Origin of the sequence: Micromonospora arborensis (genome assembly GCF_003205615.1) — a bacterium.
GTDB classification, from domain to species: Bacteria; Actinomycetota; Actinomycetes; order Mycobacteriales; family Micromonosporaceae; genus Micromonospora; species Micromonospora arborensis.
Genome location: NZ_PYBV01000016.1, coordinates 8,289 through 65,959, shown reverse-complemented (window position 1 = coordinate 65,959; position 57,671 = coordinate 8,289). Strand labels below are relative to the sequence as shown.

Sequence of the window (57,671 nt, the reverse complement as noted above, 5' to 3'; positions counted from 1 at the left end):
TGCGGGTGCTGGCCGGCATGGAGAGCATCGGCATCGCCGCCGACACGCACTATCTGTCCGAGTTGGAGGCGCACTTCGCCGCCGAGGTGAAGGCCGCCGCGCAGGGCGCGTACGAGGCGGTGGGTCGGGAGTTCAACCTCGGCTCGCCCAAGCAGTTGCAGGAGATCCTCTTCACCGAGCTGGGCCTACCGAAGACCAAGAAGATCAAGACGGGCTACACCACCGACGCCGACGCGCTGCAGTGGCTCTACGCGCAGCAACCGCACCCGGTGCTGGCCCACCTGCTGCGCCACCGGGACGTGGCCAAGCTCAAGTCGACAGTCGACGGGCTACTCAAGTCGGTCTCCGACGACGGCCGGATCCACACCACCTTCAACCAGACGGTGGCGGCCACCGGGCGGCTCTCCTCCACCGAGCCCAACCTGCAGAACATCCCCATCCGCACCGAGGAGGGTCGGCGGATCCGCCGGGCCTTCGTGGTGGGCGAGGGCTACGAGTGCCTGCTCACCGCCGACTACAGCCAGATCGAAATGCGGATCATGGCGCACCTGTCCTCGGACGACGCGCTGATCGAGGCGTTCAACTCCGGTGCCGACTTCCACGCCGCCACCGCGTCGTCGGTCTTCGGGGTGCCGCTCGACGACGTCACCCCCGACCAGCGCCGCAAGATCAAGGCCATGAACTACGGCCTGGCGTACGGGTTGAGCGCGTTCGGCCTGTCCCAGCAGCTCAGCATCGGCACCGACGAGGCGCGCGGGCTGATGGAGAACTACTTCGCCGGCTTCGGCGGGGTGCGCGACTACCTGCAGCAGGTGGTCGCCCGGGCACGCCAGGACGGCTACACCTCCACCATCCTGGGTCGCCGCCGCTACCTGCCCGACCTGGTCAGCGACAACCGGCAGCGTCGCGACATCGCCGAGCGGATGGCGCTCAACGCCCCGATCCAGGGCTCTGCGGCCGACATCATCAAGGTGGCGATGCTGCACGTCGACACCGCGCTCGGCGAGGCCGGGATGCGCTCGCGGATGCTGCTGCAGGTGCACGACGAACTGGTCTTCGAGGTGGCCCCCGGCGAGCGGGAGGCACTGGAGGCACTGGTCCGGCGGGAGATGGGCGAGGCGTACCCGCTGTCGGTGCCGTTGTCGGTGTCGGTCGGCGACGGGCACGACTGGAACAGCGCCGATCACTGATTTGCGGTGTGGGGGTTCCGGGGCAGCCCGACCCGCTCCGGGCGGTCAGGCTTGATCCCTGCGCGGGTCGGGCTGCCCCGGAACCCCTGACCGGGTCGCCGTGGTCGCGGCCGTTGGCGTTGGCGTTGTGCATCAGGGTGGTCGGGCTGTCCCCGACCGGCTCGCCCCGGTCGCGGTGCTGCCACCGGTGTGCCCGGTCGTCGCCTTGGTGCTGATCTGTGGTGTGGTCACTTCAGGGGGTCGTGGCCCCAGTTCATGAGGGACCAGCGCCATTTGGTGTCGCGGACGTTGCCGGACGGGCGCTGCGCCATGTGCCGGCGAACGTAGCCAACCACCTTGCGCATGTGCTTGTAGTCGCCCTCGGACAGGTCGCCGCGCTTGCGCCGGAGCAGGTTGATGATCTTCCGGCCGGAATCGTGCCCGACGGACTCGCCGCCACCGGAGCGGCCGCCCTTGTGCCAGCCCACCCGCTTCGACTCATCGGTCTTCAGCCACGTGGACAGCTCGCCGGGCTTCATGTTCACCGCCTCGGTGAACTCCCGGTAGGTGTCCCGGCCCTGATCGTCAGCTCTGCTCATGACGCAGCGCCTCGGGGCGGTGGGCCACGTCGCGGCCCGTCCCGTCACTGCGGACCCGGTACTGCGGTTCGTCGGGCGCCGCGTTCACTGCCCGCCCGCGGATCCGCGTCCGCTCGGTGATCGTCTCCTGCACCACGCCGTACGCGCGGCTGCCGTGGGCCGACCAGGAGACATGGTCGCCCTTGTGGAATCTCTGCTCGGCCATGCCCCTCGGCTACCCGACGCCGTAGGGGTGAAACGACTACGGGGTGATCTCGGCGATCGGCAGCTTGATGTCGAACGGCTCGGTCAGCTCGATCACGTCGGCGCCGTCGGCGACCAGCTCGTACTGCCGCTCACCGCCCGGCCCCACCCGGTCGCCGATCCGGTACGCGTACACGTGCACCGGATCCTGCTCGAGCCGCCAGTAGAACGGGATGCCGGCGGCGGCGTACTCGCCCGGCTTCGCGAACCGGTCGATCCGTCGCGTGCCCGGCGAGACGATCTCCACGGCGAGCACGACATCCTCCGCCCGCAGCCGAGACCGGTCGGATTTCACCTCGGAGTGACACAGCAGCACGTCCGGCTGTCGACTCGTGTTGAAGCTGAGCCCGACTCCCATCGCTTGGGCGACTCGGAGATGGCCCGGCACACGTGAATGCAGCCATAGACGTAGGAGGAACGAGATGTCTTGATGGCCCAGGGTGGGGGAGGGTGTCACCTGGATGACTCCGTCGACGAGTTCGACGCGGGGGGCGTCGTCCGGCAGGGTGAGCAGGTCCTCCAGCGTGTAGTCGGCACGCTGCTGCCGCATCGGATCCGGACACCAGGGGCCAGGTGATGTCGGGATGGGCTCGGCGCTCATGAGTCGAGCCTACCGGCGATCGATGGAATGCAGGTCGGACTGCGAGTGTGAGGCGCTCACGTGGCGGGCTTCTCGGTGACGAAGATGGCGGTGCCGGGGAAGAGTCGACCGCGCAACGGGCTCCACTGCCCCCAGATTGCCTCGTGCCCCTCCGGCCACTCCGGTTCCAGCAGGTCCAGCAGCCGGAACCCCGCGCCGACCAACTCCCGGATCCGGTCACCGAGGGTGCGGTGCTGCTCGACGTAGGTGGCCACGCCGGAGTCGTCCTGTTCCACGTAGGGGGAGCGGTCGAAGTAGGAGTGCACGGCGGTCAGCCCGCCCTCGCCGGGGTCGTCGAGGAAGATCCAGCGCATCGGGTGGGTCACCGAGAACACCCACCGGCCTCCGGGGCGCAGTACCCGGTACACCTCGGCATGCAGGGTCGCCGAGTCGTCCACGAAGGGGATCGCGCCGAAGGCGGTGCAGGCGACGTCGAACGACCCGTCGGCGAACGGCAGGGCGAGCGCGTCGGCCTGCACCAGCGGTACGCGTACCCCGGTGCGGTCGGCGGCCTCGGCGGCGTGCCGCAACATGCCGGCGGACAGGTCGAAGGCGACCGGCCGGGCACCCTGGGTGGCGAGCCAGCGGGCGGCGGCGGCCGCGCCGGCGCCCACCTCGAGCACCCGCCGCCCGGGCAGGTCACCGAGCAGCCGGGCGTCGGCCTCGCGCAGCCCCTCCGGGCACCAGACGAAGTCCACGTCGCCGAGGAACGCGCCGTGCTCGGCCTGGTAGTCGTCGGCGTCGGTGTCCCACCAGCCGCGGTTGGCCCGCCGGGCCTCGGCGTCACCCACCCGGCGCCGGGTGACCCGGCTGTCGTCATCCACGCGCTCACGCTAGGCCCCACCGTGGCCGTTGCGCCCGCTGGGCCGGCCGACCCGCCGAGCGTCGGCAGACAACAGCCTCCTCGAACGTGTGTGAATCCTGGAGCGCCGCGGTGACTGCTGGGGTTGGTGTGACGCAGGAGACAGCAGGGGTGGTTTCCGGGCGATTGTTCGTCTTTCGCAGGTCATCGCACAGAGAGAAGCCGGGAGGCCTTGCACGCTGTGGTAATGCGCACGGTAGGCTAGACGATGCGCTCGCGGATCGCGTTGCCTCGGCAGGGAGCAGGTACGCGGTCGACGGAGCCACATCATGATCTCACTAGGCGATCGTTCGGTGTGCCCGGCGACGGATCCGCTGGCGCGAACAGGTCACTGCGACACCAGCCTGCTGTGACAACCCACCGACCGGAGCAACCGCCCACATGACGAGCAGCATCGAGGCCCCCTCGAGCGCCACCCGGGTCACCCACGACGATCTCGGTTCCGAGGAGGCATTCCTCGCCGCGATCGACGAGACCATCAAGTACTTCAACGACGGCGACATTGTCGAAGGCACCGTCGTCAAGGTCGATCGGGACGAGGTCCTGCTCGACATCGGCTACAAGACCGAGGGTGTCATCCCCTCTCGGGAGTTGTCGATCAAGCACGACGTGGACCCCGCCGAGGTTGTGACGGTTGGCGACCACATCGAGGCCCTGGTCCTCCAGAAGGAGGACAAGGAGGGTCGTCTGATCCTCTCCAAGAAGCGGGCACAGTACGAGCGGGCCTGGGGCACGATCGAGAAGATCAAGGACGAGGACGGCGTCGTCCGCGGTTCGGTCATCGAGGTGGTCAAGGGCGGCCTCATCCTCGACATCGGGCTGCGCGGCTTCCTGCCCGCGTCCCTGGTCGAGATGCGTCGTGTGCGTGACCTGCAGCCGTACGTCGGGCGTGAGCTCGAGGCCAAGATCATCGAGCTGGACAAGAACCGCAACAACGTGGTCCTGTCCCGCCGGGCCTGGCTGGAGCAGACGCAGTCCGAGGTGCGCACCGAGTTCCTCAACAAGCTGCAGAAGGGCCAGGTCCGCAAGGGCGTCGTGTCCTCGATCGTCAACTTCGGCGCATTCGTGGACCTCGGCGGCGTCGATGGTCTGGTGCACGTCTCCGAGCTGTCCTGGAAGCACATCGACCACCCGTCTGAGGTCGTCGAGGTGGGCCAGGAGGTCGAGGTCGAGGTCCTGGACGTCGACCTGGACCGCGAGCGGGTCTCGCTGTCGCTGAAGGCGACCCAGGAAGACCCGTGGCGGCAGTTCGCCCGCACCCACGCGATCCAGCAGATCGTGCCGGGTAAGGTCACCAAGCTGGTGCCGTTCGGTGCGTTCGTCCGCGTGGACGACGGCATCGAGGGCCTGGTCCACATCTCCGAGCTGGCCGAGCGTCACGTGGAGATCCCGGAGCAGGTCGTCCAGGTTGGCTCCGAGGTCATGGTCAAGGTCATCGACATCGACCTGGAGCGTCGCCGGATCTCGCTGTCGCTCAAGCAGGCCAACGAGGGCTTCGTCGAGGGCGAGGAGCACTTCGACCCGACCCTCTACGGCATGGCCGCGACGTACGACACCGAGGGCAACTACATCTACCCGGAGGGCTTCGACCCGGAGACGGGCGAGTGGCTCGAGGGGTACGACAAGCAGCGCGAGACCTGGGAGAACCAGTACGCCGAGGCTCGTCTGCGTTGGGAGGCCCACACCAAGCAGGTGCAGACCTCTCGGGCCGCCGACGCCGAGGCTGCCGCCAACCCGACTCCGGCCGTTCCGGCCGCTGGCGGCACTGGCGGCGGTGGCACCACCTCCTCGTCCAGCCCGGCCCCGAGCCGGCAGGCCGAGGAGCCGGCCGGCACGCTGGCCACCGACGAGGCGCTCGCCGCACTGCGGGAGAAGCTCGCCGGCGGTAAGTGACCCGCTGAACGACTGAACGACGACAGGCCCCGTCCCCGCGATCTTCGGATCGCCGGGGGCGGGGCCTTCGCCGTGCGCGGGTGGTGGTCATCCCCGGCGGGGGCGTCACGGCGTGATCCACTCCAGGGCGGCGACATCGCGGTATCCGCCGGGCGAGATACCGCCACATCGGCGACGTGGAGTGGATCACGCCCCGGGCCGCCGGGCCGCTTCGGCAGTGTCCGGCCACCCTGCTGGCGCGCAAGATCGCGCTCGATCACGGATGTAGGGGCCACCGGGCGACCAGGACACCACTAGAACCAGGATCGAGCACGATCTTGCGGGGCTGGGCCGGCTACGCCGCGCTGGGCAGGGCCGCGCTGGGCAGGGCAGGGCTGGGCTGGCCGTCGGCTTGGGGAGCAGCTCCGCGGTGGGTTTGGCGGCTTGGCCGGTGATCCGGTTGACTGGTCGGGTGCTGAGGGTGGGGTTGACCGGCGGGATCGGGTCGGGCAAGAGCGCGGTGGCCGCGCGGCTCGTGGAGCGGGGCGCGGTGCTCATCGACGCCGACCGGGTGGCCCGGGAGGTCGTCGCGCCGGGCACGGAGGGGCTGGCCGAGATCGTTGCCGCCTTCTCCGATGTGGTGCTGGATGCCGACGGCGCGCTGGACCGTGCCGCACTGGGCGCGGTGGTGTTCGCCGACGAAACCGCCCGCCGTCGGCTGGAGGCGATCACCCACCCGCGGGTTCGGGCCCGTACCGCGGAGTTGGCCGCCGCGGCGGCACCTGACGCGATTGTCGTCAACGACGTACCGCTGCTCGTCGAGGTTGGTCTCGCGCCCACGTACCACCTGGTGATCGTGGTGGAGACGGCCGTGACGACCCGACTGGACCGGCTGGCGCGCGACCGGGGGATGGATCGCGCGGAGGCCGAGCGGCGGATCGCCGCCCAGACCGACGACGCCCGTCGCCGGGCGGCTGCGGACGTGGTGCTCAGCAACGACGGGAGTCTGGCGGAGTTGCACGACGCCGTCGACGCGCTCTGGCGGCAGCGGCTGTTGCCCTACGAGGACAACCTGCGCGAGCGGCGGGTGGTGTCGCCGGGCCGGGGCGACCTGGCCGAGACCGACGCGAGTTGGCCCGAGCAGTACGGGCGGCTGGCCGCTCGGATCCGGCACACGCTCGCCTCGGACGCCCTGCGGATCGACCACATCGGCTCGACCGCGGTGCCCGGTCTCGCCGCCCAGGACGTCATCGACGTGCAGGTGGCCGTGCCGAGCCTCGCCGACGCCGACGGGGCGTTGGCCGACCGGTTGGCGAATGCCGGGTTCCCGCGGGTGCCGGGGCAGTGGTGGGACGATCCGCGTCCGGCCGGCAGCGGTCGGTGGGAGAAGCGGCTGCACGGCAGCGCGGACCCGGCCCGCCCGGTCCGGCTGCACGTGCGTGTCGCGGGCTCGGCGGGCTGGCGTTATGCGCTGCTGATGCGCGACCACCTGCGTGCCGACCCGGATCAGCGGGCCGCGTACCTGCAGTTCAAACGGGACCTGGTCGACTCGGCACCGGCCGGCGACTCCGGCACGGCCGGCGACCCGTGGTTCGACGAGGAGTACCTGCGGGCCGAGCAGTGGGCCGCGCAGACCGACTGGCGGCCCTGAGAGGCACGCTCAGCGGGCGCCGGGCCGACCGTTGGTGGGCCGGGGAATCGGGGTCGGGCGGGGCACCGGGGCCAGTCGGGGCACCACCGCGGTGTGCAGGTCCAGTTGGGCCCAGGCCTTGGCGTCGGTGTGCAACTCCAGCCTCCGTAGCGACCCGTCGCGGTCGATCCAGTAGCGCAGCCGCGCGTCAGCCGGGCCCAACTCGACGACGTCCACGGTCCGTCCGGCGGCGACGTCTTCGCGGACCCGCACAGTCGCACCGGGTTGCCCGACGGACCCGGCGGCCAATGCGGCGTCGACCAGCAGGTTCAGGTCGTCCCCGCCGGATCGGGAGACCCGCCACGCCGCGGCCGGGGGTGGCAGCGGTGGCTGGCCCGGCACCTCCGCCGTGCCGCCACCGGCGGCGGCCGCCGGCAGGTCCGCCCGGGCCAGCCCGGCGGTGTCGCGTCGCAGCAGGGTCCGTCGGTCCGGCACGCCCAGATCGGCAACCGAGAGGTACGCGGTACGCGCGGTCCAGCTCAACCAGCCGGTGCCTCGCAGGTTCGTGTCCGTGCCGGTCGGCGCGGTCAGCGTGACCGTGGCACCGCCCTGGGCGCGTAGCCGCGCCGGCATCCGGTCCAGCCGACGCTGCTCGGTGGCGGTCAACGCGCGGGGCAGACCGGGCCGGCCGCCGAGGGCATCCACCGGCCGGAGTGTCGGCCGGTCCACCCGGTTGAGCAGCACCGTGACCGGGCCGACACCGGGCAGCCGGGTCACCAGCTTGTACAGCCGGGCGTCCTGGTCGAGCCAGTACCGGCTCTGCCCGTCCGGTTCCGTGCCCGCCGACCCGGTGTCCGGCGTGGGTGCCGGGGTGTTGCCCGATGTGGTGCTACCTGGTGGGGTGTTGCCCGGCGTGGTGCTGGCGGCGGGTGGTGTCCCGGTCGGCAGCGGTGCCTGAAGAACGTCCACCGGGCCGCCCGCCGCGGTGTCCCGGGCGATCCAGCGCGCAGCGCTGCCCGGCGTCGTCTGGGTGGGGTCCGGGCGGTCGGCGGCGAGCCCGAGGAGCAGGTCGAGCACCGGCGCCAGACTCGCTCCGGGCGCCAGTCGGTGCAGCCGCCAACGGTCCGCCGGAGGCACCAGTGGAGGTGGGGCGGGGGTGGGCACCGCCGCCGGATCGGGCCGGATCACCAGCACCGGGCCAGCTCTCTGCAACAGCCCGCGCTCGGCACCCGCGCCCGGCCCGCCCACGTCGAGGTAGAGCAGTGACCGTGACCAGTCCACCCAGCCCACCAGCTCGATCCGGGCCGCGTCGGTGCCGGCCGTGACGCGGACCCCGGCGCGGAGGTCCCGCAGGTTGGTGACCCGCACGGCGGCCAGCCGCTCGCCCTCGGCGAGGGTCAGCGGCCGGGCCGGCTCGGGCGGCTCGGGGGTCCAGCTCAACAGCCCGAGAACCAACGCCGTCGCGGACGTCACCGCGGTCAGACCGAGCAACATCAGCACGGTACGTCTGCGACGGCTGGCCGGGGCCGGACCTGCGGTGTCGGCCGTGTCGGCCGTGCCGTCGGGTCTGGTGGTCGTCGGGGCCTTCTCGGGTCCCCGGCCGGCGGCGGTTCGACGGGCGGGGGCGGTTCGGCCGGTGGTGGCGGTTCGGCCGGCGGGGGCGGTTCGGCCGGTGGTGGCGGGCCGGTCGCTGTCGGCTGGTCGGTCGGCGGCGGGTCGGTTGGTGTTGGAGCCGCTCCCGGTGGTCCGGATGGCTGCGGACGCTCCGGCCGAGCCGGTGCGGTGACGACCGGTGCCACGTCCCGGCCGGACGGCACCCCGCAACTCGACACTTCCGCCGCGGGGAAGTCCGGCCCCCCCGCCGCCCGACGGCCCGGCACCGGATGGCGTGGCACCTGGGGGCTTGGTAGCGGGCGCTGTGGCACCGGGCGGCTTGGTAGCGGGCGCTGTGGCACCGGGCGGCTTGTTGGCGGAGGACGTGCCGGAGGTCTTGGTGCCGGATGGTTTGGCACCGGGCGGCGTGGCACCGGGCGGCGTGGCACCGGGCGCTGTGGCGTTGGGCGACGTGGCGTCGGAGGGCGTGGTCCCAGACGGCTCGGCACCGGATGGCTTGGCGCCGGGCGGCGTGCCCCCGGGGGCGGTGGTGTCGGGCGACGGGGTCGCAGAGGTGTCCACGGAGATGAAACGGGCGGGGAGGCACCGGGGTGACGAGCAGGGGCGCTCGCGGCGGCCGGTCTGCGCCTCGAGCGCGACCACACGGGTGCGCACGCCGGACGAGCCGGGTGCTGCGACCGCAGTGCCGGGGGCGGCCGGCCGTGATGACGGCCTGGCCACCGGCCCGGTCGGCCGCCGCGAGCGGCCTACATGGAGAGGGTAGTCCCGGTCACATGGGCCACACAATGGAAATATTGAAGCCGATCACCTACCTGGCGTGACGGCCGTTCCTGTCGGACCTCCGGCGTACCGTTGTTGGCATGGCGCTCGACATTCCCCGGCTCGACAGCCGCTTCCAGGTCGTCAGTGACTTCCAGCCGGCCGGCGACCAACCCGCAGCTATCGATGATCTTGAGCGCCGGGTTCGGCGTGGCGACCGCAACACCGTGCTGCTCGGTGCGACCGGCACCGGCAAGAGCGCCACCACGGCGTGGTTGATCGAGCGGCTGCAGCGCCCGACCCTGGTGCTCGCCCCGAACAAGACGCTCTGTGCGCAGCTGGCCAAGGAGTTCAGTGAGCTGCTGCCGCACAATGCGGTCGAATACTTCGTCTCGTACTACGACTACTACCAGCCTGAGGCGTATATCCCGCAGACCGACACCTACATCGAGAAGGACTCCTCGATCAACGAGGAGGTCGAGCGGCTGCGGCACTCGGCGACGATGTCGCTGCTCACCCGCCGCGACGTGATCGTGGTGGCGACCGTCTCGGCGATCTACGGCCTGGGCACCCCGGAGGAATACCTCGACCGGGCGGTAAAGGTGCAGGTCGGCCAGGAGCTCGACCGTGACCAGTTGCTGCGCCGGCTGGTCGACATCCAGTACACCCGCAACGACATGGCCTTCCAGCGCGGCACCTTCCGGGTTCGCGGCGACACGCTGGAGATCATCCCGGCGTACGAGGAGTTGGCGGTCCGCATCGAGCTGTTCGGTGACGAGGTGGAGAAGCTCTACTACCTCAACCCGTTGACCGGTGACGTGGTCCGCGAGGTCGACCAGCTGGTGATCTTCCCGGCCACGCACTACGCGGCCGGTCCGGAGCGGATGGAGCGGGCGATCCGTGACATCGAGGTCGAGCTGGCCGAGCGGCTGGCCGAGCTGGAGCGGCAGGGCAAGCTGCTGGAGGCGCAGCGGTTGCGCATGCGCACCACCTACGACATCGAGATGATGCGGCAGGTGGGTTTCTGCTCCGGCATCGAGAACTACTCGATGCACATGGACGGGCGGCTGCCCGGCAGCCCGCCGCACTGCCTGCTCGACTACTTCCCCGACGACTTCCTCACCGTCGTCGACGAGTCGCACGTGACCATCCCGCAGATCGGCGGCATGTACGAGGGCGACGCGTCCCGCAAGCGGATGCTGATCGACCACGGTTTCCGGCTGCCCAGCGCGGCCGACAACCGGCCGCTGCGCTTCGACGAGTTCCTGGAGCGGGTCGGTCAGATGGTCTTCCTCTCCGCGACCCCCGGGACGTGGGAGATGGAGCAGGCCCAGGGCGAGTTCGTCGAGCAGGTCATCCGACCCACCGGTCTGGTCGACCCGGAGGTCGTGATCAAGCCGACCAAGGGCCAGATCGACGACCTGATGCACGAGATCAAACTCCGCACCGATCGCGACGAGCGGGTCCTGGTCACCACGCTGACCAAGAAGATGGCCGAGGACCTGTCCGACTACCTTTTGGAGAACGGCATCCGGGTGCGCTACCTGCACTCGGAGGTCGACACGTTGCGCCGGGTGGAGCTGTTGCGCGAGTTGCGCAAGGGCGAGTACGACGTGCTGGTCGGCATCAACCTGCTCCGTGAAGGTCTGGACCTGCCCGAGGTGTCGCTGGTGGCGATCCTCGACGCCGACAAGGAGGGCTTCCTGCGCAGCGGCCGGTCGCTGATCCAGACCATCGGGCGGGCCGCCCGTAACGTCTCCGGTCAGGTCCACATGTACGCCGACAAGATCACCCCGTCGATGGCGGCGGCGATCGACGAGACCGATCGGCGCCGGGCCAAGCAGATCGCGCACAACGAGGCGCACGGGATCAGCCCGGAGCCGTTGCGTAAGAAGATCCACGACATCCTGGACGACATCTACCGCGAGGCCGAGGACACCGAAAACTCCCGGGTCGGGGGCGCGGTGCGTCAGCTTTCCCGTGGCAAGGCGCCGGTCAAGGAGACCCGCAGCCGGAGCCGGTCCGCCGCCACCACCACCTCGCGGGAGGGGATGGCCCGCGCCGACCTCGCCCAGCTCATCCAGGAGCTCAGCGACCAGATGCTGGCCGCTGCCCGCGAGCTGCAGTTCGAGCTGGCGGCCCGGATCCGTGACGAGGTCTCCGACCTGAAGAAGGAGCTGCGCGGCATGGACGCCGCTGGTGTGAAGTGACGGCCACCACCCGGCCGGCCACGACGAGCGTTCCGCTCGGGCGCGGTCGGCCGGGGCACGCGGAGGGCGGGCGAGGTTGACGGCGGCGGCACCGGTCGGGGAGATGGTTCTTGGGTTGCCCGACGTCCGGCTGCGCCCGTTCGTCGACAGGTACGTCGGCTATCGGGAACGGGCCGACGTGCCGCTGGTCCGCCGGGAGTCGGCGGGCGTCTTCGTGGTGCTGATCCTGGGTTGGGGCGCTCCGCTGGACGTGACCGACCCGCGCAGCGCGGAGCGCGGGGCCACGAAGGTCGACTCGTTCGTGGCCGGCACCTTCGACGGCTGGTGCGCCACACGCACGGTGGGTGTGGGGGAGGGCGTCGAGTTGCTGCTCGCCCCGCTGACCGCCCGCCGGCTCCTCGGTCTGCCGCTCAGCGAGCTGACCAACCGGGCCGTGGGCGTCGGGCAGCTCCCGGGCCGTTGGCTGGATCGGCTGCGCTGCCGGCTCGCCGAGGCGGCGGGTTGGCCGGAACGGTTCGCCCTGCTCGACAGGGTGCTCGCCGGCCGGTTGGCGTCGTCCCCACCGGTGGACGCCCGGCTGGACTGGGCGTGGCGGTGGCTCGTCGCCAGCGGTGGGCAGGAAGGTGTGGGTGTGCTCGCCGACGAACTGGGCTGGAGCCGGCGGCACCTCGCGTCCCGGTTCCGGCAGGACGTCGGGCTGCCGCCCAAGATGGTCGCCCGGTTGCTGCGCTTCCAGCAGGCGTACGCGGCGCTGACCGAACCGGGCGCAACCGTCGGGGCGAACGCGGTGGCCGGGGCGGGCGCCGGGCCGCCGACCGGTGCCGGGCAGTCCGCGTACGGTGCCGGGCAGTCCGCCGCTGGTGCCGGGTCGCCCGGCGCGACCCGGGCCGTCGACTGGGCCGCGGTGGCGGCACGATGCGGTTACTACGACCAGTCCCACCTGATCCGGGATTTCCATCAGTTCGCGGGGGCGACTCCGGCCGCGCTGCTCGCCGACCGGTCGTCGGCCGGCTGACACCGCTCGGTTGGCGACCCGCCGAGGTCACATTCGTCCAATCCGGAGCAGGGTCGCCTGCCGCAGAATCAGGTCATGCGAACCGTCTATCCCGTCTTCCGCTACCCCGACCCCCGCTCCGCAATCGACTGGCTCTGCTCCGCCTTCGGTTTCCAGGTGCACGCCGTGCACGAGGCGCCGGACGGCACTGTCGCGCACGCCGAACTCGTCCTCGACACCGGCATGATCATGCTGGGCGGTCGGGCCGACGCGAAGCCCAGGCCGGCCGACGACGACTGGCTGGTCTACGTGGCGGTGCCGGACGTCGACGCCCACTGCGCCCAGGCCCGCGCGGCCGGTGCCGAGATCACCCGAGAGCCGTTCGACACCGACTACGGCTCCCGTGACTACGCCGCCCGCGACCTGGCTGGAAACGTCTGGGCCTTCGGCACCTACCGGCCCTGAGTGGGCACACTTGTCCGGTTCGCCAAAGATCGACTCTAGGTCGCCGATGTGGCGGCATCCGGCCTCGCGGATACCGTCATATCGGCGAGGCGGAGTGGATCAGGCTCGGACGTTCGGCATGGCTGGCACCGGGACTCGGCCAGGCCCGCGCCGAATGACCTGATTGCGGTGAGCGAGCGAGCTATTGCACTGGGTGATCGTCCTGCGTAGTCTCCCTCGATGGGGAGGCCGGGATGCCGTTGCCAACGAGTCCTGTCATTCGACGTGCACGTCTGGGCGCAGAACTGCGCCAACTACGTCGGCGCGAGGCGCTGACCCTGGAGCAGGTCTGCGACCGGCTGGGCTGGGCCTCGACGTCGAAACTGTCCCGCATCGAGCTGGGTCAGAGCCGCCCGGACCTGGCCGATGTGCTCGATCTGCTGGACATCTACAAGGTGCCGCCGCCCGCCCGGGACGCGTTGATCGTGATCGCTCGGGACGCGGCGACCAGCCGAGGCTGGTGGAAGACGCTGGGCGAGATGAGCGAACGACAGCGCACCTACGCCGAGTTGGAGGCGGGTGCCGCCGACATCGTCGAGTACCAGCCGACGGTCGTGCCGGGGCTGCTCCAGACGCCCGCGTACGCCCGGGTTCTGGTCGCGGCCGGTGCCCAGCTCACGCCGGAGGTCGACGTGGAGGCGGAGGTGCGCGCCCGGGCGCTGCGGCAGGAGGTGCTGAGGCGGGCCTACCCGCCGCGTTACACCGCGGTGCTCGCCTCGGCCGTCTGCGACCCGGGTGACCTGCCGGTCGCGGTCTGGCGGGAGCAGTTGCGGCACCTGGTCACCGTGACCGGGCTGTCCCATGTCACGGTGCGGCTGCTGCCACCCGGGGCGGCCGGTGGCGGGCTGCACCCGCTCACGCCGTACTCCTGCTATGCCTTTCCCGACCCGGCGGACCCGCGGACGGTGATGATCGAGGCGTTGACCACCGACGTGCGGTTGGCCACGGTGCTCGACATCGACCGCTACGAGCGGATGACCGAGGCGCTGCTGGCGGCCGCGCTGTCAGCGGAGGAGACGGTCACCGCGCTGGCCCGCCGCGCCGGCGAGTAAGGCCCAGTGCGGCACGCCGCGCGGCCACCGGGCCCGGCGCCCCCGAGCCCGTCGGGACCGGCGGCCGGCGCGTGCGCACGGCACGATAACCGCGGGGTACGACAGCGTCGCTCAGGCCGGCACGTCGAGGAAGTGCTCGACCACGGGCGGCCCGGCGAAGTGCGGCCCGATCAACGCCCGCCACTTCTCGAACCGCTCGGTGGCCCGGAAGTTCTCCTCGTGTGCCTCGACCGAGTCCCATTCGACCAGCAGCACGAAGCGGGTCGGGGACTCGATTCCCCGGGTCATCCGCACCGACCGGCAGCCGGTTGCCCCGGCGAGCACGGGGTGACCCTCGGCGTACGCGGCGGCGAACGCGTCCTCGTGTCCGGGCAGTACGTCGATCAACGCGACCTCAAGCACCATGCCGGAAAGCCTCCCACGGTGGGCAGGGTCGGCGGCGACGCGGGGTCGGTTCCGGTGTCGACGGTACCCCTGGGGTGGGCATCGTGATCATGGGCGGGAGGAGCGCTACCGGGGCAGCGTGTCGCCGGCCCGATCGCCGGCCCGACTCGCACTAGCCTCCTAGGACGGCGTAGCGGGTGTGCCGCGTCCGTTGTTCCCCGCCGACGGGTGGTCAGTGCCACCGGCTGCCCGGGGTGTGATCACGGGGCGTGGTGGGCAACAATGGTCACCGAGGAGGGGAGTATTCCCCCGCGACGGAGTCGTCAGCACGGTCGAGCGCCGGAACCACGGCGCCCCGACCCGGCCCCGTAGGTCGCCACCCCGACGAGGGGCGGCGGCGGAAGAGACCTCCGACAGTCACCAGAGTGAGCGACAGCGGCACGCCGGCCCTTCCGGGGGCGTACGGTGTGCCCGACGCCGCGTGTCTGCCGGAGGAATGAACGTTGGACGTGTCCGGATTGGTGTGGGCGGGGACGCTTGTCGCACTGACTGCGGTCCTGTTCGTCGACCTGTTGATCATCGGTCGGCGTCCGCACGAGCCGAGTGTGCGGGAATCGAGCCTCTGGGTCGCCTTCTACGTCGGGCTGGCCCTGCTCTTCGGGGCGGGTGTCTGGCTGACCTCGGGCGCCAGCCCGGCGGGGCAGTTCTACACCGGCTGGCTCACCGAGTACAGCCTCTCGGTGGACAACCTCTTCGTCTTCGTGATCATCATGGCCCGTTTCGGGGTGCCCCGGCAGTACCAGCAGAAGGTGCTGCTCGTCGGCATCGTGCTGGCGTTGGTGATGCGCGGCGGGTTCATCGCCGCCGGTGCGGCGCTGATCACGCAGTTCTCCTGGGTCTTCTACATCTTCGGCGCGTTCCTGATCTACACAGCGGTCAACCTGGCCCGGCAGGGTGAGCCGGACGAGGACGAGTTCTCCGAGAACGTGTTGATCCGGTGGAGCCGCAAGGCGCTGCCGATCTCCAAGGAGTACGACGGCGCGAAGCTCACCACCCACGCGACCGGCAGGCGACTGTTCACCCCGATGCTGATCGTGATGATCGCGATCGGCACCACGGACCTGATCTTCGCCCTGGACTCGATCCCGGCGATCTTCGGCATCACGCAGGAGCCGTACCTGGTCTTCACCGCGAACGTCTTCGCGCTGATGGGCCTCCGTCAGCTCTACTTCCTGCTCGGTGGCCTGCTCGACCGGCTGATCTACCTGAGCTACGGCCTGGCCGTCGTGCTCGGCTTCATCGGGGTGAAGCTGGTGCTGGAGGCGTTGGCCGACAACAACCTGCCGTTCGTCAACGGTGGCGAGCACGTCGGCTGGGCGCCGCACATCCCGATCTGGCTGTCGCTGCTGGTCATCATCGGCACCCTGGGTGTCGCCACCGCCGCCAGCCTGATCAAGTCCTCCCGGGACCGACGCCGCGAGTTGGCCGACGCCCGACGCTGACCGGGCACCGGTCGGGCGCAGATGCGCGCCCGACCGGTCAGACCCGGTGTGCGCCGACCAGCGTGGCGGTCCGATCGGCGGGCAGTGGCTCCTCGATGACCCGCCGCCGCCGGTAGCAGGCGTGCAGCATCCGCCGCTCACCGTCGTCGCCGGGCGTGGCGGTGACGATGCCGATGTGGTGGATCTTGCGGCCGGGCCGGGCGAAGAAGTAGAGATCACCGGGGCGTTCCGCGCCCAGCGTCAGCGGGGTGGTGGCCACGGCCTGGTCGTCGGCGTCGCGGGGCAGCAGCACCCCGAATCGCCGCCAGGCCAGGTGTACGAGCCCCGAGCAGTCGATGCCGTGTGCGGAGAGACCGCCCCAGATGTAGACCACGTCCAGCAGCCGCTGAGCCACCGCGAGCGCCTGTTCGGCGGCCGGCGACGCGGCCGGGGCCGGGGTCAGGTGGTTGTCGAGCAGCCAGAGTGGCGCGGCCCGCCCGGGGACGTGTACCGGCCGCCAGCCGTCGCGCGCGGGGCCGGCCGGTGCCAGGCGGGTGCCGACGACCACGCCGGGCAGCACCACCGGGCCACTCGGCTCGGCGTGCAGCCCGGTGACGGTGGCGTCGACCACCAGCGGGTGGTCGGTGCGAGTGGCCGGGTCGACCGTGGTCAGCTGGTCGGCGGGGAGCCAACCCGGGTAGCCGCGCGGGTCCAGCTTGGCTGCTGGCTGCTCGACGGCGACGACCCGGGCCCAGCCGTCCGGGCGCACCTCGCTGACGAGCACCCGCTCGCCGAGCAGGAGTTGGCTCAGCACGCACTCGCCGACCTGCTGGTCGGTGTTCAGACCGGAGACCCAGGCCGGGATGTCGGCTCCGGTGGTCAGCGCCGGGCGGTCGACCGGACGGACCGCCTCGGGTGAGGTCCACAGTGTTGCCACCGCGACCCGGACGACGGCCTCGCGGCCCGGTTGCAGCTCCACGTCAACCCCCAGATCGTGTCGGCTGTCCCCGGGAAACCCTAGGAAAGAAACCGACGATCATCAACTGTGCGTCTGCACCTTTGCTTCAGCAAGCCCGGAGATGCCCAGGCCGGGGGCGTTCGGCAACACCACGGTCGACCCGTCGTACCGAATCCCGCCCTGCACCGGCGACCAGGCCAGCCACCACGCGGCGTCCAGGTCGGCCACCGCTGTGGTGCCGTAGGCGGCGACCAAGCTCGCCGCCGCCCCGATGCCGACCTGGCTCTCCATCATCGAACCGACCACCGTGCCGAGCCCGTGGGCGGTGGCCAGCTCGAGGAGGGTACGCGCCGGGTGCAGCCCGCCGCACTTGGCCAGCTTGACGTTGACCAGGTCGGCCGCCCGACGGCGGATCACCTCCACCAGGTCACGGACCCCGAAGACCGCCTCGTCGGCCAGGATCGGCACGGACACCCGGTCGCTGACCCAGGCCAGCCCGTCCAGGTCCCAGCGGGCCACCGGCTGCTCGACCAGTTCCACGTCGAGCCCGGCGTCCTCGATGCCACGAATCACCCGGACCGCCTCCCGGGGCGTCCAGCCCTGGTTGGCGTCGAGCCGAATCCGGACCCCGGGGCCGACGGCCGCGCGGACGGCCCGCACCCGGTCGAGGTCGCCGGCCGCGTCGGTGCCGACCTTCACCTTCAGCACGCCGAACCCGTCGGCCTGCCGCTGCCGTGCCGACGCCGCCAGGTCCACCGCGTCGCCCGCCGCCAGTGTGACGTCCGTCGGCACCCGCAGCGTGGTGCCCCCGAGCAACCGCACCAGGGGTACGCCCAACCGTCGGGCGGCGAGGTCGTGCAGGGCGACGTCCACCGCCGCCTTCGCCGCCTCGTTGCCGGCCGCCGCGCGCTGCACCTCGGTGCAACGGGCCACCAGGTCGTCCGGGTCACGACCGATCAGCAGTGGGCCGAGCAGCTCGCGTACGCACGCCTGCGCGCCGGCCACCGACGCGCCGGTGACCTGCCAGACCTGGGGCGCCTCGCCGAAGCCGGACCGGCCGTCGGCATCGATCAGTTCGACGACGAGAGTCTCCACTGTGGTGGTGCGGCGCAGCGCGGTGACGAACGGGGTGTGTAAGGGGGCGGAAACCCGGTGGGTGCGTACCGCCGAGATCGTCATGTCGGGCACCCTATATGCAGGCACGCCGCGGGAGGGGACACCGGATGGCCGGGCAGGGTTGGAAGTTGGTGGGCGCACCGAACGCGCGGGACCTGGGCGGGCTTGTCGGTGCCGACGGGCGACGGGTCCGCGTCGGGCAACTGATTCGCACCCCGGCGTTGGGTCGGCTGACCGACGAGGACCTACCGGTGCTCGCGAAGCTGGCCCCGGCATGTGTGCTGGACCTGCGCGACTCCTCCGAGATCGCGGTCGCCCCGGCCGATCGGCTGGTCGGTGAACCCCGAGTGGTGCACCTCCCGGTGCACGACCCGGAGCACCCGGTCTTCACGTACGTCTCGGCGGTGCTGCTCGGCCACGACCTCGACGCGTACGCGGAGCTGGCCCGGCAGGGCACGGCGGGGGCGATGGCGGCCATCTACCGGTGGTTCGTCACCGGCGAGTCGGCACGGGTCGGCTTCGCCGAGGCGGTGCGGCTGGCCGCCCAGCCGGAGAACCTGCCGCTGGTCTACCACTGCTCCGCCGGCAAGGACCGCACGGGTTGGCTGACCGTCATCCTGCTGACGGCGCTCGGGGTGGACGAGGTGGCGATCCGCTCCGACTACCTGCGCAACAACGCGCTGACCGACAGCCTGCGCGCGGTGATCGTCGAGGCGTTGCGGCGGCGGCGACCCGACCTGGACGTCGACGCGGTGCTGCCGGTGCTGGAGGTCCGCGCCGAGTATCTCGACGCCGCGTACGACGAGGTGCGCCGGGTGCACGGCTCGTTCGACGCGTACCTGCGCGACGGGCTCGGGATCACCGAGGAGACCCGCACGGCGCTGCGGGCGCAGTTGCTGGACTGACCGGCGCGTCCGGCGGTGTGCCGGTGCGGGTTCAGAGCTGATGGCGGGCGGCCCAGACCTGGGCCGAGATGTGCGCGATCAGCCGGCAGGCGTCGTCGGAGTCGGAGTCGCCGCCGCCGTCGGCCGGGTCGGTGGTGGTGCAGACGGCGATCAGGTACGGCGGGGCGTCGTCGGGCAGCACCACGCCCGCGCCGTGCCGCACGCCGCGTACCCAACCGTTCTTGTGCGCGATGCGGGTGCCCTCCGGCAGACCGGCGGCCAGGTCCTCGCGGTGCTCCTGGGCGAGCAGGACGTCCAGCATGGCCGAGCAGGCGGCCGGCGCGGCGAGCGTGCCGGGGGTGCCCGCCCCCCAGGCCAGTGCGCCGAGCAGGGCGGCCAGGTCGGCGGCGGTGACCACGTTGGTGATGCCGGCGTCGCGGGCCGCGAAGTCCTCGATGCCCCGCCCCGTGACGCTGTTGCGGGCGCCGGCGAGCGCCCACACCTCGGCCACCGCGGGCAGCCCGACGTGCCCGATGACCAGGTTGGTGGCCAGGTTGCTGGAGCGCACGATCATCCGGTCGGCCAGCCAGCGCAGCGTCGCCGTGGCACCCAGCCGGTCCCAGACGGCGTCGTCGTTGTCGTAGAGCTGCGCACAGGAGAACCGGGGTGCGCCGGGCTGGGCGGAATCGAATTCGTTGACCAGCGGGACCGGGGCGTCCAGGTCCACCGTGCCGGCCTCGGCGGCGCGGTGCAGCGCGGCGAGCACCGCCACCTTCATGGTGCTCGCGGCGTAGTGGGCGGCGTCCGCGTGGCGGGTCCAGGTCGGCGGCGCGTCGAGCCGGCCCACGTACGCCGAGACGGTGCCGGGCACCCGGTCCAGGTGGACGTCGAGATCATCCCAGGTCATGCCGGTGACCGTAGCGGATCAGCGGTGGACGGTCGGACCGGCCCGCGTACCCCGGTCGGAAACGGACGGGCGCGTCGACCGCAAGCGGTCGACGCGCCCGTCGTCGGGTGCTGCTGGGATCAGCCGGCGTGCTTGCGGCGGGCGGCGGCCCGGCCCCGCTGCTGCTGGTCGAGCACCACCTTGCGGATGCGCACCGTGGCCGGGGTGACCTCGACGCACTCGTCCTCGCGGCAGAACTCCAGCGCCTGCTCCAGCGAGAGCTTGCGCGGCGGGATCAGCTTCTCGGTCTCGTCGGAGGTCGAGGCCCGCATGTTGGTGAGCTTCTTCTCCTTGGTGATGTTGACGTCCATGTCGTCGGAGCGGGAGTTCTCGCCGACGATCATGCCCTCGTACACCTCGGTGGTCGGCTCGACGAAGAGCTGGCCGCGCTCCTGCAGGTTGATCATCGCGAAGGCGGTGACCGCGCCGGCCCGGTCCGCGACCAGGGAGCCGTTGTTACGGGTACGCAGCTCGCCGAACCACGGCTCGTAGGACTCGAAGACGTGGTGCAGGATGCCGGTGCCCCGGGTGTCGGTGAGGAACTCGGTGCGGAAGCCGATCAGGCCGCGCGCCGGCACCAGCCACTCCATCCGGATCCAGCCGGTGCCGTGGTTGACCAGCTGCTCCATCCGGCCCTTGCGGGTGGCCAGCAGCTGGGTGATCGCGCCCAGGTGCTCCTCGGGGGCGTCGATGGTCAGCCGCTCCACCGGCTCGCAGGTCTTGCCGTCGATCTCGCGCGTGACCACCTGCGGCTTGCCGACGGTCAGCTCGTAGCTCTCCCGGCGCATCTGCTCGACCAGGATGGCCAGCGCCAGCTCACCGCGGCCCTGCACCTCCCAGGCGTCCGGCCGCTCGGTGGGCAGCACCCGCAGCGACACGTTGCCGATCAGCTCCTTGTCGAGCCGGTCCTTGACCATCCGTGCGGTGACCTTGGAGCCCTTGATCCGGCCGACAAGCGGCGAGGTGTTGGTGCCGATGGTCATCGAGATGGCCGGCTCGTCGACGGTGATCAGCGGCAGCGCGACCGGGTTGTCCACGTCCGCGAGGGTCTCACCGATCATGATCTCGGGGATGCCGGCGACGGCGATGATGTCGCCCGGGCCGGCGGTCTCGGCCGGCTTGCGCTCCAGGCCCTCGGTCATCAGCATCTCGGAGATGCGGACCCGCTGGGTGCTGCCGTCGGTGCGGCACCAGGCCACCGTCTGGCCCTTGCTGATGGTGCCCTGGCGGACCCGGCACAGCGCCAGCCGGCCGAGGAACGGCGAGGCGTCGAGGTTGGTGACGTGCGCCTGCAGCGGCGCGTCGTCCTCGTACGCGGGTGCCGGGATGGTGTCCAGCAGGGTGCGGAACAGCGGCTCCAGGGAGGTGCTGTCGTCGGGCACCGAACCGTCGGCGGGCTGGGTCAGCGAGGCGATGCCGTCGCGGGCGCAGGCGTAGACGATCGGGAAGTCGATCTGCTCCTCGTCGGCGTCCAGGTCGAGGAAGAGCTCGTAGGTGTCGTCCACGACCTCCTTGATCCGGGCGTCGGGGCGGTCCACCTTGTTGATCACCAGGATGATCGGCATCCGGGCGCGCAGCGCCTTGCGCAGCACGAAGCGGGTCTGCGGCAGCGGACCCTCGCTGGCGTCGACGAGCAGCACCACGCCGTCGACCATGGTCAGGCCGCGCTCCACCTCGCCACCGAAGTCGGCGTGGCCGGGGGTGTCGATGATGTTGATGGTGACCGGGTCCGAGCCGTCCGCCGGCAGGTAGCGCACGCCGGTGTTCTTGGCCAGGATGGTGATGCCCTTCTCCCGTTCCAGGTCGCCGGAGTCCATCACCCGCTCGGTGTTCTCGCCGCGTGCGCCGTACGCGCCGGCCTGCCGCAACATGGCGTCGACCAGGGTGGTCTTGCCGTGGTCGACGTGAGCGATGATGGCGACGTTGCGGAGGTCGGTGCGAAGCTGCATACCCTCTATCCTTCCGCCTGCGCTCGCGCAGGCTGCGTCGGGGTCACCCCCAGGTGCCCCTGATCTATGGTGAAACCGCTGTCCTGGTCGTTCCCCCGGCTGGCATGCTGACTCCCGTGTTCCGGGGGCCTGAGTGCATGACCTGCTGACCTGGGTGCAGGGCCTGCCCGCCCTGTGGATCTACCTGGTCGCCGCGCTGATCGTGGCGGGCGAGACCGCGGTGATCTTCGGCCTGCTCGTGCCGGGTGAGGCTACCCTGCTGCTCGTCGGCTTCCTCACCTACAACGGTACCTTGCGGCTCGGGCCGGCGTTGCTCGCGATGATCTTCGCCGCGGTCCTCGGTGATGGGCTGGCCTTCCGCGCCGGACGACGCTATGGGCCCCGGCTGCGTGCCGGGCTGGGTCACCGGGTCGGGCCCGAGCGCTGGGGCCGGGCCGACGCCATGCTCGCCCGGCTCGGTGGGCGGGGCGTGTTCGCCGCCCGTTGGGTGGCCTTCGCCCGCACCCTGGTGCCCCGGCTGGCCGGTGCGGCCGGCATGCCGTACCGACGGTTCGCGCTGTGGAACCTGGCCGGAGTGGTGACCTGGGTGGGCGGCTCGGTCCTGCTCGGTCACCTCGCCGGTGAGTCGTACGACACGGTCTCCCGGCTGCTGGGTCGCGCCACCGGGGTGGCGCTGCTGCTGCTGGCCGGTCTGTTGGGAGTCGTGCTCGCCGGCCGGTGGCTGGGTCGCAACCCCGACCCGGTACGCGCCCTGCTGTCCCGGGCGGGCGCGCTGCCGCCGGTGCGCTGGCTCACCGCCCGCTACGGTGTGCTGTTCTTCCTGGTGGCCATGCGGATCGGGCCGGCCTGGACGCTGCTGCTCAATCTCGCCGCCGGGCTCCTGTTGCTCTTCGCCGCCGGGCTCGCCATCGCCGGGCTGCTCGCCGTGGCGATCCGCAACAGTGGGTTGGCCGCGCTGGACGACGCTGTCGCGGGCTGGTTCGCCGCCCGGCGTACCCCGGGTGCCGCCGACGCCACGATGCTCGTGGTGTCGCTGGTACGCGGGTGGGTGTTGATCGTGTTGGTGGCGCTGGTGGCCGCGGTGCTGGCGTGGCGCAACCGGCCCTGGCGCGCGGACCTGCTCAGCGTGGTCGGCACGGTGGGCGCGTTCGTGCCGCTGCTGGTGCTGGCCGTGGTGGCCGAGGTGACCGGGCCGCACGGGACCGCACCGGGTGGCGGCGACGCGGTCCCGCTCTCGACGCAGAACGCCGTGGTCGCGGCGAGCTTCTGCACCCTGGCCTGGCTGGTGTCGCGAAGCGCCCGCTGGCCGGTGGCGGTGGCCGCCTGGACGGCCGCCGCCGCCGGGTTGCTCGGGATCGGCGGCGCGCGGCTCTACCTCGGCCTGGAGACGGCGAGCGGGACCGCCGCGGCGGTGCTGCTCGGGGTGCTCTGGACGGTGGTGTTCATCGTCGCCTGGGCCACCCGGGACCGGGCGGTGGGGGACCGGGAGCAGCATGTTGATCCGGCCCGTCCTCCGTCGCAGGGGCACCGCCGCCCGGTGGAACCTTGCTAGGGTGCGGCGACGATCACACGGGGGAGTATCGACATGTTTCGACGGACCGGTCGGTGGGGCGCTGCGGTGCTCGCCGGGATCCTGCTGGCGAGTGCGCTGGTCGGCTGCGCCGCCCCGGGGGAGAGCCCGCAGGACGTGGCCGCCCCGGTCGCGGTCACCGATGCGCCGACGGACGCCCCCACCGATGAGGTCACCGCGGAGCCGAGCCCGTCGCTGAGCGCGGTGGAGTCGATGGGTGCCGCGCCGAGCCATCGCGCGACCCCGACCGCGAAGCCGACGAAGAAGTCGACCCGCACGGCGCCGAAGCCGCTCGCGGTGGCGAAGCCGCCCACCGAGACCAACGTCCCGCCGGCCCCGCCGAAGCCAGCCCCGAGCTCCTGCAAGCCGAGTTACAAGGGCACCCAGGCGACCCGGGCCGAGGTGAAGGCCGCGTTGACCGACGCGGCCGGTCGCGTCTACTGGCCGGTCTCCGCGCCGGACATCAAGATCCCGCTCAACCTGCTCAAGGCCACCGCGTGGCAGGAGAGCGGCTGGCAGTCCAACATCTACGCCTGCGACGGCGGTGTCGGGTTGATGCAGGTGATGCCGGACACCGCGACCTGGATGAACCAGCGGTTCGAGAAGAGCTACCGGATCGACGACTACCGGGACAACGCCTACCTCGGTGCCACCTACCTGGCCTGGGCGACCAGGTACATCGGCGAGATGTACTTCGAGTCCGACTTCCGCCTCGACCCGGCCCTGTGCACCGCCGAGCTGAACTCCTGCCTGCTCAACGCGGTCATCGCCGCGTACAACTTCGGGCATGGGGCGGTGGCGCAGGAGGGGGAGCCGCTGGCCATCCCCAACCCGTCGTACGTGCGCAACGTGCGGGCGTTGATGAGCGAGTGCGTCTGCCTCGAGTACTGACCTCGACGGGGGCCGTGACGGTGTCGCCACGGCCCCCGTCGGTCAGTCGCGTGCGGCGACCGGCTCCGGCGACGCCGAGTTGTCCTCCGGGCGGTCGCGGGTGATCCGGCCGGGCCACCAGAAGCGGTCGCCGAGCACGAACGCCAGCGCCGGTACCAGGACCGTGCGGACCAGCAGGGTGTCGAGCAGGACGCCGATGCAGACGATGATGCCGATCTGGGTCAGCGTGATCAGCGGCAGCACGCCGAGCACGGCGAACACCGCGGCGAGCAGCACTCCGGCGCTCGTGATCACCCCACCGGTGACCCGCAGCGCGGAGAGCATCCCCTCGCGGGTGCCCCCGCTGCGGGCGTCCTCCCGGGCCCGGGTGACCAGGAAGATGTTGTAGTCCACCCCGAGCGCCACCAGGAACACGAAGGCGAGCAGCAGCACACCGCTGTCCAGTGCCGGGAAGCCCAGCACGTGGTCGAAGAGCAGCCATGCCGCACCGAGGCTCGCGAAGAACGACGCGATCACGGTGAGCACCAGCAGCACCGGTGCGAGCAGGCCACGCAGCAGCAGCACGAGCACGGCGCCGACCAGCAGCAGGATGATCGGCAGGATCAGCCGCAGGTCGGCGTCGTTGGCCATCTCCGAGTCGTAGGTGGCGGCCACGGTGCCGCCGACGAGCGCACCGGACGGCAGGTCGGCACCGTCGACGGCGGGCGGCGCGGAGCCTCCGACCGCGGCGACCGCCGTACGCAGGGCCTCGATGGTGCGGTCCGCGGCGGTGGTGCCCGGCTCGGCGTTCAGCACCACGTCGACCTGGGCGACGGCCGCACCCGCGTCGCCGGGACGTGCCGAGGCGACCCCGGGCACGCCGCTGGCGGCGTCGGTGACCGCGCGGACGGCCGCCGGGTTGGTGAGCACCGCCACCGGCTGGGTGGTGCCGGCGGGGAACGCGCGGGCCAGGGCCTGCGCCCCGGTGACGGCCTCGGGCGCGGCCCGGAACTGCTCGGTCTCGGACAGGCCGGTGCGGATGCCGAGCCCGCCCAGCGCGAGGCCGCCGAGCAGTAGGGTGGCCAGCACCGCGATCACCACCGGTCGGCGGTGCACGGCGGCGCCCAGCCGGCCCCAGAGCCGACCCTCCCGGGCCGGGCCACCGACCCGGGGTACGAACGGCCAGAACAGGCGCCGACCGAGGAGCACCAGCACGGCGGGGAGCACGAACAGCGCCGAGAGCATGGCGAAGACCACACCTGCGGCGCAGGCCACCGCCAGCGCCCGGTTGGTCTCCTGTTCACTGAGCAGCAGGGTGAGGACGCCGAGCACCACGGTGCCAGCGCTGGCCAGGATGGGCTCGGCGGTACGGCGCAGCGCCGCGCGCATCGCCACGAACCGGTCCTGGGCGCGCCGCAGCTCCTCGCGGTAGCGGGCGATCAGCAGCAGGGCGTAGTCGGTGGCGGCGCCGAAGACCAGCACGCTGGCGATGCCGGTGACCTGGCCCTGTTGCAGGTTGATCCCGACGGCCGGCACGATCGTGTCCACCGCGCGCAGGGTGATCTGCTCGGTCACCGCGACCACCACGAGCGGGACGATCCACAAGAACGGGCTGCGGTACGTGATCAGCAGCAGCAACGCGACCACGGCGGCGGTCACCGCGAGCAGGGTGACGTCGGCGCCGTCGAACACCGAGGACAGGTCGGCGGTGAAGGCCGGGGCGCCGGTCACCTCGACGGTCAGGGTGTCGGGCAGGTCCGCCAGGGCGGCGCGTAGCCGGGTGACCGTGTCGGTGACGTCCTCCTGTCCACCGACGGTGTCGAGGGGCACGGCGACGAGGGCGACCGTGCCGTCCGGGGACACCTGGACGGGGCTGATCTGCCCGCCCACCGCGAAGCGGCGCAGGGCGTCGGCGCGGACACCGACGGTGCTCCGGTCGGCCTCGCTCAGCGCGCCGCCGTCGCCGCGGCTCACCACCACGATGGCCGGCTGCACGTCACGGGACGGGAGCTGGTCCTGCAGACGCTGCACCTGGGTCGACTGCCACCGCACGGAGAGACCGGTCGCGGAGACCGGCGCCGGGTTGTCCGGCCGGGGCATTCCGAAGACGGCCGCGCCGACGACGATCGCGGCGGCGACGGTGAGCCAGGCGGCCAACCGGCCGCGGGTGACTCTGGTGAACACAGACATCAACTGACCCCAAGGTCCCTTGAAGTACAAGTATCTTGATAGCCGAGATTATCGAGGGCTGTTCTATGCTGCAACCCGGGGGACCGACGACGGGAAGAGCGGCGCGAGGTGGCGACTCACGGCATGTACCGGCGGCGCGAAACGCGCCGCGAGCAGTTGGTCGCGGAGATCACCAACAACCTCCGGCGGTACGCGGTGGACGCCCAGCAGGTCGGCCACGCCTTCGCCAACCTGCACGGACTCAACCCGACCGACCTGCAGGCGTTGATCGCGGTGATGGACGCCGAGCTGCTCGGTGACCCGATCACCCCCGGCCGCCTCGGTGAGCAGCTCAACCTCTCCTCCGGCTCGGTGACCGCCCTGATCGACCGGTTGGAGCGGGCCGGCCACATCCGCCGGGACCGGGACACCGTCGACCGCCGCAAGGTGCTGCTGCACTACGCCGACCAGGGCGCTGCCCTGGCCATGGAGTTCTTCCAGCCGCTGGGCGCCCGGACCGACACGGTGATGGCCCGCTTCGGCGAGGACGAGCTGGAGGTGGTGCACCGGTTCGTGGCGGAGATGAGCGAGTCGCTGCGGGGCCACCGCGACGCGATGCGCGCCGCCCGACCCGAGTCGTCCCGCCGGTCGACGGGCTGACCCGTGCCGCCCCGGCTCGTCACCCGCCTCGCCGCCGTCGCGCTGCGGTTGCCGCCGACACGCTCCCGCCCGGTGCGGGTCACTCGCGACCTTCCGGTCCGGGCCCGCGACGGCGTGGTGCTGCGCACCGATCACTACGCCCCGAAGGTCCGGGACGCACCGACCGTGCTGATCCGCACCCCGTACGGGCGGGGTGGACCACTGCGGCTGCTCGGCCGGCTGCTCGCCGCGCGGGGCCGGCACGCGGTGATCCAGTCCTGTCGGGGCACCGGTGGTTCCGGTGGGACGTTCGCCCCGCTGGTGCACGAGCGCGACGACGGGTTGGACACCCTGGACTGGCTGCGTCGCCAGCCCTGGTGGTCCGGGCAGCTCGGCATGTTCGGGGTCAGCTACCAGGGGTTCGCGCAGTGGGCGCTGGCCGCCGACGCCGGCGAGGAGTTGCGTGCGATGGTCGCGGTGGTGACCGCCTCGGCCACCCGGGACTCGACGTACGCGGGGGAGTCCTTCGCCTTGGACACCGTGCTGACCTGGGCGGAGTTGCTACACGCGCAGACCGTGCCGTGGCTGGCCCGGCAGCGGGAGCTCAAGCGTGGCCAGCCGCGGCTGGCCGCCGCGCTCGAACACCTGCCCCTCATGGATGCCGACCGGGTGGCCACCGGCGTGACCATCCCGTTCTTCCAGGAGTGGCTGCGCCACCACAACCCGGAGGCCGGGTACTGGCGCAACCGGGTCTTCGCCGACCGGGTGCCCCTGGTGCGGGCGCCGGTGGTCATGGTCACCGGTTGGCACGACATCTTCCTGCCCGCCCAGCTCGACGACCACGCCACCCTGCGGGCCGCCGGTGCGGAGCCACGCCTGGTGATCGGCCCCTGGACACACGGCAGCCCCGGACTGTTCGTGGCCGCGCTGCGGGAGGGGCTGTCCTGGCTCGACGAGCACCTGTTGGCCACGCCACCGGCCGGTCGGCCCTCGCGTGCCGCCGCCCCGGTCCGGCTGTACGTGGGTGGTCCCGGCGGCGGCTGGCGGGACCTGCCGGACTGGCCACCTCCAGCGGTCGAGACCGCCTGGCACCTGCACGCGGGTGGTGAGCTGGCGGTGCGCCAGCCGGTCCCGTCGGCGCCGGACGAATTCCGGTACGACCCGGCCGACCCCACCCCGTCGCTGGGCGGGCCGCTACTCGTCGCCAAGCGGGCCGGCCCGGTGGACAACCGGCACGTCGAGGCTCGCCCCGACGTGCTGACCTACACCAGCGCCCCGCTGACCGGCCCGGTCGAGGTGATCGGTCCGGTACGCGCCGAGATCCACGTCCGCAGCGAGCTGCCGCACCTGGACGTCTACGTTCGACTGTGTGATGTGGACCGTCAGGGCCGCTCGTGGAACGTCTGCGACGGTCTGGTGCGGGTGACACCCGAGCGGTTCCCCGCGTCCGGGGCGTTGCGGGTTCCGGTCTCGCTCTGGCCGACCGCCTACCGGTTCGCGGCCGGACACCGGCTGCGGGTGCAGGTCGCCGGTGGCGCCCATCCGCGGTGGGCGCGTAACCCCGGCACCGGCGAGCCTCTCGGCACGGCGGTCACGCTGCGTGCCGGCTGGCGGCAGATCCTGCATGACCCGGCGCACCCCTCCGCGGTGCTGTTACCGATCATCCACTCTGGTCGGTGATCTCCGAATCAGAAATAAAGTCGCTCTGACCTGGGCATTCATGTATTGATGGGGTTATGGTTGAGCCATCGCCCGGCGTCAGGCACGAGTTGGACCGGGCCCTACCTGAAGCCCGCACCGCGAACACGCGGTGTGACATCGCTTCTGGTCCCCGTACTGTCTGAGAGGGGGGCCGATGACTCGCGCCCCGTCCAATCTGTTAGCTGTCCGCAGCTTGCTCCTCGCCCACCTCAACATCGACCCGAACACCGATCGTGCCGCAGACCTGGAGCCGGCGGAGGTCGGCATCGTCGGGGATCCCGCCCACCGGGGCGGTTACCACTGCGGGTCGGACCGGCTGGACGCCAACGACTACTCGGTGGCGGAGTCACCCCGGGACAAGGCTGGTCTGACCCTCGACGCGGCGGCGCTGGACGTCGGCGGCTTCGAGGTCCGCTCCGGTGGTCGGACGCACACCCTGGCCAGCTTCTCGCTCTGGTGTGTCGGGCAGTGCGCCGCGAACGCGGCCGACACCCGGGACATCCGCGAGATCATCTACAGCACCGACGGCTCGACCGTGAAGCGGTGGGACCGTCTCGGCAAGCGCAGCACGGGCGACAGCTCGCACCGCTGGCACACCCACTTCAGCTTCTTTCGTGACGCGACCAAGGCGGGCCGCGACCAGCGGCCGCTGTTCCGTCGTTACCTCAGCTCCATCGGACTCCTGGAGGAGATCGACATGACCCCCGAAGAACACACCTGGCTGGCCACCGTCCACAAGAACATCACCGTGCTCGACGGCCGCAACCCGATCGGGCAGATCTACACCCGGATGGCGGAGGGTCGGGACGACACCGGGGCCGCGGTCACCGGCCACCCGAACCTCAAGAGCCTCGGCGCGCAGTTGACCGCGCTGCAGGCGGCGCTGACCGTCTTCTCCGGCCGGGACTTCACCGACGAGCCTGCGGTGATCCAGGGCGTGCTGGCCGGCCTGCCGCCGGAGAAGATCGCGGCGGCCATCCCGGCCACCCTCGCCAAGCAGGTCGCCGACGAGTTGGCGCGGCGACTGGCCGTCTGAGCGAGGGGCGGCTCGTACCCGCCGGGTCGCCCCTCCCGGCATCCGCAACGGTTGTTGAGCAATAAGCATTGCGCAACGATCGTTGCGGATGTCATTCTGGCGGCATGGACAGCCCCGACGTACGTCACATCACCGACTCGCGGGTCCTCGCCGCCATGGCCCACCCGCTACGCCGCCGCCTGATGGACGTGCTCAAGGTGCACGGCCCCTCGACCGTCGGCCAGCTCGCCGACCGCACCGACCAGGCACCCGCGAACGTCAGCCACCACCTCAAGGTCCTCGCCGCCGCAGACCTCGTCACCGAGGCCCCCGAACTGGCCCGGGATCGGCGCGAGCGCTGGTGGCAGTTGGTCACCCGAGGGCTGCGCTGGTCCAACACCGACTTCGACGCCGACCCGGCCGCCCGTGCGGTCGCCGACGCCGCCACCTCGCTCAACCTGGACCGGCACGTCGCCCTGGCCCGGGCGTGGCACGCCGCCGACGAGTCGGTGCAGGCCACCTGGAACGACGCGGCGTTCTCCACCGACCACTGGCTGCGCCTCACGCCGGACGAGTTGGCCGAGCTGAGTCACGAGATGATCGACCTGCTCGCCCGCTGGGCCAACCGCGACCTGCCCGACGACGGTGCCGACCGCCGGCCGGTCTTCGTGTTCGTCCACGGCGTGCCGGCCCGCCCATGACCGCCGACACCCGCAGCGACCCGACCCCGACCTCGGCCTCGGCTCCGGCTCCGGCTCCTACCTCGGCTCCGGCTCCTACCTCGGCCTCGGCCCGCCGGGCCGGAGGGCTGCTGCGGCACCGGGACTTTCGGCTGCTCTGGGCCGGTCAGGCGGTCAGCAGCGTCGGCAGCAACGTCACCACGGTCGCGTTGCCCCTGGTCGCGGTCTCCGTCCTCGACGCCGGCACCTTCCAGGTGGCGGTGCTCACCGCCGCGGCCTGGCTGCCCTGGCTGCTGATCGGCCTGCCGGCCGGCGCATGGGTGGACCGGCTGCCCCGTCGGCCGGTGATGGTGGTCTGCGACCTGCTCTGCGCCCTGGCCTTCCTCAGCGTGCCGCTGGCCGCCGTGCTGGACCGGCTCACCGTCGTGCACCTGCTGGTGGTCGCCCTCAGCGCCGGCGTCGCGCGGGTCTTCTTCGAGACCGCCGACCAGGTGTACCTGCCGGTGCTGCTGCGACCCGAGCAACTGCCGGAGGGCAACGCCAAGCTGCAGGCGACCCAGACCGCGAGCTATATCGTCGGGCCCGGCGTCGCCGGCCTGATCGCCCAGCTCATCGGTGCGGTCACCGCTCTGCTGCTGGACGCGCTCACGTTCCTGGTCTCCGCGGTTCTCCTGCTGCGGATCCGTACCGTCGAACCGCGCGTCCGCCGAGTGGAACGGTCCCGGTCACTGCGCCGCGACATCGCCGAGGGGCTGCGCTTCGTCGCCCGAGACCCGTACCTGCGGGTGTTGACCCTCTTCGGCGCGGCCAGCAACATCGGGCTGACCGGCTACCAGGCCGTCCTGGTGGTCTTCCTGGTCCGCGAGTTGCGCCTGGAACCGGGCCTGGTGGGCGCGCTGGTCGGCGTGATGAGCGCTGGCGGGATCATCGGCGCTCTGCTCGCCACCACGCTGGGCCGACGCTGCGGCACCGCGCGGGCACTGCTGATCGGGGCGGTGTTCACCGGCCCGCCGGCGCTGCTCATCCCGCTCGCCGCACCCGGCGTCGGGTTGATCTGGCCGGCACTCGGCGGGGTGCTGATCGGCCTCGGCGTGGCCATCGGCAACGTCGTCAAGGGTGCCTTCCGGCAGACCTACACGCCGCACCACCTGCTCGGCCGGGTGACGGTGAGCATGCAACTGCTCAACTACGGCACCATTCCGGTGGCGGCCGTGCTGGCCGGTGCGATCGGCGCGCGCTACGGCGTCACGACCGCAATCGGAGTGATGACCGCCTGGTTGGCGCTCACCCCGTTGATTCTGTTGATCGGACCGATCCGGAGGCGGCGGGACCTGCCCGCCGCCCCGGCGGCGTCTTGAGTGCGCTGCGACGGCGGCCGGAGGACCGGCCGCCGTCACCGGCACGGAGCTACATCGGGCGGACGTTGTCCGCCTGCGGACCCTTCTGCCCCTGGGTCACCTCGAACTCGACCTTCTGGCCCTCGTTGAGCTCCCGGTAGCCGCTCGAAGCGATGGCGGAGTAGTGGACGAACACGTCCGGCCCTCCACCGTCCTGCTCGATGAAGCCGAAGCCCTTTTCCGAGTTGAACCACTTAACCGTGCCGGTTGCCATGCATCTCTCCCTGTTCAAAGCGGCTGACCCTCGGCCTCTGGCCGATGATCGCCCGTACCTGTCCGACAGTAACGGGCAAAACCCCAATCCGCTGGCCGAAGTGCCGTAGGTCTTCGTGTGAAGTCGGGTGAACTCTGCGCGTCGGCATCCGAAAGCTGCCCCGATCACCCGCCGCTGGGGCATGCTTGCGCCGATGAGGGGTGCCGCAGCCGACGCGCTGACCGAGCTTGAGCGCGAGATCGACGCGCCCGGCGCCGGCCTGGATCGGCTCCGGTTGGTGCCCACCCCGTTCGTGCCCGAGGTGCGGCTGCACCTGGCCGAGGACGCGATCGTCTGGTGGGCTCGAATGGAGGCCGCCGTCGGGCATGCCCTGCCAGCGCCGTACTGGGCGTCCGCCTGGGCCGGAGGCCAGGCCCTGGCCCGCCACCTCCTGGACCACCCGGAACTCGCCGCCGGACGCAGGGTGCTCGACCTCGCCGCCGGATCGGGACTGGTGGCCATCGCCGCGGCGCTGGCCGGTGCCGCACGGGTGATCGCCAACGACATCGACCCCTACGCCGTCGCCGCCGTCACGCTCAACGCGCGAGCCAACCGGGTCGCCGTCGACGCCGTCGGAGACGACCTGCTCGACAGCACCGAAGCCGAGGCCGACCTGGTGGTCGCCGGGGACGTCTTCTACGACCGCGCGATGGCCGACCGGATGCTGCCGTTCCTGCAGCGAGCCGCCGCCGGGGGCGCCGAGGTGCTGGTCGGCGACCCCGGCCGGGGGCACCTACCGGCGGACCGCCTGACGGTGCTGGCCAACTACCCGGTGCCCACCACCGAACCGTCGGTCGACTCGTCGTTACGCCGAGTGCAGGTGCTGCGACCCACCTGAGGTGGGGGCGCCGCCTCAGGGGCGACCCCGAGGCGGATACCAGGGGTGGATGGGGGCTACGACCGGATGCCCAGGGTGGTGCGGCGGTCATAGCGTACGAGGCATGACGCAATGGCTGGCCCAGATCGGAGAACTGCCCGTTCTGCTGCTGATGGGTGCGCTCGGGCTCGTCATGCTCTTCGATGCCGTACCCCTGCTGGGTGTCCTGGTCCCCGGCGACGTGGCGATCCTGGCCGCCGTCGGGGTGGGCCGCCCGACCACCGGGCTGGCCACCTTCGCCGCGGTGCTGGTCGGCTGCCTGGCCGGCTGGTCGCTGAGCTTCCTGATCGGCCGCCGCTACTCCGAGCGGTTGCGACACAGCCGGATCGGCGGCTGGATCGGCGAGACGCGCTGGACGGCCGCGGAGGGAATCCTGCGCCGCGGCGGCGGCCGGATGATGGTCGTCGCGCCGTTCCTGCCCGTGTTCAACGCGCTACTCCCGCTGGCCGCCGGCGGACTACGGATGTCGTACCGACGATTCCTCGGCTGCGCGGCCCTCGGTGCCACCGCCTGGGCCGGTCTCTACCTCGCGCTCGGCACCGCATCCCGGTCGCTCGCCGGGCTGCTGCCCGGGGAGCCCAGTCCGCTGCTGGTCACCATGGGGGTCGGGCTGGTGTTGGCGTCCGTCGTGCTGCTGGGGGCGCGGCGGCGGTTGTTCTCGGTGGCTGGCTGAGGGCTGGGGCTTGCCTTGCTGTTGCTGCTGGTTGCGGTGGGGGGTCGGGGCCTGCCGTGCCCGGCTCCGGGCGGTCAGGCTTGATCCCTGCGCCGGGCACGGCAGGCCCCGACCCCGTCGGTGGTGGCGGCTCGTTCGGGGGAGCCGCCACCACGGACGGGGTTTGATCTTGGTGGTTCTTGGTCAGCGTGTGGTGATTTGGCGGGGCCGGGCTGGCCGGGGCTCGGGTTTACCAGCCTCGGGTTTACCAGCCTCGGGCTCGCCATTGGGGGAGGGACGGTCGTTCCGCTCCCAGGGTGCTGTCCTTGCCGTGGCCGGGGTAGAACCAGGTGTCGTCCGGTAGCTGGTCGAACAGCTTGTGCTCGACGTCGTCGATCAGCGCGGCGAAGCGCTCCGGGTCCTTGTCCGTGTTCCCAACTCCACCGGGGAAAAGACTGTCGCCGGTGAAGAGGTGCGGGGTGCCGGCCGGGTCGCGGTAGAGCAACGCGATCGAGCCCGGGGTGTGCCCCTTGATGTGGATGACCTCCAGCGCGCAGTCGCCGACCGGCACGGTGTCACCGTCGGCCAGGTGCTCCGCCTCGATCGGCAGCCCGGCCGCATCGTCGGCGTGCACCAGCGCCCGGGCGCCGGTCTTCGCGACCACCTCCTCCAACGCCACCCAGTGATCCATGTGCTGGTGGGTCGTCACCACGGCGGTGAGCCCCCCGTCGCCGATCAGATCCAGCAGCCGGGGCGCCTCGTTGGCGGCGTCGATCAGGACCTGGTCACCGGTGCCCGTGCAGCGCAGCAGGTAGGCGTTGTTGTCCATCGGGCCGACCGACAGCTTGCTGATGGTGAGCCCGTCCAACTCGCGTACCGCAGGCGCGCCGCCGTGGGTGACGTCTCCGCTGTATGTCATGACGTTTCTAGATCCATTCCGGTGGAGTAGGCAGGGGACCGTCGGGGGTGACGGAGAGCGGGTCGCCGTCGGCACGGCCGATCAACCAGGCGGCGAGGTCGGGGACGGGACCGGCGACGATCGGGGCGCCGACGCGCTCTCCGATCACCACCTCGTGCACGCCGCCGTCGAGGCGTAGCACCAACGACGGCGGCGTCGGCCCCATGGCGTGGTGGCTGGCGGCCTCGCGCAGCAGCCGGTGGGCGAACGTCTCCGACCAGTCCGCGGGTCGGTAGTCGGCGGCCAGGTCGAGGTGGTGCACCTCGATCTCGCGCAGCCGACCCCACACGAGCAGCGCGGCCGGCCACGGGCCCTTACGGGCCTGCACCGTCGCCGCCCAGCCCTGCGCGGGCATCGCCGCGACCGCCTCGGCGAACCGGTCGGCGGTGCGCCGCAGATCGTCCAGGTGCTCGGCGGGTGGTCGGCCCGCGCCGGTCTCGATGTCGGTGGTGCGGGCCGCCAACGAGGCGTACATCGGCAGCGCCTCGCCGGTGCGGGCCGAGGTGAGCAGATTGACGAAGCCGTCGGCGTTGCGCGCCAGATGCGCCAGCACGTGGCCGCGCGTCCAGCCCGGCAGCAGCGACGCGGCGGCCAGGTCCGCGGCGTCGAAAGACGCGGCGGTACGCAGGAGTCGGCTGGTGGCCGCGTCCACCTCGCCCATCAGCAGGAGCGGATCCGTGGTCACCCGTCGACCCTAGCGGTCCGCCGTCGTGCCGTCGCCGGGGAAATCGCTTTCGGCGCGTCGGCGCGGGACCTACCGTCAGCGGCAGACGCGGCACCGGGACATCGGACGGAGGTGGTGATCATGCCGGACGTGGCACGCGTGTTCCGCCATCACCAGCTTCGACACCGATGAGGATGCCATGACGATCGATCTGACCGCGCTCGGCTGGGATGCCGAGCGGGCGACGTACGCCGCGCGACGCGGCGAGCACCACCACCCGGGCCGGGTGGCCCGGGTCGACCGGGGGGTCTGCACGGTGCTCACCGCGCCCGGCCCGGTCCGGGCCAGCCTGGGCGGGGCGGTGCTGGCCGCCGCGGCCCGGGACCCGTCCGCGCTGCCCTGCGCCGGGGACTGGGTGCTGCTCACCCACTGGCCGGACCGGCGCGTCACCGTGGAGGCGGTGCTGCCGCGGCGGACCGCGCTGATCCGCCGTACCGCCGGCAAGGACGCCAGCGGCCAGGTGCTGGCCGCCAACCTCGACACGGCCGCCGTGGTGGAGCCGGTGCACCCCGAGCCGGACGTGAGCCGCATCGAACGGCTGCTCTCCCTCGCCCACGAGTCCGGCGCCCGGCCGCTGGTCGTACTGACGAAGGCCGACCTGGCGGCCGACCCGGCTGCGCTGGCCCGCCAGTTGGCCGCGGTCGCCCCCGGCGTGCCGGTCCTGCCGGTCAGCGCCGAACGTGGCATCGGGCTGGAGCCACTGCGCGCCGAGGTGACGGCCGGCCGCACACTCGGCCTGCTCGGGCCGTCCGGCGCCGGCAAGTCGAGCCTGGTCAACGCCCTGGCCGGGGCGGTGATGATGCCCACCCAGCCGATCCGGCGGGTCGACGGCAAGGGTCGGCACACCACCACCTGGCGGGCCCTCGTACCGATCCCCGGCGGCGGCGCGGTGATCGACACCCCCGGTGTGCGGGCGGTCGGCTTGCTGGACGGCGCGGCCGGGCTCGACCGGGCGTTCGCCGACATCGCCGGGCTGGCCGAGGGCTGCCGGTACGCCGACTGCGGGCACGACGGCGAGCCCGCCTGCGCGGTCCGCGAGGCGCTGCAGACCGGCGAACTCTCCACCCGCCGGTGGGAGAGCTGGCGACGGCTGCAGGGGGAGGTGTCCCACGAGAGTCGACGGCGGGAGGCGCGGTTGGCGGCGGAGCGGCGCGGTGGGTGGCGCTCGGCCCGGCGGCGGGCAGCCCGGCCCCCCTCGCCCGGGGGTTACTGAGTCGACGCGCGTCGCTCGGGGGTTGCTGGGCCGGGGCGTGCGACTCGCGCGGCCAAGAGCATCTGAACGGCGCGGCCGACCGGGCTGAGCTGGGGGAATGTGCGGGCGGGGGAAACTGTCGTACCTCGGGGCTAGAGTTGCCGAGGCGTGTTTTCCGCGCCCGCACGACCGCTCAGAATCACCCCAGAGCGGGACAGATCCTTCGCTTCGTCTTCTCCCGGGAGTACACGCACCGTGGCCGACCGACTGATCATCCGTGGCGCGCGCGAGCACAACCTGCGTGACGTCAGTCTCGACCTGCCCCGGGACGCGCTCATCGTGTTCACCGGGCTGTCCGGGTCGGGCAAGTCGAGCCTGGCCTTCGACACGATCTTCGCCGAGGGGCAGCGCCGCTACGTCGAGTCGCTCTCGTCGTACGCCCGGCAGTTCCTCGGCCAGATGGACAAGCCAGACGTCGACTTCATCGAGGGCCTGAGCCCCGCCGTCTCCATCGACCAGAAGTCCACCTCGCGCAACCCGCGTTCGACCGTCGGCACCATCACCGAGGTCTACGACTACCTCCGCCTGCTCTACGCCCGCATCGGCGAGCCGCACTGCCCCGTCTGCGGCGAGCGGATCTCTCGGCAGAGCCCTCAGCAGATCGTCGACCGGGTCCTCACCATGGCCGAGGGCACCAAGTTCATGGTGCTCGCGCCGGTCATCCGCGGCCGCAAGGGCGAGTACGTCGACCTCTTCGCCGAGCTGCAGGCCAAGGGCTACGCCCGGGCCCGGGTCGACGGCGTGGTGCACCCGCTGACCGAGCCGCCGAAGCTCAAGAAGCAGGAGAAGCACACCATCGAGGTGGTGATCGACCGACTCACCGTCAAGCCGAGCGCCAAGCAGCGGCTGACCGACTCGGTCGAGGCCGCCCTGGGCCTGTCCAGTGGCCTGGTGCTGCTCGACTTCGTCGACCTCCCGGAGGGCGACCCGGAGCGGGAGCGCCGCTACTCCGAGCACCTGGCCTGCCCCAACGACCACCCGCTCGCCATCGAGGATCTCGAGCCCCGGGTCTTCTCCTTCAACGCTCCGTACGGCGCCTGCCCGGAATGCACCGGCCTGGGCACCAAGAAGGAGGTCGACCCGGAGCTGCTGGTCCCCGACCCGGAGCGCAGCCTGCGCGAGGGCGCCATCCAGCCCTGGTCCACCGGGCACAACCTGGAATACTTCCTGCGCCTGCTGGAGGCCCTCGGCGACGCGCAGCACTTCGACGTCGACACCCCGTGGCGCGCGTTGCCGGCGCGTGCGCAGAAGACGATCCTGCACGGCTCCGACGACCAGGTGCACGTGCGCTACCGCAACAAGTACGGCCGCGAGCGCTCCTACTACACCGGCTTCGAGGGCGTGGTGCAGTGGATCGAGCGCCGGCACTCCGACACCGAGTCCGAGTGGTCCCGCGACAAGTACGAGGGCTACATGCGCGACGTGCCCTGTGCGGCGTGCGGCGGTGCCCGGCTCAAGCCCGAGGTGCTCGCGGTCACCCTCGCGGGCAAGAGCATCGCCGAGGTCTGCAACCTGTCCGTGGGGGAGTGCGCCGACCTGCTCGCCGGCATCGAGCTCACCGACCGGCAGAAGATGATCGCCGAGCGGGTCCTCAAGGAGATCAACGCCCGGCTGCGGTTCCTGCTCGACGTGGGTCTGGACTACCTCTCCCTGGACCGGCCGGCCGGCACGCTGTCCGGCGGTGAGGCGCAGCGCATCCGGCTCGCCACCCAGATCGGCTCCGGCCTGGTGGGCGTGCTCTACGTGCTCGACGAGCCCTCGATCGGGCTGCACCAGCGCGACAACCACCGGCTGATCGAGACCCTGATCCGGCTGCGCGGCCTGGGCAACACGCTGATCGTGGTGGAGCACGACGAGGACACCATCCGCACCGCCGACTGGATCGTCGACATCGGGCCCGGCGCGGGTGAGCACGGCGGCAAGATCGTGCACAGCGGCTCGGTGTCGGCGCTGCTGAAGAACAAGGAGTCGATCACCGGGGCGTACCTGTCCGGGCGGCGGTCGATCCCGACGCCGACGACGCGCCGCCCGCGCGATCCGGCCCGGGAAATGGTGGTGCACGGCGCGCGTGAGCACAACCTGCGCAACCTGACCGTCCCGTTCCCGCTGGGCCAGCTGATCGCGGTCACCGGGGTGAGTGGCTCGGGCAAGTCGACGCTGGTCAACGACATCCTCTACGCGGTGCTGGCCAACCAGATCAACGGCGCCCGGCTGGTCCCCGGCCGACACACCCGGGTCTCCGGCCTGGAACACGTGGACAAGGTCGTCGGAGTTGACCAGTCGCCGATCGGCCGGACGCCGCGCTCCAACCCGGCCACCTACACCGGCGTCTGGGACCACGTCCGAAAGCTCTTCGCCGAGACCACCGAGGCGAAGGTGCGCGGGTACGGCCCGGGTCGGTTCTCGTTCAACGTCAAGGGCGGGCGCTGCGAGGCGTGCTCCGGCGACGGCACCATCAAGATCGAGATGAACTTCCTGCCCGACGTGTACGTCCCCTGCGAGGTCTGCAAGGGCGCTCGGTACAACCGGGAGACCCTGGAGGTGCACTACAAGGGCAAGACCGTGTCGGACGTGCTGGAGATGCCGATCGAGGAGGCCGCCGAGTTCTTCTCCGCCATCCCGCCCATCCACCGGCACCTCAAGACGCTCGTCGACGTTGGCCTCGGCTACGTACGCCTTGGTCAGCCCGCGCCGACCCTCTCCGGCGGTGAGGCACAGCGGGTCAAGCTCGCCTCCGAGCTGCAGAAGCGCTCCACCGGGCGGACGGTCTACGTGCTCGACGAGCCGACCACCGGTCTGCACTTCGAGGACATCCGCAAGCTGCTGATGGTGCTGGAAGGGCTTGTCGACAAGGGCAACACCGTGATCACCATCGAGCACAACCTCGACGTGATCAAAACGGCCGACTGGCTGATCGACATGGGTCCAGAGGGCGGTCACCGGGGCGGCACCGTGCTCGCCACCGGCACCCCCGAGGAGGTCGCCGAGGTGGCGGAGAGCCACACCGGCCAGTTCCTGCGCCAGGTGCTCAAGCTCGACGGCGAGGCAAAGGGCGCGGCGGCCGCCACCACCCGGGCGACCAAGGCCAACGGCGTGACCAAGGCACGGGCCAGCCGCAAGGTGCCGGCCGCCGCGCGCTGACCCTCGACTCTGCCAGGGCGGGTCCGCGCGGGCTCGCGTACACCGGTTGCGGAGGTGGGTCCGCGCGGGCTCGTGCACGCCGGTTACGGGGCGGGTCTGGTTCGTTTCGCGCACGTCCATGCGGCGTGGCCGAAACGAACCAGACCCGTCCCGTTCCATTTCCCGGGTCGGACAGATGCCGCGCTGAACCATCCGGCACAGTTGCCCGTGTGGAGAAGTGTGACCGGCTTTCCAACCGGCACAGCGGGCTAGAGAGAGGCGAGGCATGAGTGACGATCAGGCGCTGACCGGTCCGGGTACGCAGACACGTCGTACCCTGCTCACTGGCGTCGGGGCAGTCGGCGCGGCCGTCGTCCTGGCCGCCTGCGGCAGTGACGACGGCAACGGCAGTGCCGCTCCCACCAGTGGCGGCCCGGCGGTGCCCAGCACCGGCGACGCCGGCGGCGGCGACCGGCAGGGCGCCCAGTCGCTGGCCACCACCGCCGACATCCCGGTCGGTGGCGGGAAGGTCCTCGCCACCGACGGCGTGGTCATCACCCAGCCCACCGCCGGCCAGTTCAAGGGCTTCAGCCCGATCTGTACCCACCAGAACTGCCCGGTGACGAACGTCGACGGCGGCACCATCAACTGCACCTGCCACGGCAGCAAGTTCTCGATCGAGGACGGCTCGGTGAAGGCCGGCCCGGCCACCAAGCCGCTGCCGCCCAAGGAGATCAAGGTCACCGGCGACCAGATCTCGCTGGCCTGACGCGTACCTCGCCTGCTTGGTCGACTCACGTTCCGGAAGGTCGGGGTGCCCGCGACCTGCGGCGCCCCGACCTTCCGGAAACCGAGTGGATCTAGCGCTGGCCGTGGACTGTCGGTGCTGCGGACTAGGCTTGCTGGCGTGGCTGACCCCTCGACCTACCGCCCCGCACCCGGCACCATCCCGGAGTCACCGGGGGTCTACCGCTTCCGCGACGGCACCGGCCGAGTGATCTACGTTGGCAAGGCGAAAAACCTGCGCAGCCGGCTCAACTCCTACTTCGGCGACGTGTGGAACCTGCACGAGCGCACGCGGCAGATGGTCACCACCGCCGAATCGGTGGACTGGATCACCGTCGGCACCGAGGTTGAGGCGCTCCAGCAGGAGTTCACCTGGATCAAGCAGTACGACCCCCGGTTCAATGTCCGCTACCGCGACGACAAGTCGTACCCCTATCTGGCCGTCACCCTCGACGAGGAATACCCGCGGCTGCAGGTGATGCGCGGCGCCAAGCGCAAGGGGGTGCGCTACTTCGGTCCGTACTCGCACGCCTGGGCGATCCGGGAGACGCTCGACCTGCTGTTGCGGGTGTTCCCCGCGCGGACCTGCTCCGCCGGGGTCTTCAAACGGGCCGGTCAGGTCGGCCGTCCCTGCCTGCTCGGCTACATCGGCAAGTGCTCGGCGCCGTGCGTCGGCACCGTCTCCGCCGACGAACACCGCGCGATCGTCGACGGGTTCTGCGACTTCATGGCCGGGCGCACCGACACCATGGTCCGCAAGATCGAGCGCGAGATGACCGAGGCGAGCGAGCAACTGGAGTTCGAGCGCGCCGCCCGCCTGCGAGACGACGTGGCCGCGCTGCGCCGGGCCATGGAGAAGCAGACCGTGGTGCTGGGCGACGGCACCGACGCCGACGTGGTCGCGTTCGCCGACGACCCGCTCGAGGCCGCCGTGCAGGTCTTCCACGTCCGCGATGGCCGGGTCCGCGGCCAGCGAGGCTGGGTGGTGGAGAAGACCGAGGACCTGACCACCGGCGACCTGGTGCACCACTTCTGCACCCAGGTGTACGGCAGCGAGCAGGGCGAGACCGACGTGCCCCGGGAGTTGCTGGTGCCCGAGCTGCCCGCGGACGCCGACGCGCTGGCCGACTGGCTCTCCAACCACCGGGGCAGCCGGGTGTCGCTGCGGGTGCCGCAGCGCGGCGACAAGCGTTCACTCATGGAGACGGTGGAACGCAACGCCAAGGACGCGCTGGCCCGGCACAAGCTCAAGCGGTCCGGTGACCTCACCACCCGGGGCAAGGCTCTGGACGAGATCAGCGAGGCACTGGGCATGCGCACCTCGCCGCTGCGCATCGAGTGTTTCGACATCTCCCAGATCCAGGGCACCGACGTGGTCGCCAGCATGGTGGTCTTCGAGGACGGGTTGCCCCGCAAGAGCGAGTACCGGCGCTTCATCGTCCGTGGCGCCACCGACGACCTGTCCGCGATGTCCGAGGTGCTCCGCCGCCGCTTCGCCCGCTACCTGGACTCCAGGGCCGAGACGGGCGAGGTCGGGGTGGAGTCGGCCGACGACCCCACCGCCCCGGGAGACGCGGTGGAGCCGCAGGTCGGTGTCCTGATCGATCCGACCACCGGCCGGCCGCGGAAATTCGCGTACCCGCCGCAGTTGGTGGTCGTCGACGGCGGAGCCCCGCAGGTCGCGGCGGCCGCGCAGGCCCTCGCCGACCTCGGCATCGACGACGTGGCCCTGTGCGGGCTGGCCAAGCGGCTGGAGGAGGTCTGGCTCCCCGACGACGAGTTCCCGGTCATCCTGCCGCGCACCTCGGAGGGGCTCTACCTGCTGCAACGGGTCCGTGACGAGGCCCACCGGTTTGCCATCACCTTCCACCGGCAGCGGCGTTCCAAGCGGATGACCGAGTCGGCGCTGGACCACGTGCCCGGCCTGGGGGAGGTGCGGCGCAAGGCGCTGCTACGTCATTTCGGCTCACTCAAGCGGCTCTCCGCCGCAACAGTTGAGGAGATCACCGAGGTGCCCGGGGTGGGCCGACGTACCGCCGAGGCGATTCTGACCGCCCTCGACAAGGACACGAAAGCAGACGACGGCGCCGCAGCGACGCCAAGCCCCTGACCGCCACCCTGCCCGTTTCCTCTGCCCTGCCCTGCCCTGCCCTGCCCTGCCCTGCCCTGCCCTGCCCTGCCCTGCCCTGTCCGTGTGCCGTGCCCTGTCCGCGTGCCCTGCGCTGTGCGTGCGCTGTCCGCGTGTCTTGGCCCGGTTTTCCTGGATCGAGCGCGATCTTGGCGGGCGAGCCGTGCCTGCGTGGCGCGCGCCAGTTCCCGAGGGTGGTTCGAGGCGGTGCGAGGGGCGACAACCCCGACTAGGCGTGGTCGCCAGTGGGACGATGCTGGGATGGTTTATCCGGTTTGTCTTCCGCAGGCCGGGGTGGTCGGGTCCTCCGGGTAAGCCAGGGTCGTCAAGCGGACGACCCGGACATGATCCACTCCATATCGCCGATGTGGCGGCATCCCGCCCGGCGGATACCGCCACATCGCCGACATGGAGTGGATCACCGCCGGATGCCCACCATGCGGGAGCGCCAGGCCGCCGGTTTGTTCTGTCTGGGCGGTTTGTCCAGTGGTCGGGGCCACCCTGGCGGTGGAATCGGGGGCCGGCTCGGGTCGTTATACCTGGCGTGCCGCCGCAGCCCCCGGGCTCAGGCGTGTGGCAGCCCCGGGAACACCCACCGGGCCGCCACGGTTCACATCCCCGTAGCCGCCAGCCTCCGGAACACCGGCCGGCACGATTACATCCCGTCGCCGACGGTCCCCGGAACACCCGCCGGGCCTACATCCCCGCGGGGCTGAGGTGCGAGGGCTGGTCCCGGGAACACCCACCAGGCCGCCACGGTTACACCCCCGGCCGCCGAAGTAGCAGGCCACCCCCGGGAACACCCACCGGGCCGCCACGGTTACACACCCGGCCGCCGAAGTAGCAGGCCACCCCCCCCGGGAGTGCGGCGGAATAACCCGCCAGTTACACCCCCCGTTGAGACACCCGATGCCGGCCCCGTGTGGGCTGCCGGGCGCGAACCCCCGCAACGACTTCCCCGCCGCGCACCCACCCCCGGGTGTGCATCGCGGACCCCCTATCGCAGAGGAGCACGCCATCATGCGTACCGATCTGATCCGTAAGACCGCCCTCACCGCTGCCGGACTCGCCTTCACCGGCGGCGCCATCGCCGGCCCCGTCACCGCCGCGTACGCCGCCGACGCCCACACCCAGGGCGACCGCAAGCCCGCCAGCGAGCGGGAACTGAACGTCCGCTACCAGGCCCAGCCGAACTTCTACGACTGCGGCCCCGCCGCCACCCGCAACGCCCTGTCCGTGCAGGGCAAGGACATCAACATCGACGACATGGCCAAGGAAATGGGCACCACCGAAGCCGGCACCAACTCGATCAACGACATCACCCCGGTCCTGAACAAGGAAACCGGTAAGGGCGACGCCTACCACAGTGTCGAGATCAGCAACCCCGACGCCGACACCAAGCAGACCGACCAGCTGCGTGCCGACGTCGTCAAGACCGTCGACAACGGCCGGGCCGTCGTCGCGAACATCGCCGGCACCAGCACCGACACCAACGGCAACACCCACTCCTACGAAGGCGGGCACTACATCAGCGTCGTCGGCTACCACGACAACGGCAACACCGTCACCATCGCCGACTCCGCCGACCCCAACACCGCCTCCTACGACATCACCGTCGAGCACCTCGCCGACTGGATCGCCACCCGCGGCTACGCCACCAACTGACCCGCGACCACCAGCACCAGCAAAACCAGCACCAGCACCACACGGAAGGGCCGGACCCCAAGCACCAGGGGCCCGGCCCTTCGGCATGACCTCAGTCGGTGGCGAGGACGGCGAGGATCTGCTCGCCGTACTTGGCGAGCTTGTTCTCGCCGACCCCGCTGACGCGGGACAGGTCGGCCAAACTGGCCGGCGCGTCGCTGGCGATCTGCCGGAGCGTCGCGTCGTGGAAGACCACGTACGCCGGGACGCCCTGCTCCTTGGCGGTGGCCGCCCGCCAGCCGCGCAGTCGCTCGAACAGCGACGTGGCGGCCGGGGTCAGCTCGGCCACGACGGTGGCCGAGCCGCGCGGCTTCGACGAGCGGGTCGAGGCCGGCTTCTCCGGCTCGCGGCGCATCGTCACCGTGCGGCGGCGGCCCAGGACGTCCGCGCTCGCCTCGGTCAGGGCGAGCGTGCCGTAGTCGCCCTCCACGGCGAGTAGTCCCTCGGCGAGCAGTTGCCGGACCACGCCTCGCCACTCCGCCTCACTCAGATCGGAGCCGATGCCGAAGACGGTCAGCGAGTCGTGACCGTACTGGCTGATTTTGTCGGTCTGCTTGCCGAGCAGGATGTCGATGCAGTGCCCGGCACCGAACCGCTGGTTGCGTTCGCGGTCGAGACGGAAGACGGCGGAGAGCAACTTCTGGGCGGCGACCGTGCCGTCCCAGGACTCTGGTGGGGTGAGGCAGGTGTCGCAGTTGCCGCAGGCGGGCGTTGCCGTCTCGCCGAAGTATTCGAGCAACTGGACCCGGCGGCAGCGCACTGTTTCGCAGAGGGCGAGCATCGCGTCCAGGTGTGCGGCGAGGTTGCGGCGGTGGGCGAGGTCACCGTCGGACGTCTCGATCATCTTGCGTTGCTGGACGACGTCCTGCAGCCCGTACGCCAGCCAGGCGGTGGACGGTAGGCCGTCCCGGCCGGCGCGGCCGGTTTCCTGGTAGTAGCCCTCGACGGACTTGGGCAGGTCGAGGTGGGCGACGAATCGGACGTCCGGTTTGTCGATGCCCATGCCGAAGGCGATCGTGGCCACTATCACCAGGCCGTCCTCGCGCAGGAAGCGCTGCTGGTTGGCGGCGCGGGTCGCCGCGTCCAGACCGGCGTGGTACGGCAGTGCGGCGACCCCGTTGGCGGTGAGGAACTCGGCCGTCTTGTCGACCGAGGCCCGGGACAGGCAGTAGACGATGCCGGCGTCGCCGGGGTGCTCGTCGCGCAGCAGGGCCAGCAGTTGCTTGCGGGGCTCGCGCTTGGGAACGATGCGGTACTGGATGTTGGGCCGGTCGAAGCTGGCCACGAAGTGGCGGGCGTCGTCGAGCTTCAGCCGGGTGGCGATCTCGGTGCGGGTGGCGCTGGTCGCGGTGGCGGTGAGCGCGATCCGGGGCACCTCGGGCCAGCGTTCGTGCAGCATCGACAGCGCCAGGTAGTCGGGGCGGAAGTCGTGCCCCCACTGGGACACGCAGTGCGCCTCGTCGATCGCGAACAGGGAGATGCGGCCCCGGTCCAGCAGGGCGAGAGTGGATCGGACGCCGAGTGCTTCCGGGGCGAGGTAGAGCAGATCCAGTTCGCCGGCGACGAAGGCGGCCTCGACCCGGCGTCGGGCGTCCAGGGTCTGGGTCGAGTTGAGGAAGCCGGCACGCACGCCGACTGCGGTGAGCGCGTCCACCTGGTCCTGCATGAGCGCGATCAGTGGGGACACGACGACCGCGACCCCGTCGCGGACCAGGGCTGGAATCTGGTAGCACAACGACTTGCCGCCGCCGGTGGGCATCAACACCAGCGCGTCGCCACCGGCGACGACGTGGTCGATCACGTCCTGCTGGAAACCGCGGAAGGCGTCGTAGCCGAACACCCGGCGCAGCACCGGCAGGGCGCCCTCGGTGCGCAGGTCGGTGGGAGAAGCCATCCGCGGAGTCTACGAGCCGACCCCGACACCGCCCGCCCGGCGCACCCGAGTGGCGGCCAGGCCGCGCGCATCCCACCCGACAGCGCCCGGCGCACCCAAGTGGCGGCCAGGCCGCGCGCATCCCACCCGACAGCGCCCGGCGCACCCGAGTGGCGGGTACGCCGGGCGGCGCGGTCAGCTGGGCTGGCTGGACCGGTTCGCGAGGCCGCGCGGTGGGGCCTTCATCCCGACCACGATGTCGACGATCTCGATGTAGCGGGCCTTGTTGCCCATTCGGAAGGCGGTGGCCGCCGCGTTGATCTCCTCCAGGGTGTCGGCCTCGACCATGGTGACCTGGTCGTACTTGCCGTTCACCCCGGTCGTCACGACGTGGGTGAGCTGCTTGGCGAAGCGGCCCAGGTCCCGCGCGTGCTCGGCGGAGACCTCGTGGATGCCCTCCCGGCCGAGGGCGAAGTACTCCGGGTTGATCCGCATGAACAGGAAGCCGATGTATTTGTTCTTGTCCGCAAGGTCGTGCATCGCACCCTCCCAGTGTCGGTCTGACCTGCGACGATCACGAAGAGCTTATTGATGATTACTGATCGTTATCAAGGGCGGCGGCTGTCGGGAGGGCGACCCGCGGCGGCCGGTCGACGGAAGAGCCGTGACGGGTGGCGGCCGTCGGCGAGGCGGCGGGATAGAGTCGCTGATTGACCTATCGCGGCCGAGGGCGGCCGCGGCGCCACAGCTTGGGGGTACGGGTGAGCGAGGCGCGTACAGCCGGTGGACGGATCGGCGAGCCGAGCGCCGTCGACGGGCAGTTGGCGGCCGAGTCGGAAACCACACTCGTGGTGGTCACCGGCGTCTCCGGGGGTGGCCGCAGCACTGTTGCCCGGGCGTTGGAGAACGTCGGCTACTACGTCGTGGACAACCTGCCGCAGGCGCTGATGCTGGACATGGCCGAGTTGGCGTTCAAGGCGGGCGGCGCCGCTCGGCGTACCGCGATGGTGCTCGACGTGCGGTCGCGGGCCTTCTCGACCGACCTGGCCGGGGCGATCCGGGAGCTCAAGGAACGCGGCTTCTCCCCCCGGGTGGTCTTCGTCGACGCCGACGACGAGGTGCTGATCCGGCGGTTCGAGAGCGTTCGCCGTTCGCACCCGTTGCAGGGCGACGGGCGGTTGGCCGACGGCATCGCCGTGGAGCGTGGGCTGCTGGAGGAGGCGCGCGACCTGGCGGACGTGATCGTCGATACCAGCCACCTCAACGTCAACCAGCTCCGTCGGCGCATCGAGGAGCTGTTCGGCGGCGAGGACGCCCGCCGGCTGCGGGTCACCGTGCTGTCGTTCGGCTTCAAGTACGGCCTGCCGCCGGACGCGGACTTCGTGCTGGACGCCCGGTTCCTGCCCAACCCGTACTGGGTGCCGGAGTTGCGCGAGCACACCGGGCGGGAGGAGGCGGTCAGCGCGTACGTGCTGGGCCAGGAGGGCGCGGACGCCTTCGTCACCTCGTACGCGGACCTGGTCAACGCCACCACCATCGGCTTCGAGCGGGAGGGCAAGCGGTACCTGACGGTCGCCGTGGGCTGCACCGGCGGCAAGCACCGCAGCGTGGCCATCGCCGAGGAGTTGGCCAGCCGGTTGCGCCACTCCGGGCTGGCGGCCAACGCCCAGCACCGTGATCTGGGGCGCGAGTGACGGCCCGCCGAGTGGTGGCGTTCGGCGGTGGGCACGGCCTCTCCGCCTCGCTGCGCGCGCTGCGCCACTGCGCACCCGAACTCGACGTCGAGATCACCGCGGTCGTCACTGTCGGTGACGACGGCGGGTCCAGTGGCCGCCTGCGCGCCGAGCGAGGTGGGCTGCCTCCGGGTGATCTGCGGCAGGCGCTGGTGGCGCTGGCCGGGGACCACCCGGCGACCCGGCGCAGCGCCGGGCTGTTCCAGCACCGCTTCGCGGCCGTACCGGTGGGCGTACCCGGATCTGGAACGACCGACCCGGACCCGGCGGTGGGCGACGACCCGGACCGGCACGGCGCGGCCCGGCGCGGCACCGACGGGGCGTCGGCCGGCACGGACGGGCTGGCCGGGCACGCGGTGGGCAACCTGGTGCTCTGCGGTCTCATGGAGCTGCTCGGTGACCCGGTGGCGGCGCTGGAGCACGCCGGCGCGATGCTCGGCACGGTCGGTCGGGTGTTGCCGATGTCCCGCCAGCCGGTCGGCATCGAGGCGCGGGTACGCGGTGCCGACCCGGCCGCCGGCGACGAGGTGCACACGGTGCGCGGCCAGCACCAGGTGGCCGTGACCACCGGGCGGGTGGAGTCGCTGCGCCTCACCCCCGCCGCCCCGGCGGCCTGCGCCGAGGCCATCGAGGCGATCATGGCGGCGGACTGGTTGATCTTCGGGCCGGGCAGCTGGTACACGAGCGTGCTCCCGCACCTGCTGGTGCCGCAGTTGGCCGACGCGATCGTGTCGACCTCGGCCCGGCGGTTGGTCACGCTGAACCTCGCCGCGGAGAAGGAGACCCTCGGGCTCTCGGTCGCCGACCACCTCGCGGCCCTGCGCCAGTACCTGCCCGAGCTGAAGGTGGATCTCGTGCTCGCCGATGCCAAGGCGGTGGGTGACCCCGAACCGGTCGAACGTGCGGCAGAATCGCTGGGTGCCCGCCTGGTCCTCGCCCCCGTCGCCGTCAGCGACGGCACTCCCCGACATGATCCGGCTGCCCTGGGCGCCGCGCTGGTGCCTGTCCTGCGCGCCGATCGTTAGACACGTACGTAATCTCCGGCGACACGCCGGAACCGGTCCGTGAGGGGACGCACAATGGCGATGACGGCCGCGGTCAAGGACGAGCTGAGTCGGGTCGACGTGCCCAAGCCCTGCTGTCGGCGGGCGGAGATGGCGGCGCTGCTGCGCTTCGCCGGCGGGCTGCACATCGTCTCCGGCCGCGTGGTGGTGGAGGCGGAGTTGGACACCGGGGCGGTGGCCCGGCGGTTGCGCCGGGAGGTCGCCGAGGTCTACGGGTACCCCAGCGAGATCCACGTGCTGGCCTCCGGCGGGCTGCGCAAGGGTAGCCACTTCATCGTGCGGGTGGTCAAGGACGGCGAGGCCCTCGCGCGGCAGACCGGCCTGCTCGACGTGCGGGGCCGCCCGGTGCGCGGGCTGCCGCCGCACGTGGTGGCGGCGAACGTCTGCTGCGCGGTCTCCGCGTGGCGGGGCGCGTTCATGGCACACGGCTCGCTCACCGAGCCCGGCCGCTCCAGCGCCCTGGAGATCACCTGCCCGGGGCCCGAGTCGGCGCTGGCGCTGGTCGGCGCGGCCCGCCGCATCGGCATCACCGCGAAGAACCGCGAGGTGCGCGGGGTGGACCGGGTGGTGGTCAAGGACGGCGACGCGATCGCCGCGCTGCTCACCCGCATCGGCGCGCACTCCAGCGTGCTGGCCTGGGAGGAGCGACGGGTACGCCGCGAGGTGCGGGCCACCGCCAACCGGCTCGCCAACTTCGACGACGCCAACCTGCGCCGCTCGGCGCGGGCCGCGGTCGCCGCCGCCGCCCGGGTCACCCGCGCACTGGAGATCCTCGCCGACGAGGCGCCCAACCACCTGACCGACGCCGGACGGCTGCGCCTGGAGCACCGGCAGGCGTCGCTGGAGGAGTTGGGCGCGCTCGCCGAACCGCCGTTGACCAAGGACGCCATCGCCGGGCGGATCCGCCGGCTGCTGGCGCTGGCCGACAAGCGGGCCCGGGACCTCGGCATCCCGGATACCGAAGCAGCCGTCACGCCCGACATGCTCGTGGTCTGATAGGACGGTGGGGCCGCACGGTGCGCCGGGAGCACGACCCGGCGCGGCGTGGTCTCGCGCGCTCGGATATGGTCGCTGAGTACGGCAAGGGGGCCGACACCGGCACTTCTCGTCGTGCCCACCGCCTCGGGCGGTCAGGTCCTCAGACCGCGCGGCGGGGTGGCCGAGATGAACCGTCGACGGCCGGCTCCAACGGTCGGCGCACACCATTCCCGCCGGCCCGTTGTCTGAAGCCGGCGGACCAGAACGCGAGGAGATGGGACCTGTGACCATCCGGGTTGGCATCAACGGCTTTGGCCGAATCGGCCGTAACTTCTTCCGGGCAGTGCTGGCGTCTGACGCCGACATCGAGGTCGTGGCGGTGAACGACCTGACCGACAACGCCACGCTCGCCCACCTGCTCAAGTACGACAGCATCCTCGGTCGCCTGCCGTACGAGGTCAAGGCCACCGCCGACGAGATCACCGTCGGTGGCAAGACCATCAAGGCGTACGCCGAGAAGGACCCGTCGAACCTGCCGTGGGGCGAGGTCGGCGCTGACGTCGTCATCGAGTCGACCGGCTTCTTCACCGACGCCACCAAGGCGAAGGCGCACGTCGACGGCGGGGCCAAGAAGGTCATCATCTCCGCACCGGCGAAGAACGAGGACGTCACCGTCGTCATGGGTGTCAACCACGACACCTACGACCCGGCGAAGCACACCATCATCTCCAACGCTTCGTGCACCACCAACTGCCTCGCCCCGATGGCGAAGGTCCTGCACGACACGTTCGGCATCCAGCACGGTCTGATGACGACGATCCACGCGTACACCCAGGACCAGAACCTGCAGGACGCGCCGCACTCGGACCTGCGTCGGGCCCGCGCCGCCGCGCTGAACATCGTGCCGACCTCCACCGGTGCCGCCAAGGCGATCGGTCTGGTCCTGCCGGACCTCAAGGGCAAGCTCGACGGGTACGCCCTGCGGGTGCCGATCCCGACCGGCTCGGTCACCGACCTCACCGTCAACGTGGGTCGTGAGACCACCGTGGACGAGGTCAACGCCGCGCTGAAGGCCGCCGCGGATGGTCCGCTCAAGGGCATCCTGGTCTACAACGAGGACCCGATCGTCTCCACCGACATCGTCACGGACCCGGCGTCGTGCATCTTCGACGCGCCGCTGACCAAGGTCGTGGGCAACCAGGTCAAGGTCGTCGGCTGGTACGACAACGAGTGGGGCTACTCCAACCGTCTCGTCGACCTCGTCAAGCTGGTCGGTAGCTCGCTGTGAGCATCCGGACCCTCGACGACCTGCTCGCCGAGGGGGTGTCGGGTCGGCGCGTGCTGGTGCGCGCCGACCTGAACGTCCCACTCGACAAGCAGACCGGCGCCATCACCGACGACGGCCGGATCCGGGCGGTGCTGCCGACTCTCGGCGCGCTGGTCGAGGCCGGCGCGAAGGTTGTCGTCTGTTCGCACCTGGGCCGCCCGAAGGGCGCACCGGATCCGCAGTTCAGCCTCGGCCCGGTCGCCGGGCGGCTCGGTGAGCTGCTCGGCGCGCCGGTGCGCTTCGCCACCGACACCGTCGGGGATTCCGCCCGTTCCACCGTCGCGGACCTGGCCGACGGCCAGGTCGCCCTGCTGGAGAACCTGCGCTTCAACGCGGGCGAGACCAGCAAGGACGAGGCGGAGCGGGGCGCCTTCGCCGATCAGCTCGCCGCGTTCGGCGACGCGTACGTGGACGACGCGTTCGGAGCCGTACACCGCAAGCACGCCAGCGTCTACGACGTGCCGGCGCGGCTGCCGCACGTCGCGGGCCGCCTGGTGCTGCGTGAGGTCGAGGTGCTCTCCAAGCTCGCCGGCGACCCCGAGCGGCCGTACGTGGTGGTGCTCGGCGGGTCGAAGGTGTCCGACAAGCTCGCCGTGATCGAGGCGCTGCTGCCCACGGTCGACCGGCTGCTCATCGGCGGCGGGATGTGCTTCACCTTCCTCAAGGCCCAGGGCCTGGAGGTGGGCACCTCGCTGTTGGAGAAGGACATGGTCGAGACCTGCCGCAACCTGCTGGAGCGGTCCAACGGCAAGATCCTGCTCCCGGTCGACGTGGTGGTCGCGGACGCGTTCGCCCCGGATGCCGCGCACGACACGGTCCGCGTCGACGGCATCCCGAGCCACCGGCTCGGCCTGGACGTCGGCCCGGAGACGGTGGCCGGCTTCAGCGCCGCGTTGTCCCCGGCGAAGACGATCTTCTGGAACGGCCCGATGGGTGTGTTCGAGATGCCGGCCTTCGCGGCGGGCACCCGGGGGATCGCCGAGGCGATCACCAAGGCCGACGCGTTCAGCGTCGTCGGCGGCGGTGACTCCGCCGCGGCCGTCCGTGCCCTGGGGCTGGACGAGTCGTCCTTCGGGCACATCTCCACCGGCGGTGGCGCCTCCCTGGAATACCTCGAGGGCAAGGCCCTCCCCGGCATCGCAGCCCTGGAGAACTGAATGGCGAGCACCACCCGCCGGCCGTTGATGGCCGGCAACTGGAAGATGAACCTCAACCACCTCGAGGCCAACCTGCTGGTGCAGAAGCTGGCGGCGAGCCTCACCGAGAAGCAGCTCACCGACGTCGAGACGGTCGTACTGCCGCCCTTCACCGACCTGCGTACCGTGCAGACCGCGGTGGACGGCGACAAGCTGCTCATCGGCTACGGCGGGCAGGACCTCTCCCCGCACGCGTCCGGCGCGTACACCGGGGACATCTCCGGGCCGCTGCTGGCCAAGCTCGGCTGCACGTACGTGGTGGTCGGGCACTCCGAGCGGCGGGCCTACCACCACGAGGATGACGCCCTGGTCAACGCCAAGGTGAAGGCGGCGCTGACGCACGGCCTGACGCCCATCCTCTGCGTGGGCGAGGGGCTGGACGTGCGCGAGCAGGGCACCCACGTGGCGCACTGCGCCGACCAGCTCGACGGGGGCCTCGCGGGGCTCACCGCCGAGCAGGTTCGGCAGGTCGTGATCGCGTACGAGCCGGTCTGGGCGATCGGCACGGGCAAGACCGCGACGCCGGAGGACGCCCAGGAGGTCTGCGGGGCGGTCCGGCAGCGACTGGTGGAACGCTTCGGCCAGGACACCGCCGACCAGGTCCGGGTCCTCTACGGCGGCTCGGTCAAGGCGTCCAACATCGCCTCGATCATGGCCCAGCCGGACGTGGACGGGGGCCTGGTGGGGGGCGCCAGCCTGGACGCGGAGGAATTCGCTCAGATCTGCCGGTTCCCGGAGCACCTTGCCCGCTGATCGCTCGGTATCCTTGACACCGCCCGTCCGCCGGTCGGTGCCGCCGTGCCCGATCAGACCGGGCGAGGATCGCTACGAGAGGAACTGACCCCAGCCATGCCGATCTGGTTCGCATACACGTTGATCGTGTTGCTGGTCATCACGAGCATTCTGCTCACCATGCTGATCTTGCTGCACCGCGGCAAGGGCGGCGGTCTGTCGAGCATGTTCGGCGGTGGCGTCAGCTCCAGCCTCGCCGGCTCTTCGGTCGCGGAGAAAAACCTGGACCGCTACACGGTCCTGGTGAGCGTCGTCTGGTTCGCCGCCATCGTCGGGCTCGGGCTCTGGCTTCGCCTCCAAATGAACAGCGGCTCCTGAGCTAGCTCGTCAAGTCGTACAATCTGCGCGCGGTCCGTCACTCGACGGGCCGCGCGCAGACTTTTCTCCGCTGCACCGCGTCGCCCGCCGTCCACCCCTGACAGATGGCGGGTCCCCTCCGACGACAGGAGCGAGCAGCCGTGCCCAGTGGCAACGTCATCCGCGGCGCCCGGGTCGGGTCCGCACCCATGCGCCCCGACGAACGGCACCAACCCGCCCCCCGACAGGACGTCACCTACTGGTGCCGCAACGACCACCGGATCGACATCCGGATCGCCGCGGACGCCGAGGCACCTGCCCGGTGGGACTGCCCCCGGTGTGGTCTACCCGCCGGACGGGACGCGCAGAACCTGCCAGGCCGGGTCCGCGCCGAACCGTACAAGAGCCACCTGGCGTACGTGAAGGAGCGGCGTACCGCCGAGGAGGGTGAGGCGTTGTTGGCCGAGGCCCTCGCCGCGCTACGCCGTCGGCGCGGCGAGTAGCGGGCCCCTCCTCGCGCTCAGCGGAGGCTGCGGAGGCGGGCCGGTACGTCGGCTGCCGCCGCCCGGTCCAACAGCCAGCGGGTGCGGCCCACGCCGTGCACCCCGGCGGCCGGCAACTGCACCGGCCCCGCGCCGGCCAACGCCATCCCCACCGCGCGTGCCTTGTCGGCGCCTCCGGCCACCAGCCAGACCTCCTCGGCGGTGTTGATCGCCGGCAGGGTGAGCGTGGTCCGCATCGGCGGCGGCTTGGGGCTGCCCCGCACGGCGCTGACCGGCCGGGTCTCGTAGTGCACCGGGTGCTCGGGGAAGACCGAGGCAACGTGCCCGTCCTCGCCGACGCCGAGCATCAGCACGTCGAAGTGCGGCAGGGTGGCGTGCCCGGGCCGGGCGGCGCGCGCCAGTTCGTCGGCGTACGCGGCTGCCGCCGCCTCGGGGTCGTTGCCGGCCGGGCCGTCCGAGGCCGGCATCGGGTGTACCCGGGCCGGGTTCAGCGGCACCACGTCCAGCAGGGCGGCTCGGGCCTGCGTCTCGTTGCGCTCCGGGTCACCGGCGGGCAGGAACCGCTCGTCACCCCACCACACGTCGACGCGGGACCAGTCCACCGCGTCGCGGGCCGGCAGCGTCGCCACCGCCCGGTACACGGCCGCGGCGATCCGGCCACCGGTGAGCACCACCGACGCCTCGCCCCGGTCCGCCTGGGCGTCGAGCAGCTTCACCAGCAACCGGGCCGCCACGGCCTGCGCCAGCAGGTCGGCGTCGGCGTGGACCGCGACACTCGCCTCACTCATGGGTTACGCCTTCGTTTCTCAGACCGCGGGGCGGTCGCTGTCGCGTCGGGCCCGGGCCGGTGTGCCCGAGGTGGAGGGGCGGACGCCCCGGAGGTTACGGGGGCAGGGCCCGGAATCAACCCGGCCCTGCCCCGAGATGGTGCCCCGGCTGGGCTCAGCCCTCGCCGCTCGTGCCGGAGTGCGCGGCGACCCCGGCCTCGGCGCGCTGCGCGGTGGCCGGGTCCTTCCAGACGTGCACCCGCTGCGGGGATCGCTGCTCCAGCCCCCGCAGCCCGACCGTCGCGCCCAGCGCCTCCGCGTACACCTGGTCGGCGTCCAGACGGCGCAGCTCCTCGGCCAACTCGTCACCGAGGGGCCGACGGACCAACGGCAGGGCCCGGTCGTCCTGGCCCGTCCGCCGGAACACCGCCATGCTGTCCTCACGGGTCAGCGTCAGCTGGTCGCCGTTGGCGCAGCTCAACCGCACCTCCCGCATCCGGGGGAACTCGTCGGTGTCCACCCGGTGCGGGGTGATGCCGAGTCGGCTGGACAGCCAACCGACCATCAGCGCCGCCGTCGGGTCGGTGGCCGGCGCGACCACTGTCGCGTCGACAACCCGCTCGCTGGCGGTGTCGAACGCCCCAGCGACCAGGGTGCGCCACGGGGTGATCCGGGTCCACGCCAGATCCGTGTCGCCCGGCGCGTAGTCGCGGGCACGCTGCCGCAGCGCCTCCACCGGGTCGGCGGCCTGCGCGGAGTCGGTGATCCTCCGGTCGGCGACCACCCCGAGGAAGTCGGTGGCGATCTCCGCCGGCGGCTCGCCGTGCCACCAGGTGACCACCGGCACGTCCGGGACGAGCAGCGGCATCACGACCGACTCGGCGTGCAGGGCCAGCCGACCGTACATCCGGGTGACCACCGCCTCGCCCGGGCCGAGGCGGCCACCGACCACGATCTCCGCGTCCAGCCGGCTGCGGTCCCGCTCGATCTCGGAGCGAACCACCACCACCAGCCGGCACGGGTGGGCGGCGGCGGCGATCGTCGCCGCCGCCTCCGCCTCACGGACCCGCTTCTCGTCCACCACCACGATCAGGGTGAGCGCCATTCCGCTGGCCACCCCACCGGCGCTGCGCCGCTCGGCGGCGAGCGCCTTGACCACCTCGTTGCCGGTGGTGTCCCACAGCCCGATCACTGGAGCCTCCTGCTCTGCGTCATGGTGAGCTCGCTGCGCTCGCTCACGCGCGCCGCCAGGCGCGGCCCTCGCGGGCCAGCATCTCGTCGGAGGCCCGCGGCCCCCACTCGCCGGCCCGGTACGGCTCCGGCGTGGTGCCCGCCCAGGCGTGCTCCAACGGGTCGATCACCTGCCAGCTCTGCTCGACCTCGGCCGCGTCCGGGAAGAGGGTACGGTCGCCGATCAACACGTCGAGGACCAGCCGCTCGTACGCCTCGGGGCTGGACTCGGTGAACGCCTCGCCGTACTGGAAGTCCATCGCGATGTCGCGGACCTCCATCGTGGTGCCCGGCACCTTCGAGCCGAACTTGAGCACCACGCCCTCGTCCGGCTGCACCCGGATCACCAACTGGTTGTTGCCCAGCGACTCCATGTCGGCGTCGTTGAACGGCAGGTGCGGCGCCTTCTTGAACATGATGGCGACCTCGGTGACCCGCCGGGGCAGCCGCTTGCCGGCCCGGATGTAGAACGGCACCTCCGCCCAGCGGCGGTTCTGGATGCCCAGCCGCACCGCCACGTACGTCTCCGTGGTGGAGTCGCTGGGCACGTCCCGCTCCTCCAGGTACCCGACCGCGCGTTCGCCGCCCACCCAGCCGGGCAGGTACTGCCCACGTACGGTGTCCCGGGCGACGTCCTTGGGCAGGGTGATGGCCTTGAGCACCTTCAGCTTCTCGGCCCGGATCTCGTCGGCGTCGAAGCTGGTCGGCTCCTCCATCGCCACCAGGGCGAGAAGTTGCAGGAGGTGGTTCTGCAGTACGTCGCGGGCGGTGCCGACGGTGTCGTAGAAGCCGGCGCGGGTGCCGATGCCGACATCCTCGGCCATGGTGATCTGCACCGAGTCGACGTACTTGGAGTTCCACAGCGGCTCGAACAGGTTGTTGGCGAACCGCAGGGCGAGGATGTTCTGAACCGTCTCCTTGCCCAGGTAGTGGTCGATCCGGAAGACGTCCTGCCGGGTGAACACGTCGTCGACGAGGTCGTTGAGCGCCTTCGCCGAGGGCAGGTCGTTACCGAACGGCTTCTCCACCACGACGCGGCGCCAACCGCCGGACTTCTCGTTGTCGGCCATCCCGGTGCGGGCCAGTTGCTTGAGCACGACGGGGAAGGCGGCCGGCGGGATGGAGAAGTAGAACGCCGCGTTGCCGGTGATGCCGTGGGTCTGCCGCAGGTCGTCCAGCGTCGAGGCGAGCTGGTCGAACGCGTCGTCGTCGTCGAAGGACCCACCGACGAACTTGATGTTGCCGGCCAGGCGTGCCCACACCTCGTCCCGCCAGGGGGTACGGGCGTGCTTGCGGGCCGCCTCGCAGGCGAGGGTCTCGAAATCGCCGTCACCCCAGTCGCGGCGCGCGAAGCCGAGCACCACGAAGCCGGGCGGCAGCAGCCCCCGGTTCGCCAGGTCGTAGACGGCGGGGAGCAGCTTCTTGCGGGCCAGGTCGCCGGTAACCCCGAAGATCACCAGAGCGCAGGGCTCCGGGATCCGGGGCAACCGGCGGTCCTGCGGGTCGCGTAGCGGGTTCACCGAGCCACCTTCGGTTCGCGACTGCGGGGC

The 57,671-nt window shown here is 71.5% G+C and carries 49 protein-coding genes and 1 pseudogene (1 of these 50 only partly in view); 31 read left to right on the top strand and 19 right to left on the bottom strand.

Annotation, left to right across the window (positions count from 1 at the left end; all coding sequences use genetic code 11):
* On the top strand, nt 1-1,190 hold the 3' portion of the coding sequence (polA, locus tag C7C45_RS13420; RefSeq protein WP_110563990.1) for a DNA polymerase I. It extends 1,510 nt beyond the left edge of the window; 1,190 of the gene's 2,700 nt are visible here — the last part of the coding sequence; its start codon lies off the left edge, out of view; the stop codon is at nt 1,188-1,190.
* A 230-nt stretch (nt 1,191-1,420) separates the two neighbouring features.
* Here the strand turns inward: polA and C7C45_RS13415 are convergent.
* The 4 genes and pseudogenes from C7C45_RS13415 to C7C45_RS13400 all read right to left on the bottom strand — a co-directional run.
* Nucleotides 1,421-1,768: pseudogene (locus tag C7C45_RS13415) on the bottom strand (DUF3140 domain-containing protein); the annotation flags it as partial.
* The gene (locus C7C45_RS13410; RefSeq protein ID WP_110563988.1) at nt 1,755-1,973 is read right to left on the bottom strand and encodes a hypervirulence associated TUDOR domain-containing protein; all 219 of its coding nucleotides are present in this window, start codon (nt 1,971-1,973) and stop codon (nt 1,755-1,757) included. The pseudogene C7C45_RS13415 and the gene C7C45_RS13410, both read right to left, overlap by 14 nt.
* A gap of 36 nt (nt 1,974-2,009) precedes the next feature.
* Nucleotides 2,010-2,612: a Uma2 family endonuclease gene (locus C7C45_RS13405; RefSeq protein WP_244200368.1), complete on the bottom strand. Its 603-nt coding sequence runs from the start codon at nt 2,610-2,612 to the stop codon at nt 2,010-2,012.
* A gap of 56 nt (nt 2,613-2,668) precedes the next feature.
* On the bottom strand, nt 2,669-3,475 hold the full coding sequence (locus tag C7C45_RS13400; protein ID WP_110563986.1) for a class I SAM-dependent methyltransferase: 807 nt from the start codon (nt 3,473-3,475) through the stop codon (nt 2,669-2,671).
* Nucleotides 3,476-3,894: 419 nt separating this feature from the next.
* Between C7C45_RS13400 and rpsA the strand changes: the two genes are divergently transcribed.
* Nucleotides 3,895-5,406, top strand: coding sequence for a 30S ribosomal protein S1 (gene rpsA, locus C7C45_RS13395; protein ID WP_110563985.1), 1,512 nt, complete (start codon nt 3,895-3,897; stop codon nt 5,404-5,406).
* A gap of 451 nt (nt 5,407-5,857) precedes the next feature.
* Complete coding sequence (coaE, locus tag C7C45_RS13390) at nt 5,858-7,036, top strand: dephospho-CoA kinase (protein WP_110563984.1); 1,179 nt, start codon at nt 5,858-5,860, stop codon at nt 7,034-7,036.
* Between the two features lie 9 nt (nt 7,037-7,045).
* Here the strand turns inward: coaE and C7C45_RS13385 are convergent, their stop codons facing one another.
* Nucleotides 7,046-8,509: a hypothetical protein gene (locus tag C7C45_RS13385; protein WP_208641160.1), complete on the bottom strand. Its 1,464-nt coding sequence runs from the start codon at nt 8,507-8,509 to the stop codon at nt 7,046-7,048.
* A gap of 980 nt (nt 8,510-9,489) precedes the next feature.
* On the opposite strand from C7C45_RS13385, the gene uvrB reads away from it, so the two are divergent.
* The 4 genes from uvrB to C7C45_RS13365 all read left to right on the top strand — a co-directional run bounded on the left by uvrB (nt 9,490) and on the right by C7C45_RS13365 (nt 14,148).
* Nucleotides 9,490-11,598, top strand: a complete 2,109-nt coding sequence (gene uvrB / locus C7C45_RS13380) for an excinuclease ABC subunit UvrB (RefSeq protein WP_110563983.1) — start codon at nt 9,490-9,492, stop codon at nt 11,596-11,598.
* A 115-nt stretch (nt 11,599-11,713) separates the two neighbouring features.
* Entirely contained in the window at nt 11,714-12,613 is a 900-nt protein-coding gene (locus tag C7C45_RS13375) for a helix-turn-helix domain-containing protein (protein ID WP_244200367.1), read from the top strand.
* 75 nt (nt 12,614-12,688) lie between these two features.
* Nucleotides 12,689-13,057, top strand: coding sequence for a VOC family protein (locus C7C45_RS13370; protein ID WP_110563981.1), 369 nt, complete (start codon nt 12,689-12,691; stop codon nt 13,055-13,057).
* 233 nt (nt 13,058-13,290) lie between these two features.
* On the top strand, nt 13,291-14,148 hold the full coding sequence (locus C7C45_RS13365) for a helix-turn-helix domain-containing protein (RefSeq protein WP_110563980.1): 858 nt from the start codon (nt 13,291-13,293) through the stop codon (nt 14,146-14,148).
* A 111-nt stretch (nt 14,149-14,259) separates the two neighbouring features.
* On the opposite strand, the gene C7C45_RS13360 is transcribed toward C7C45_RS13365, so the two are convergent.
* Nucleotides 14,260-14,553: an antibiotic biosynthesis monooxygenase family protein gene (locus tag C7C45_RS13360; RefSeq protein WP_110563979.1), complete on the bottom strand. Its 294-nt coding sequence runs from the start codon at nt 14,551-14,553 to the stop codon at nt 14,260-14,262.
* A gap of 482 nt (nt 14,554-15,035) precedes the next feature.
* Here C7C45_RS13360 and C7C45_RS13355 point away from each other — a divergent pair, with 482 nt between their 5' ends.
* Nucleotides 15,036-16,034 carry a TerC family protein gene (locus C7C45_RS13355; RefSeq protein WP_110563978.1) on the top strand — a complete coding sequence of 333 codons (999 nt, stop codon included), beginning with the start codon at nt 15,036-15,038 and terminating at the stop codon, nt 16,032-16,034.
* Between the two features lie 37 nt (nt 16,035-16,071).
* Here C7C45_RS13355 and C7C45_RS13350 read toward each other — a convergent pair whose 3' ends face one another.
* Together C7C45_RS13350 and C7C45_RS13345 are read right to left on the bottom strand one after the other, a co-directional pair.
* Complete coding sequence (locus C7C45_RS13350) at nt 16,072-16,992, bottom strand: C40 family peptidase (RefSeq protein WP_110563977.1); 921 nt, start codon at nt 16,990-16,992, stop codon at nt 16,072-16,074.
* A gap of 60 nt (nt 16,993-17,052) precedes the next feature.
* Nucleotides 17,053-18,150: a mandelate racemase/muconate lactonizing enzyme family protein gene (locus C7C45_RS13345; protein WP_110563976.1), complete on the bottom strand. Its 1,098-nt coding sequence runs from the start codon at nt 18,148-18,150 to the stop codon at nt 17,053-17,055.
* A 44-nt stretch (nt 18,151-18,194) separates the two neighbouring features.
* Between C7C45_RS13345 and C7C45_RS13340 the strand changes: the two genes are divergently transcribed.
* The gene (locus C7C45_RS13340) at nt 18,195-18,992 is read left to right on the top strand and encodes a tyrosine-protein phosphatase (protein WP_110563975.1); all 798 of its coding nucleotides are present in this window, start codon (nt 18,195-18,197) and stop codon (nt 18,990-18,992) included.
* A gap of 31 nt (nt 18,993-19,023) precedes the next feature.
* Here C7C45_RS13340 and C7C45_RS13335 read toward each other — a convergent pair whose 3' ends face one another.
* Nucleotides 19,024-19,878 carry a serine hydrolase gene (locus C7C45_RS13335; RefSeq protein ID WP_110563974.1) on the bottom strand — a complete coding sequence of 285 codons (855 nt, stop codon included), beginning with the start codon at nt 19,876-19,878 and terminating at the stop codon, nt 19,024-19,026.
* Nucleotides 19,879-19,997: 119 nt separating this feature from the next.
* Complete coding sequence (gene typA, locus C7C45_RS13330) at nt 19,998-21,866, bottom strand: translational GTPase TypA (RefSeq protein WP_110563973.1); 1,869 nt, start codon at nt 21,864-21,866, stop codon at nt 19,998-20,000.
* Between the two features lie 133 nt (nt 21,867-21,999).
* Between typA and C7C45_RS13325 the strand changes: the two genes are divergently transcribed.
* Nucleotides 22,000-23,418 (top strand): DedA family protein, encoded by a 1,419-nt coding sequence (locus tag C7C45_RS13325; protein ID WP_110563972.1) that lies wholly within the window; start codon nt 22,000-22,002, stop codon nt 23,416-23,418.
* Between the two features lie 33 nt (nt 23,419-23,451).
* A complete protein-coding gene (locus C7C45_RS13320) occupies nt 23,452-24,327 on the top strand; it encodes a lytic transglycosylase domain-containing protein (protein ID WP_110563971.1) in 876 nt (291 codons plus the stop codon).
* A gap of 42 nt (nt 24,328-24,369) precedes the next feature.
* Here C7C45_RS13320 and C7C45_RS13315 read toward each other — a convergent pair whose 3' ends face one another.
* A complete protein-coding gene (locus C7C45_RS13315) occupies nt 24,370-26,496 on the bottom strand; it encodes an MMPL family transporter (protein WP_110563970.1) in 2,127 nt (708 codons plus the stop codon).
* Nucleotides 26,497-26,619: 123 nt separating this feature from the next.
* On the opposite strand from C7C45_RS13315, the gene C7C45_RS13310 reads away from it, so the two are divergent.
* From C7C45_RS13310 to C7C45_RS13290, 5 genes are all read left to right on the top strand, one after another.
* Nucleotides 26,620-27,135 (top strand): MarR family winged helix-turn-helix transcriptional regulator, encoded by a 516-nt coding sequence (locus C7C45_RS13310; protein WP_110563969.1) that lies wholly within the window; start codon nt 26,620-26,622, stop codon nt 27,133-27,135.
* A gap of 3 nt (nt 27,136-27,138) precedes the next feature.
* Nucleotides 27,139-28,794: a CocE/NonD family hydrolase gene (locus C7C45_RS13305; protein ID WP_110563968.1), complete on the top strand. Its 1,656-nt coding sequence runs from the start codon at nt 27,139-27,141 to the stop codon at nt 28,792-28,794.
* A gap of 175 nt (nt 28,795-28,969) precedes the next feature.
* Nucleotides 28,970-29,851, top strand: coding sequence for a hypothetical protein (locus C7C45_RS13300; protein ID WP_110563967.1), 882 nt, complete (start codon nt 28,970-28,972; stop codon nt 29,849-29,851).
* A 104-nt stretch (nt 29,852-29,955) separates the two neighbouring features.
* Complete coding sequence (locus C7C45_RS13295) at nt 29,956-30,531, top strand: ArsR/SmtB family transcription factor (RefSeq protein ID WP_110563966.1); 576 nt, start codon at nt 29,956-29,958, stop codon at nt 30,529-30,531.
* Entirely contained in the window at nt 30,528-31,868 is a 1,341-nt protein-coding gene (locus tag C7C45_RS13290) for an MFS transporter (protein WP_110563965.1), read from the top strand. Before C7C45_RS13295 ends, C7C45_RS13290 begins: the two co-directional genes overlap by 4 nt.
* A 49-nt stretch (nt 31,869-31,917) precedes the next feature.
* On the opposite strand, the gene C7C45_RS13285 is transcribed toward C7C45_RS13290, so the two are convergent.
* Entirely contained in the window at nt 31,918-32,121 is a 204-nt protein-coding gene (locus tag C7C45_RS13285) for a cold-shock protein (protein ID WP_007462771.1), read from the bottom strand.
* A 181-nt stretch (nt 32,122-32,302) separates the two neighbouring features.
* Between C7C45_RS13285 and C7C45_RS13280 the strand changes: the two genes are divergently transcribed.
* Both C7C45_RS13280 and C7C45_RS13275 read left to right on the top strand, forming a co-directional pair.
* A complete protein-coding gene (locus C7C45_RS13280) occupies nt 32,303-32,998 on the top strand; it encodes a class I SAM-dependent methyltransferase (RefSeq protein WP_110563964.1) in 696 nt (231 codons plus the stop codon).
* Between the two features lie 103 nt (nt 32,999-33,101).
* Complete coding sequence (locus C7C45_RS13275; RefSeq protein ID WP_110563963.1) at nt 33,102-33,710, top strand: DedA family protein; 609 nt, start codon at nt 33,102-33,104, stop codon at nt 33,708-33,710.
* Between the two features lie 244 nt (nt 33,711-33,954).
* Here C7C45_RS13275 and C7C45_RS13270 read toward each other — a convergent pair whose 3' ends face one another.
* Entirely contained in the window at nt 33,955-34,608 is a 654-nt protein-coding gene (locus C7C45_RS13270; RefSeq protein WP_110563962.1) for an MBL fold metallo-hydrolase, read from the bottom strand.
* A 7-nt stretch (nt 34,609-34,615) separates the two neighbouring features.
* Nucleotides 34,616-35,332, bottom strand: a complete 717-nt coding sequence (locus C7C45_RS13265; protein ID WP_110563961.1) for a maleylpyruvate isomerase N-terminal domain-containing protein — start codon at nt 35,330-35,332, stop codon at nt 34,616-34,618.
* Between the two features lie 178 nt (nt 35,333-35,510).
* Between C7C45_RS13265 and rsgA the strand changes: the two genes are divergently transcribed.
* The 5 genes from rsgA (at nt 35,511) to C7C45_RS13240 (ending at nt 44,322) form a co-directional block, all read left to right on the top strand.
* The gene (gene rsgA, locus C7C45_RS13260; RefSeq protein WP_110563960.1) at nt 35,511-36,584 is read left to right on the top strand and encodes a ribosome small subunit-dependent GTPase A; all 1,074 of its coding nucleotides are present in this window, start codon (nt 35,511-35,513) and stop codon (nt 36,582-36,584) included.
* A gap of 234 nt (nt 36,585-36,818) precedes the next feature.
* Nucleotides 36,819-39,764, top strand: coding sequence for an excinuclease ABC subunit UvrA (gene uvrA / locus C7C45_RS13255; protein WP_110563959.1), 2,946 nt, complete (start codon nt 36,819-36,821; stop codon nt 39,762-39,764).
* 265 nt (nt 39,765-40,029) lie between these two features.
* Nucleotides 40,030-40,512, top strand: a complete 483-nt coding sequence (locus tag C7C45_RS13250) for a Rieske (2Fe-2S) protein (protein WP_110563958.1) — start codon at nt 40,030-40,032, stop codon at nt 40,510-40,512.
* Nucleotides 40,513-40,650: 138 nt separating this feature from the next.
* A complete protein-coding gene (gene uvrC, locus C7C45_RS13245; RefSeq protein WP_110563957.1) occupies nt 40,651-42,639 on the top strand; it encodes an excinuclease ABC subunit UvrC in 1,989 nt (662 codons plus the stop codon).
* Nucleotides 42,640-43,677: 1,038 nt separating this feature from the next.
* Nucleotides 43,678-44,322: a C39 family peptidase gene (locus tag C7C45_RS13240; protein ID WP_110563956.1), complete on the top strand. Its 645-nt coding sequence runs from the start codon at nt 43,678-43,680 to the stop codon at nt 44,320-44,322.
* 91 nt (nt 44,323-44,413) lie between these two features.
* Here the strand turns inward: C7C45_RS13240 and recQ are convergent, their stop codons facing one another.
* Both recQ and C7C45_RS13230 read right to left on the bottom strand, forming a co-directional pair.
* Nucleotides 44,414-46,255, bottom strand: a complete 1,842-nt coding sequence (gene recQ / locus C7C45_RS13235) for a DNA helicase RecQ (RefSeq protein WP_110563955.1) — start codon at nt 46,253-46,255, stop codon at nt 44,414-44,416.
* Nucleotides 46,256-46,429: 174 nt separating this feature from the next.
* Nucleotides 46,430-46,774, bottom strand: a complete 345-nt coding sequence (locus C7C45_RS13230) for a hypothetical protein (RefSeq protein WP_110563954.1) — start codon at nt 46,772-46,774, stop codon at nt 46,430-46,432.
* 221 nt (nt 46,775-46,995) lie between these two features.
* On the opposite strand from C7C45_RS13230, the gene rapZ reads away from it, so the two are divergent.
* The 8 genes from rapZ to C7C45_RS13190 all read left to right on the top strand — a co-directional run bounded on the left by rapZ (nt 46,996) and on the right by C7C45_RS13190 (nt 54,124).
* Nucleotides 46,996-47,928: an RNase adapter RapZ gene (gene rapZ, locus C7C45_RS13225; protein ID WP_425271136.1), complete on the top strand. Its 933-nt coding sequence runs from the start codon at nt 46,996-46,998 to the stop codon at nt 47,926-47,928.
* Complete coding sequence (locus C7C45_RS13220; protein ID WP_110563953.1) at nt 47,925-48,992, top strand: gluconeogenesis factor YvcK family protein; 1,068 nt, start codon at nt 47,925-47,927, stop codon at nt 48,990-48,992. Before rapZ ends, C7C45_RS13220 begins: the two co-directional genes overlap by 4 nt.
* A gap of 54 nt (nt 48,993-49,046) precedes the next feature.
* The gene (whiA, locus tag C7C45_RS13215; RefSeq protein WP_053656981.1) at nt 49,047-50,027 is read left to right on the top strand and encodes a DNA-binding protein WhiA; all 981 of its coding nucleotides are present in this window, start codon (nt 49,047-49,049) and stop codon (nt 50,025-50,027) included.
* Between the two features lie 265 nt (nt 50,028-50,292).
* The gene (gap, locus tag C7C45_RS13210) at nt 50,293-51,297 is read left to right on the top strand and encodes a type I glyceraldehyde-3-phosphate dehydrogenase (RefSeq protein WP_110563952.1); all 1,005 of its coding nucleotides are present in this window, start codon (nt 50,293-50,295) and stop codon (nt 51,295-51,297) included.
* A complete protein-coding gene (locus C7C45_RS13205) occupies nt 51,294-52,493 on the top strand; it encodes a phosphoglycerate kinase (RefSeq protein ID WP_110563951.1) in 1,200 nt (399 codons plus the stop codon). The genes gap and C7C45_RS13205 overlap by 4 nt, the downstream gene beginning before the upstream one ends.
* Complete coding sequence (tpiA, locus tag C7C45_RS13200; RefSeq protein ID WP_110563950.1) at nt 52,494-53,285, top strand: triose-phosphate isomerase; 792 nt, start codon at nt 52,494-52,496, stop codon at nt 53,283-53,285.
* A gap of 96 nt (nt 53,286-53,381) precedes the next feature.
* Nucleotides 53,382-53,642: a preprotein translocase subunit SecG gene (gene secG / locus C7C45_RS13195; protein WP_110563949.1), complete on the top strand. Its 261-nt coding sequence runs from the start codon at nt 53,382-53,384 to the stop codon at nt 53,640-53,642.
* Between the two features lie 140 nt (nt 53,643-53,782).
* Nucleotides 53,783-54,124, top strand: coding sequence for an RNA polymerase-binding protein RbpA (locus tag C7C45_RS13190; protein ID WP_110563948.1), 342 nt, complete (start codon nt 53,783-53,785; stop codon nt 54,122-54,124).
* Nucleotides 54,125-54,141: 17 nt separating this feature from the next.
* Here the strand turns inward: C7C45_RS13190 and pgl are convergent, their stop codons facing one another.
* The 3 genes from pgl to zwf form a co-directional block, all read right to left on the bottom strand.
* Nucleotides 54,142-54,912: a 6-phosphogluconolactonase gene (gene pgl / locus C7C45_RS13185; protein WP_110563947.1), complete on the bottom strand. Its 771-nt coding sequence runs from the start codon at nt 54,910-54,912 to the stop codon at nt 54,142-54,144.
* 154 nt (nt 54,913-55,066) lie between these two features.
* Entirely contained in the window at nt 55,067-56,083 is a 1,017-nt protein-coding gene (locus C7C45_RS13180) for a glucose-6-phosphate dehydrogenase assembly protein OpcA (RefSeq protein WP_110563946.1), read from the bottom strand.
* A 43-nt stretch (nt 56,084-56,126) separates the two neighbouring features.
* Nucleotides 56,127-57,641, bottom strand: coding sequence for a glucose-6-phosphate dehydrogenase (gene zwf, locus C7C45_RS13175; protein ID WP_110564176.1), 1,515 nt, complete (start codon nt 57,639-57,641; stop codon nt 56,127-56,129).
* Nucleotides 57,642-57,671 lie beyond the last annotated feature (30 nt).

Excerpts from the sequence above, each read along its gene's own strand:
- secG (WP_110563949.1), top strand. The coding sequence starts at position 53,382 with ATGCCGATCTGGTTCGCATACACGTTGATCGTGTTGCTGGTCATCACG.
- C7C45_RS13240 (WP_110563956.1), top strand. The coding sequence starts at position 43,678 with ATGCGTACCGATCTGATCCGTAAGACCGCCCTCACCGCTGCCGGACTC.
- recQ (WP_110563955.1), bottom strand. The coding sequence starts at position 46,255 with ATGGCTTCTCCCACCGACCTGCGCACCGAGGGCGCCCTGCCGGTGCTG.
- rpsA (WP_110563985.1), top strand. The coding sequence starts at position 3,895 with ATGACGAGCAGCATCGAGGCCCCCTCGAGCGCCACCCGGGTCACCCAC.
- C7C45_RS13275 (WP_110563963.1), top strand. The coding sequence starts at position 33,102 with ATGACGCAATGGCTGGCCCAGATCGGAGAACTGCCCGTTCTGCTGCTG.
- pgl (WP_110563947.1), bottom strand. The coding sequence starts at position 54,912 with ATGAGTGAGGCGAGTGTCGCGGTCCACGCCGACGCCGACCTGCTGGCG.
- C7C45_RS13230 (WP_110563954.1), bottom strand. The coding sequence starts at position 46,774 with ATGCACGACCTTGCGGACAAGAACAAATACATCGGCTTCCTGTTCATG.
- C7C45_RS13345 (WP_110563976.1), bottom strand. The coding sequence starts at position 18,150 with ATGACGATCTCGGCGGTACGCACCCACCGGGTTTCCGCCCCCTTACAC.
- uvrB (WP_110563983.1), top strand. The coding sequence starts at position 9,490 with ATGGCGCTCGACATTCCCCGGCTCGACAGCCGCTTCCAGGTCGTCAGT.
- C7C45_RS13295 (WP_110563966.1), top strand. The coding sequence starts at position 29,956 with ATGGACAGCCCCGACGTACGTCACATCACCGACTCGCGGGTCCTCGCC.
- C7C45_RS13405 (WP_244200368.1), bottom strand. The coding sequence starts at position 2,612 with ATGAGCGCCGAGCCCATCCCGACATCACCTGGCCCCTGGTGTCCGGAT.
- C7C45_RS13385 (WP_208641160.1), bottom strand. The coding sequence starts at position 8,509 with ATGTTGCTCGGTCTGACCGCGGTGACGTCCGCGACGGCGTTGGTTCTC.
- C7C45_RS13320 (WP_110563971.1), top strand. The coding sequence starts at position 23,452 with ATGTTTCGACGGACCGGTCGGTGGGGCGCTGCGGTGCTCGCCGGGATC.
- C7C45_RS13335 (WP_110563974.1), bottom strand. The coding sequence starts at position 19,878 with ATGACCTGGGATGATCTCGACGTCCACCTGGACCGGGTGCCCGGCACC.
- C7C45_RS13315 (WP_110563970.1), bottom strand. The coding sequence starts at position 26,496 with ATGTCTGTGTTCACCAGAGTCACCCGCGGCCGGTTGGCCGCCTGGCTC.
- C7C45_RS13280 (WP_110563964.1), top strand. The coding sequence starts at position 32,303 with ATGCTTGCGCCGATGAGGGGTGCCGCAGCCGACGCGCTGACCGAGCTT.
- C7C45_RS13365 (WP_110563980.1), top strand. The coding sequence starts at position 13,291 with ATGCCGTTGCCAACGAGTCCTGTCATTCGACGTGCACGTCTGGGCGCA.
- C7C45_RS13410 (WP_110563988.1), bottom strand. The coding sequence starts at position 1,973 with ATGGCCGAGCAGAGATTCCACAAGGGCGACCATGTCTCCTGGTCGGCC.
- C7C45_RS13340 (WP_110563975.1), top strand. The coding sequence starts at position 18,195 with ATGGCCGGGCAGGGTTGGAAGTTGGTGGGCGCACCGAACGCGCGGGAC.
- C7C45_RS13300 (WP_110563967.1), top strand. The coding sequence starts at position 28,970 with ATGACTCGCGCCCCGTCCAATCTGTTAGCTGTCCGCAGCTTGCTCCTC.
- C7C45_RS13270 (WP_110563962.1), bottom strand. The coding sequence starts at position 34,608 with ATGACATACAGCGGAGACGTCACCCACGGCGGCGCGCCTGCGGTACGC.
- C7C45_RS13285 (WP_007462771.1), bottom strand. The coding sequence starts at position 32,121 with ATGGCAACCGGCACGGTTAAGTGGTTCAACTCGGAAAAGGGCTTCGGC.
- C7C45_RS13250 (WP_110563958.1), top strand. The coding sequence starts at position 40,030 with ATGAGTGACGATCAGGCGCTGACCGGTCCGGGTACGCAGACACGTCGT.
- whiA (WP_053656981.1), top strand. The coding sequence starts at position 49,047 with ATGGCGATGACGGCCGCGGTCAAGGACGAGCTGAGTCGGGTCGACGTG.
- tpiA (WP_110563950.1), top strand. The coding sequence starts at position 52,494 with ATGGCGAGCACCACCCGCCGGCCGTTGATGGCCGGCAACTGGAAGATG.
- typA (WP_110563973.1), bottom strand. The coding sequence starts at position 21,866 with ATGCAGCTTCGCACCGACCTCCGCAACGTCGCCATCATCGCTCACGTC.
- C7C45_RS13310 (WP_110563969.1), top strand. The coding sequence starts at position 26,620 with ATGTACCGGCGGCGCGAAACGCGCCGCGAGCAGTTGGTCGCGGAGATC.
- rsgA (WP_110563960.1), top strand. The coding sequence starts at position 35,511 with ATGACGATCGATCTGACCGCGCTCGGCTGGGATGCCGAGCGGGCGACG.
- C7C45_RS13360 (WP_110563979.1), bottom strand. The coding sequence starts at position 14,553 with ATGGTGCTTGAGGTCGCGTTGATCGACGTACTGCCCGGACACGAGGAC.
- C7C45_RS13290 (WP_110563965.1), top strand. The coding sequence starts at position 30,528 with ATGACCGCCGACACCCGCAGCGACCCGACCCCGACCTCGGCCTCGGCT.
- C7C45_RS13370 (WP_110563981.1), top strand. The coding sequence starts at position 12,689 with ATGCGAACCGTCTATCCCGTCTTCCGCTACCCCGACCCCCGCTCCGCA.